Genomic DNA, 57,242 nt, shown 5'->3' on the forward strand with positions numbered 1-57,242 from the left:
GGATCACCTCGATGATTCGTCGGTCCGTGCCGATCACGAACGTCATCCGCTTCATGCTCAACGGCCCCAACGGAAGCCGCCGCCGCACGCCGAATGCCTGCGCGACGGCCCCGTCCTCATCCGACAGCAGCGGATAGTCGAAGCCGTGCAGCTTGGAGAACTCCGCCTGCTTCGCCACCGGGTCCCGGCTGATGCCCACCCGCGACGCGCCCAGAGCCGTGAACTCCGCCGCGAGGTCCCGGAAATGGCAGCTCTCCGCCGTGCACCCCCGGGTCATGGCCCCCGGGTAGAAGAACAGCACCACCGGCCCCGCCGCCAGGAACTCCGACAGCCGCCGTGGCGTGCCCGTCTCATCCGGCAGCTCGAAGTCCTCCACCATGTCGCCGACACCCACACTCGCCACCGCGCACCTCCGTTGTCCGATCGAACGCGCGGTGAGCGTAAGCGATCAGGCCCAGAGCGCCGCCACCTCGTCGACCACCACGCCGGCCTGCGCCCGGCCCGCCCGAGCCGACCCGGCCCGCCGGGCCGGATCCAGCACGTTGCGGCCGATCGCTCTACGCGCCGCTGCGTCCGGCGTCACGACCACCACCCGCGCACCGGTCCGCCGTAACTCGGCCACCTGCGCCGCGAGCCGTGGCATCGGACCGAACGCCCCCGACGTCGGCGCGACCACCAGCACCCCCTGCGCGCCGGCCGCCAGGTCCGCGTTCACGGCCGAGCGCATCCCGCCGTCGACGTAGCGGCGCGCACCGACCGTCACCGGCGGCCACACCCCGGGCACCGCGCAACTCGCGCCCACCGCATCCACCAGGGACACCCCGCTGTCACTGTCGAACACCACGAACTCACCGGTGGACGCGTCCACCGCCGTGACCAGCAGCCGCCGCGCCGGCCACTCCCGGGCCGGCAGGCGGGCCTCGATCACCGCGCGTCGCGACGCCTCCGACGGGGTACGCGCCGCCAGGGCCATCGCCCCGATCCGGGCTCGTGAGCGGACCGCGTCACGGGTACGACCACCGGCCCACACCATCCGCGCCAGCGTCGCGAAGCCCAGCCGTGCCGCCAACTCGCCCGACGGTGGCGCCAACTGCTCCCCGTAGAACCGCTCCAGGGGCAACCCGGAACACACCTGCGCGCCGACCACCGAGCCCGCCGACGTGCCCACCACCAGATCCGCCTCGGTGACCGGCACGCCCCGCTCGACAAGCCCCGCCAGCAGCCCCAGCTCCCAGGCCACCCCGGTCACCCCTCCACCACCGAGCACCAGCGCCCGCTGCATGTGACTCTCCTCTCGACGACCGACCCGCGCCGGTCACGGTAGCGTCGGCGCGACCCGCACGCAGCCATCGACAACTCCGGGAGGGCACCGTGGCACCCGTTACCGTGATCACCGGCGGCGGCCGAGGTATCGGCGCGGCCACCGCCCGCCGTCTCGCCGCGGCCGGGCACCACATCGCCCTGTGCTACCGCCGCGACCACGCCGCCGCCACCGCCGTCCTGGCCGACCTGCACGCCACCGGCGCACAGGCCATCGCGGTACGCGCCGACACCACAGACCCCGACCAGGTCACCGAGCTGTTCGACGCCGCCGCCCAACTCGGCCCGCTCACCGGCCTGGTCAACAACGCCGGTGTCACCAGCCCCATCGGGCCGTTCACCGAGCTGCGCGTCGACGACCTGCGCCGGGTCGTCGACGTCAACCTCGTCGGTTACGTCCTCTGCGCCCAGCAGGCCGCCCGACGGCTGACCGACGGCGGCGCCATCGTCAACGTCTCCTCGGCCGCGGCGACGCTCGGCAGCCCCGGGGAGTACGTGCACTACGCCGCGGTGAAGGCCGCCACCGACACCCTCACCGTCGGCCTGGCCAAGGAACTCGCCCCGCAGGGCATCCGGGTCAACGCCGTCGCACCTGGCATCGTGCGCACCGACATCCACGCCGACTCCGGCGTACCCGACCGCGCCGACACTGCCGCCGGCCGCATCCCGCTGGGTCGCGCCGGGGAGCCCGACGAGATCGCCGCCGCCATCGCATGGCTGCTCGGCCCGGACGCCTCCTACACCACTGGCACGGTGCTACGCGTCTCCGGCGGCCTGTGAGCCGGGGCGCCGCGCGCCCCGGCTCACCTCATCAGTGGGTGAACAGTTTCGCCGCCGTGATCACCGTCTGCGCCACCCCATAGCCGAGCAGCGCCGCAACCACCAACCAGGAAATCCACAACCGGGCCTGCTGCCCATGTCGGCTGTCGTCGCTCATCGCGTGCCACTCCTCTCCGCCGTCTTGTCCTCATCCACGTTCCGATCCGCTGGCGGTTCGTGGTACCGCTCGGGCACCGCCTTGATCAGCAGGTTGGCCACGAAGCCCACCGCCAGCACACCGACCATGGTGAACAGCGCCGGCCGGTACGCCGCCGCCGTCAACGTCCCCGGCTTGCCCTGCGCGTCGAGGAACCCGTTGACGATCAGCGGGCCCGCGATCCCCGCCGCCGACCAGGCGGTCAGCAGCCGGCCGTGGATCGCACCGACCTGGAAGGTGCCGAACAGGTCCCGCAGGTACGCCGGCGCCGTGGCGAACCCGCCGCCGTAGAACGACAGGATCACGCACGCCAGCAACACGAACAGCGCCGTGGCCGTCTGCCCGACCAGGGCCAGCAGCGCGTACAGCACCATGCCCACACCCAGGTACACCAGGTAGATCGGCTTACGCCCGATGACATCCGAGGTGGACGACCACACGAACCGGCCGGCCATGTTGAACAGCGACAGCAGACCCACGAACCCGCCGGCCGCGGCGACGGTCACCGCCGAGGTGCCGTTGTCGCGGAAGAAGTCCTGGATCATCGGGCTGGCCTGTTCCAGGATGCCGATGCCGGCCGTCACGTTGCAGAACAGCACCACCCACAGCAGCCAGAACGAGCGGGTCTTCACCGCGTTCGCCGCCGACACGTTCGCAGTGGTGACCAGCGGTTTCGCCGCTACGCTCGCGGGGTCGAAGCCGACCGGCCGCCAGCCCTCCGCGGGCACCCGCACGTTCGCCACCCCGAACATCATGATCACGAAGTAGCCCAGGCCGAGCGTCACGAACAGCCACACCAGGGCGCTGCCCGACGCCGTCGACCCCGCGTTGGCCGGGTCGTAGCCCGCGTCGTAGAACGACAGCAGTTGCCGGGACAGGGGAGAGGCGACCATCGCCCCACCGCCGAACCCCATGATCGCCAGCCCGGTGGCCAGGCCCGGCCGGTCCGGGAACCACTTGATCAGCGTGGAGACGGGAGAGATGTACCCGATCCCCAGACCGATGCCGCCGAGCAGCCCGTAGCCCAGGTACAGCAGCCACAGTTGCTTCGTGGCGATCCCCAGCGAGCCCACCAGGAAGCCCGCCGCCCAGAAGCAGGCGGAGACGAACATCGCCTTACGCGGCCCGTTCGCCTCCACCCAGGTCCCGGCGACCGCGGCGGACAACCCGAGCATCACGATCGCGATGCTGAAGATCACCCCGATGGCTGTCTGACTGACGTCGAAGTGGGCGATCAGCGAGTTCTTGTAGACGCTGGTCGCATAGACCTGGCCGATACAGAGGTGGATGGCCAACGCCGCCGGGGGGATGAGCCACCGGCTGTAGCCGGGCGGCGCGACGGTGTGCCGACGATCGAGTGCGGAAAGCATGCGCTGCTTCCTCTCCGAAGCGGACGAGAAACGTCCACCCCAACGTGCCCACATCAGGCGGAAGCCGCAAACCTCACCGTCGCCGGACGGTCGGTCCGATGAGCTGAGCGGTCAGTCAGCACCGACGGGATGGCGAACACCAGCGCCGCATCCGCCGTCCGGATGACCCCGGATGACGATCGGCCACATCCATGTGCGGCGGCCCCTTGGCAGCGGCTAGGAAGAACGGATGGCCAACGAGATGACCGTTCCGCTGCTGCCCTGCGCGTCCATCGACGACATCGTCGCGTTCTACGAGGTGCTCGGCTTCCAGACGACGTATCGGCAACGTAAGCCCAACCCGTACGAGGCCCTCGCCTATCGCGCCGAAGTGGCCATGGTGCTGCACGAGCCGGCGACGGCGGCGACGATGCTGGACCGCATCGACCGCGTCGCGCTGAGCACGGACGAGACCGAGCGGGCGACGGGGGCACTGCAGGGCTCCGCCGACATCGCGGCAGCGCTGGCCTAGAAACTCCCTAGCTGGCCGGGGCCGACCGCCATGGCGAGCGCGTCCTGGACGTCGGTTGATGCCCCCGACTCGTACCGGAGCATGAACTCGGCCTCCGCCAGCGCAGCATGCCCTCCGCGGTCACCGCAGGTCCGGGGTGTGCCAGCCGCTGGCGAGCGCGTCAGCGTCCGCCGGGCCCCAGGTGCCCTTGTCGTACGTCCGCACCTCAGCCGGCAGATCCAGGATCGGCCCGACGATGCGCCACTCCTGCTGGATCGTCTCGGCGCGGGCGAACCGCAGATGCTGCCCGTCCATGGCGTCGTCGAGCAGCCGTTCGTACGCCTCCTGGCGACGGCCCAGGGCCGAGCCGAAGTCCACGGACAGGTCCACGGGACGGCTGGCCACCTCGGCGCCCGGGTTCTTCGCCTGGATCGACATGGTGATGCCGTCGCCCCGGCCGAGCCGGAACCGCAGCAGGTTCGGCGGCGCCACGGCACCGCCGACGGCGGGGATGAGCGAGCGCTGCGGCTGCTTGAACTCGACCACGACCTCCGTCGCCGTGCCCGGCAGGGATTTCCCGGTCCGCAGGTGGAACGGCACCCCCGCCCAGCGGGGGGAGTTGACCGTCAAGCGGGTGGCGACGAACGTCTCCGTGTTCGAGTCCGGTCGGACGCCCGGCTCGTCCCGGTACCCGGCGTACTGCCCCCGCACCGTGGACTCCGGTGACAGCGGCTCGATCTGCCGCAGCACCGCGACCTCGGCCGCGCGGAACGCGTCGGTGTCGTCGGCGACCGGCGCTTCCATCGCGATCAGCGCGACGACCTGCAGGATGTGGTTCTGCAGCACGTCGCGGGTGGCGCCCATCGTGTCGTAGAAGCCCGCGCGGCCCTGGGTGCCGAAGCCCTCGGCGAGGGTGATCTGAATGTTGTCGATGTGCTCGCTGTTCCACAGCGGCTCGAACAGTCGGTTGGCGAACCGGAAGGCGTAGAGGCCCTCGACGGCTTCCTTGCCGAGGTAGTGGTCGATGCGGAACACGCGCTCCGGGTCGAAGGCCCCGCGCAGCGTGCGGTCCAGCTCGTGGGAGGACGGCAGGTCGCGCCCGAACGGCTTCTCCACGATCACCCGGCCACGGTCGGCCAGGCCGACCGCCGCCAGGCCTTCGACGACGGAGCCAAACACCGCCGGAGGGATCGCCAGGTAGAAGATCGGACGTTCGGCGCCCTGCAGGCGTTCGGCCAGCCGCTGGTACGTGGTGGGGTCCGCGTAGTCGCCGGAGATCATCGAGAGGTTGCGCGCCAACGCGTCGAACGCCCCGTCGTCGACCTCGTCGTTGGCCTCGGCGACCGACTTGCGGGCGGTGGTGACGAGTTGCTGATCATCCCAGGGGGAGCGGGCCACGCCGATCACGGGGACGTCGAGGCGGTTGCGCCTGGTCAACTCGTACAGCGCCGGGAACAGCTTCTTCGAGACGAGGTCTCCCGTGACGCCGAACAGCACTACCGCGTCTGAGCGCACGTGCATGGTTCTTCCATCCGATTGAGTGAACCTGATCTTCCAACCGGAGAACCCCCCGGCCCATCCTCGAATTCCCGCCGAGGGAGCCGCGTGAGGACGGCGACAGCGCGGCCATGCGGCACTGTCCCCGCGGCACCTTCACCATGATCGACGTGGCCGCACACTGGCGACGGGTGGGTTGACCGCTCCTACCACAGCCCCCTATCGTTCCAGTGCGTTGAACGGCGTACGGCTCAGTCGAACGATTTGGCGGTATCGAATGGTCGAGGCACCTCTGGGCATCATTGTTCCACCGGCCAACCCGACGGTGGAGCCCGAGCTTCGCCGCCTCCTGCCGCCGCGCGTCCGCTACCACGTCGCCCGCCTGCCGGTCGTGGACGGCTCGCTCGCACAGCGGCTGGATCGCTACGCCGAACTGCTGCCGGACACCGCCGCCACCCTGCACGGCCTGGACCTGCGGGCCACCTACGTCGCCTGCACCGGCTGCTACTACCGGCCGGGGCAGACCGACGTGAACCGCACCGACGAGGCGGCGACCGAGCGGCTCGGCACGCCGGTGTTCGGCGCCGCGAGCGCGGTACGCCAGGTCCTCGACCGCCTCGGAGCGCGGTCACTGACCCTGGTCTCGCCGTACCCGGACTGGCTCACCGAACAGGCCGCGGCATTCTGGCGGGCGACCGGCCGCAGTGTCGGCACGCCGGTGCCGGTGCCCGGCACGGGCGCCATCTACGACCTCGCCTCGACCACCGTGCGGGACACCGTGCACCAGGTGCTGCGGGCGCTGGCCGACGGCTTCCCGTCCGGGCATGCGGTGCTGCTGACCGGAACGGGCGCGCCCAGCCTGGACGTACTCGACGAGGTCGTGCCGGAGGCACCCGTGCCGGTGCTCTCCTCGAACCTCGCGGGCGCCTGGCAGCTGCTGGAGATCGCCGGTACCCAGCACCTGGCCAGCGAGTCACACAGCCCGGCGCTGCGACACCTGGCCGCCGCCCTTGCTCAGCCCCCCGTGACCGGAATCGTCGGCGGCGTCGCCGGCGGGAAGGAGTGAACGTGGCGCCACCCAGCCACCCCGTGCAAGCACCGGTCGTCGTCCTCGGCGGCGGACCGGTCGGCATGGTGACGGCCCTCGCCCTGGCTCGACGCGACATTCCGGTGATCGTTCTCGAACGCGGCCACGACGAGGTGCAGTCGGAATGGCGGGGCTCGACCGTGCATCCGCCGACGACCGAGTTGCTCGACGAGCTCGACCTGGCCGCCCCGCTGCTCAAGGATGCGGTGCGGGTGCGCCGGCTGGACTACCGCGACCTTGAGCTGACCGAGTCCGCCTGCTTCTCCTACGAGGTCCTGGAGGGCGAGACCCGGTATCCCTTCCGACTGCAGTACGAGCAGTACAAGCTGGTCCGGCTGCTGCGCCGTGCCGTCGCTGAGACGCCGAACGTGGACATGCGGTTCGGGCACGACGTGGTCGGCCTGCGCCAGAACGACACCGGCGTCGAGTTGGACGTCGCGGTCGACGGCGCCCGAGCCGTGGTGACCTGTGGTTGGGTGGTGGCCGCCGACGGCGCACACAGCACGGCCCGCAAGTTGCTCGACGTCCCGTTCCCCGGCTTCACGTACCCGTCTCTGAGCCTGGTGGTGGCCACGCCGTTCCGCTTCGAGGACGTGGTGCCCGATCTTGGTGCGGTCGGATACTGGTCCGGCCCGCAGGGCCGCTTCTCGCTGATCAGGACACCGGACATCTGGCGCGCGGCGCTGTCGACGCCGACCGGGGTCGACGACGAACCCCCGGCGGGCACCCACCCGGCCTTCCTGGCCGCCGTGAAGCTCCTGCTGGGCGGTCAGCCCGACGCCCGCGAGCTGCCGCTCAGCCAGCACCAGCTGTACCGCAGCCACCAACGGCTCGCGGCCTCCTTCCGGATCGGCCGGGTGCTGCTGGCCGGCGACGCCGCCCACCTGAGCAGCACCACCGGGGGCATGGGTCTGAACTCGGGAATCCACGACGCGATGGCGGTCGCCGCCGCGTTGGCCGAGCCTGACCAGGACGCGGCCACCACCGAATACGCGCAGCGGCGCCGATCCGTCGCCGAGCGTTTCGTCCAGCCGACCACGACGGAGAATCGCACCTCGGCCGACGGGGTGGAGGTGGCGGGGCGTCGAGAACGGCTGAGCCGCCTGCGAGCACTCGCCGAGAACCCCGAGGATGCCCGAAAGTACCTGCGGCGTGTCAGTATGCTCGGGATCCAGCATTAGGCGCCGGGCATCGACCAAAGCCAGATCGGGCCGTTCGCTGGCGTGCGGGAATCGCACGTACGAGAGGTGATCGAATGGGATCAGCGGTGCCGGTGACTGAGTCAGAGGACGGCCATCGCTACACGACGAGCGGCCTGGGTCGCGCGCTCGCCGTGATCGACCTGCTCGCCGAACGCAGCCCCGAGATGATCGGGGTGTCCACTGTCGCGCGAGAGCTGAACCTGCCCAAGGCGGTGGCCCACCGGATCCTCAAGGAGTTGACGGTCAACCAGTTCGTCACCTTCGACGAGGACACCCGACGGTATCGGCTCGGGCCGGGCGCCCTGGCGGTCGGCCTGGCCGCACTGCGCGCCATCGACGTCCAGGCGATCACGAACCGGCACATGCGGCAGCTGGTGGAGGCCACCGGGGAGACCGCGACGTTGTCGATGCGGCAGGGCTGGGTACGGGTCTACACCGACCAGGTGCTCTCGCCGCACGAGATCCGGATGTCCGTCACGCTCGGCTCCCGGCACTCGCTGGTCGCCGGCTCGTCGTCCAAGGCGATCCTGTCGGCGCTGCCCGACACCGAGATCGCCGAATACCTCGCCACCCACGAGCTGGTCTCGGTCACCCCGGCGACCATCACGTCGGTCGAGCAGCTCTGGACCGACCTGCGGGCAATCCGACAGCAGGGCTACGCGGTGAGCCGGGGCGAACGCCAGGCCGGCGCGGCGAGCGTGGCGGCGCCCATCCGGCTCGCCTCCGGCGAGGTCTACGGGTCGCTGTCGCTGTGTGGCCCACAGGACCGCTTCTCATCGCAACTGCTGGCCGAGTACGGCGACCTGGTGGCCGACGCCGCCCGCCAGGTCAGCGCCGAACTGGGCTACCAGCCCGCCTCGGCCGAGGCGGACCAGGGGCCCGCGGAGCGGAAGCGGCCGGCCCGGCGTCAGGCGACCCGGGTCGCCGCGGACCAGGCTGCGACCAGCTCGACCGAGGTCCTGGCCTCGCAGAAGTAGAACCCCAGATTGCGGATCGCCGGCTCGGCGAGGTCCGCGCGTGTCCAACCGACCAGGTCGGTCGGCATCGTGGCGGCCAGGTCCGCCATGTACGCGTCCCGGATGGTGGAGTCCACGCAGACGTTGGCGGCCGTCCCGACCACCACCACGTGGTCGCGTCCCTGCGCGCGGAGCAGATTGTGCAGGGGCGTGCCGACGAAGGCGCTGTAGCGCGTCTTCTCCAGGTGGCAGTCGCCCGCCTCGGGCCGCAGGCCGTCGGCGAGTTCGGCGCCCCAGGAACCCGCGGCGCAGACGCTGAGCGGGCTACGACCCATCGCCTCGGCGCGCGCCCGCCTGGCCGGTGACACGAGCTGTTCGTGGGCGGCCTGGCGTACCCAGATGACCAGGCAACCGGCGGCCCGTGCCCGGTCGAGGAAGCTCGGCAGCCGGCGGGCCAGTTCGGTGTTGACGCGGACGTCGGCGCCGAGCTTCGCCATGGCGCCGGTGGGTGCGCAGAAGTCGTTCTGCATGTCGATGACCAGCACCGCTGTCCGCTGCGGCGGGTGTTCCATGGCAGTTCCTCCGGAGTTGGGGGATTGGTAAGGAACTAGTGGTATCGAGTCGGCCCCTGCGAACCATTGACCTTGCCGCCGAAGATAGCTTACGTTCCCTCCAACAGAACGGCGTACTGCACAAGCGAACAATCCCGCGTGAATCGCGGGTCGGTCGGTGACAGGGGTAGCCACATGAGTGCGATCAAAGTGGAGGGCGTCAGCAAGGTCTTCGCCGGCGCCGGCGGGCAGTCGATGCTCGCGCTGAGCGACGTCTCGCTCGACATCGCCGACGGCGAGTTCGTCGTGCTACTCGGTCCGTCCGGGTGCGGCAAGACGACACTGCTACGGATCATCGGCCAGCTGGAGAGCCCGACCGTGGGGCGGGTCCGACTCGACCACGGCGTGCGAGACGACGACGCGGACCGGCCGTTGGGTTTCGTCTTCCAGGAGGCCACCCTGATGCCCTGGCGGTCGACGGGCGCCAACGTCGCCCTGCCGCTGGAGATGGCCGGCGTCGGCCGGCGGGAGCGCACGGCCAAGGTCCGCGAGATGCTGACCCTCGTCGGGCTTCCCGAGGCGGAGAACAAGTTCCCGCACCAGCTGTCGGGCGGCATGCGGCAGCGAGTCTCCATCGCCAGGGCGTTGGCGCACGACCCCCAGGTGCTGCTCATGGACGAGCCCTTCGGCGCCCTGGACGCGCAGACCCGCGACATGATGAACGCGGAGTTGCAGCGCATCTGGCTGGAGAACCGCAAGACGGTCGTCTTCGTGACGCACTCCGTCTCCGAGGCGGTGTTCCTGGCCGACCGCATCGTGATGCTGGGGACCAAGCCCGGCCACATCCACTCCATCACCGAGGTGACGCTGCCCCGGCCGCGCACCATCGCCATGACCGAGTCCGCCGAGTTCCGCTCCCTCGCCGCCGAGCTGCGCCGCCAGATCGGCGAGGTGCAGGAAAACGACGTCCAACCTGCCGTCTCGGCCTGACCAGCACTTGAGGTGTCGCACGTGACCACTACTGAACGGCGCCACCCGGCGCCGACGTCGTCTTCTGGGCAACCGCTGCGTCCCCCGCCGCCGAGCTGGTCGCAGCGACTGCGCAACAACCGCTGGCTGTCCTTCTACACCAGCCCTCTGCTGATCGCGTTGTTCCTCCTGGCCTGGAAGGTCTACGTCGAGGTCACGGACCTGTCCCGGTTCGTGTTGCCGGCGCCGGAGGCGGTGTTCAAGTCCTTCGTCGAGCAGATCACCGACCCGTTCGTGTGGCAGACCCACATCTGGACGACCTTCTACGAGGTCATGATGGGCCTGGCGCTGGCGATCGTTCTGGGCGTGGGGCTCGGCCTGATGATCGGCAAGTCGCCGCTGTTCGACCGGATCGCCCGACCGTTCATCGTCGCCACCCAGGTGGTGCCGAAGGTCGCGCTGGTGCCGCTGTTCATCCTCTGGCTCGGCTTCGGCCCGTCGTCGAAGGTGGTCATGGCGGCGTTGCTGGCCTTCTTCCCCCTGCTGGTCAACACCTCGTTCGGCATCCGCTCGGTGCCAAGCTCCATGCACGACCTGATGACAACGCTGAAGGCATCGCGCTGGGAGCGTTTCTGGAGGGCCGACCTGCCGTACACGGCGCCGTTCATCCTGGCTGGCATGGAGCTGGCGGTCGTCCAGGCGACCATCGGCGCGATCGTCGGCGAGTACCTCGGCGGCGACAAGGGCCTCGGCCGGTACGCGGTCAACCTGCAGAACGGTCTCCAGGTCGACAAGCTGTTCGGCGCGATCCTGATCATGGCGCTGTTCGGCTTCACCCTCTACAGCGTCGTGACCGGCGCCCGCCGGCTCCTGATCCCCTGGCACGAGTCCGTGCAACCCCGACGCACGCCCTGACGGGCCGCGCCCTCACATCACCCCCGATCCATGGTCGGCGCCGCGTCGCGGCGCGGGCAGGCATCTCCTTGCCTCGATCCGTCGCACATCCCCCATCACATCCTCGGCACCGGGAGATTTTCATGAAATATGACCGTTCCACCGGCGCGCCGGTCTCGCGACGCTCGTTCCTCCGGGCCGGCACCACCGCGGGGCTCCTGCTGCCCAGCGCCGGCGGCATGACCCTGCTGCTCACCGGCTGCGGCGGCGACGACAACAAGGTCAACGCCGACGGCAGCATCTCCGGCTCGTACATGACCGCGTCCGGCATGACGCTGAGCTTCGTGGAGACGATGGTCGCCAAGGAGCGCGGATTCTTCGCCGAGTACGGCGTGAACCTGGACATCAAGGGTGGACAGGGCACCGCCACTGCCATCCAGGCAGTGCTCGGTGGTTCGGCCGACCTGACCCGGGCCAACGGCATCAACGCGATCATCGCAGTGGCCAACGAGCAGGCGCCATTCATCAGCATCGCCAGCGTGCGGCAGAAGTCGCAGTTCGAGGTGGTGTCCCTGCCGAACAGCCCGATCCGCAATCCGGCGGAGCTGGCGGGACGCACCTGCGGCATCGTGTCCACCGGTGGCGCCACCGAGAACCTGCTCGACGTCATGCTGATCAATGCCGGTGTCAACCCCAAGTCGGTGAAGCGTCCGGTCACCGGTGTCGGCACCGCCGCGTACGAGCTGGCCCGCAAGGGTGACGTCAATGCCTGGGTCTGCGTCAACACCGACCGGGCCACCATCCAGAAGGAGATCGGTGAGGTGGTCTTCTTCAACACCGACGACTTCGCACCGATGCCGTCGGACTCGTACAACACCAGTTCGAAGATGGTGGAGTCGGGCAGCGACATGCCGGTGAAGTTCCTCGCCGGTGTGCTCAAGGCCATCGACTACGCCAGCAAGGAGGAGAACTGGGACCAGGTCGTCAACGACCTGCGCAAGTACAACCCGGAGGCCGACCCGGCCCAGGCGCGCGCCGAGTTGCCGCTGCTGGTGGAGAGCTGGCTCGCGGCCGGTCCGGACAAGGCCCTGCAGATGAACGACCAGACCTGGCTCAATGGTCAGGAGAGCCTCATCAAGGCGAAGCTGGTCAAGTCCGCGGCACCGATCGAGAAACTGATCAACCCGGATTACCTAGAGCGCGCGAGGAACCTGTGACGGCCGGACCGGCCGCCGACAGCGCCGCCTCCGCGGTGCTGGCGGCGGCCGCCGCCAGCGGCGTGCAGCGGCTGTGGTTCAACAGCGGCTCCGAGCTGACCTCGTTCCAGGAGGCCAGCGCGCAGGCCCGACACCGGGGCGAGCCGACCCCCGAGGTCATCACCTGCCCGCACGAGCATGTGGCACTCACCGCGGCGATGGGCGAGACCATGGTCTCCGGCCGGCCCGCCATGACAGCGGCCCACGCCGACCTCGGCCTGTTGCACCACGGTGGCGCCATCCACAACGCCATGTGGGGCGACCACCCCATCATGATCATGTCGGGCTACCCGCCCACCCGGGCGGAGTCGCGCACCTCGCCGGTCTTCTGGAAGCAGCAGCGCTGGGACCAGGGCTCGATCGTCCGGCAGTACGTCAAGTGGGACTACAAGCTGTCCGCCCTCGACGACGCCGGCCTGGTCGTGGCGCGTGGCCTGCAGGTCGCGCTCGCTCCCCGGCGGGGCCCCGTCTACCTGGCGATGCCCGAGGAGGTGGGCCGGCACCCGGTCGCGACCAGCGGCCCGGTCCCGAGCGCCCAGATGCTCGGCATTCCGGTCCTCGGCCCCGGCGACCCCGGCGTGGTCAGCGAGGTGGCCCGCCGCCTGACGACCGCCCGGCGGCCGGTCATCGTCACCGACCGGATCGGCGTGAACCCGCAGGCCGTGGCGTTGCTGGCCGAGTTGGCCGACACCCTCGGCGTGGAGGTGCGCGCCTCCCGCTACCGGATGAACCTGCCCGACGGCAACCCCTGGCACACGACGGCGTCGCTGGACGAGTTCGATGTCGTCGTCGTGCTGGACCACCCCGTGCCCTGGATGCCCGCGCTGGAACGGCCGCGCGACGACGCGTGGATCGGCTGGGCGGGACCCGACCCGATCGAGAGTCGCGTTCCGCTGTACGAGCTGCGCGCCGACGCCCGTACCACCGCCGACCCGGCGGCGTTCCTCGCGGCCGTACTCGCCGAGGCCGGCGCGGCCGGGCCGGGCGACGCGGACGCCGTCCGTCGGCGCCGGCAGCGGCCGGCCTCGGGTGCGGCGAGGGCCGGCTCCGGCGGTACGCCGGCCTCCGGCGTACCCACCCCCGCGCTCATCGCCGCGGCGCTGGACGGGCACCTGCGTCCCGACGACCTGCTGACGTGGGAGGTGTTCGACACCGCGTCGGTCCGCCGGACGAAGCCGGGCACCCTCTTCGAGAAGGGTGGTTCCAGCCTCGGCTGGTCGGTGGCGGCGGCGACCGGCGCCAGCATGGCCTCCGGCGGCGCACACGCGGTGGCGGTGACCGGGGACGGTTCGTACCTGTTCGGCTCACCGGACTCGTGCCTGTGGTTGCAGCAGCAGCACGACGCCCCGGTGGTCACCGTGGTGGTGAACAACGGCGGCTACCGCACCGGCACGACCACGCTGGCCGCGCACTACCCGGACGGCCTGGCCGTCACCGAACCCACGGTGATCGGCGGCCACCTCACCCCGTCGCCGGACTTCGCCGGGCACGCCCGCTCGCAGGGCTGCTACGGGGAGCGGGTGGTCCGGGCGGCCGACCTGGCCGGGGCCCTGGACCGGGCCCGGAGCGCGGTCGCGCGTGACCGTGTGCCGGCCGTGCTGGACGTGTGGGTGCCCGAACACCTCACCGGGTCGATGGATCCGGATCGCCGGGCGCGCCCGGTTCTCGACGAAGGGAACACCGATGGCTGATGTCGTCTCGCCTATCGACGCCCGGGTCCTGACCCGCGTCGCACCCGCCTCGCCGGCCGAGGTGGACGCCGCCGTCCGGGCGGCACGCGCCGCCCAGCCGGCATGGGCCCGACGCACCGGCAGCGATCGAGGCCGGATCCTGCACGCGGTCGCCGATCTCATCGAGGCCAGGGTCGAGGAGCTGGCCGAGACCGAGACCCGCAACACCGGCAAGATCCTCAGTGACACGCGGCGCGAGGTACGCCGAGCGGCGGGCAGCTTCCGCTACTACGCGGGCTGGGCCGACCAGGTACGCGGCGAGACCATCCCGGTCGGACCGGAGTACCACACCTACACGGTGCCCGAGCCGCACGGCGTCGTCGCCGGCGTCATCCCGTGGAACGTGCCGTTCTTCTTCGCCGCCAAGAAGATCGCGCCGGCGCTCGCCTTCGGCAACGCGTGCGTGCTCAAACCGGCCGAGGAGACGCCGTTGACCGCCCTGCGCCTGGGCGAGCTGCTGGCCGAGGCGGGCGTGCCGGACGGCCTGGTGCGGGTGCTGCCGGGCGGCCGGGAGACGGGCGCGGCCCTGGTGTCACACCCGGACGTCGACCTGATCGTGTTCACCGGGCACCACGACACCGGAAAGGCGATCGCCCGCTCGGCGGCGGCCAACCTCACCCCGGTGGCGCTGGAGCTGGGCGGCAAGTCGCCGCAGGTCCTCTTCCCCGACGCCGACCTGGATCGGGCGGTCGACGCCGTGGTGCTGGGCGTCTTCGCCTCCTGCGGCCAGATGTGCATCGCCGGTTCACGGCTGGTCCTGCACGAGTCCATCTACGACGAGGTTCTCGACCGGGTGGCCGAGCGGGTGCGGTCGCTGCGGGTGGGCGACCCGTTCGACGAGCAGACGGACCTGGGTCCGCAGATCACCGCGGCGCAGCGGGACAAGACGGTGGAGTTCATCGCCGAGTCCACCGCCGCCGGCCGACTGGTCGCGCAGGCCACGCTGCCCGACGACGAGCGGCTGCGTAACGGCTTCTACGTACCGCCGACGGTGTTCGACCGGCTCGACGACGACGCCCGTCTGCTGCGCGAGGAGGTCTTCGGGCCGGTGCTGGCGGTGTCGTCGTTCCGCGACGACGCCGAGGCCCTGCGGCTGGCCAACGACACCGAGTTCGGCCTCGCGGCGGGCGTCTGGACCGCCGACATCGCCCGGGCCCACCGGTTCGCCGGGCAGGTACGGGCGGGCACGGTGTGGATCAACACCTACCGGGTGCTGTCCGACCTGGTGCCGTTCGGCGGCGTCGGCCTGTCCGGCTACGGCCGGGAGAACGGCACCGAGGCAGCCCGGCTCTACCTGCGCCCGAGGTCGGTGTGGACCTCGCTGACCAGCGGCACCCCGCAGGGGTACGGAATGGGAGGCGCGGGTGCGGCAGGCTGACCGGCCGGCCGGTGCACCGGCCGACGCGCCTGCCGCCGAGATGGGACGCGGCGGTCTCGCGTTGTTGCGGGACCGCCGCTTCGGCCCGTACTTCTTCGGGTCGCTGGCGTCCAACACCGGCACGTGGTTCCAGAACGTCGCGGCGATCCTGACCATCTATGCGCTGACCCGCTCGGCGTTCATGGTGGGTCTGGTCACCGCCCTGCAGTTCGCCATGCAGTTGGTCCTCGCCCCGGTGATCGGGGCGCTGGCCGACCGCGCCGACCGGCGGCTGCTCATCATCGTGGGGCAGACGTTGGGCGGCGCCGCCGCGGCTGTTCTCGCGGTGCTGGCGTTCCTGGACGCGTTGAACCCCGGGCTCCTGCTCACCTTCATCGGACTGTCCGGGGTCGGTCAGGCGATCACCGGCCCGGCCGCGCAGGCGCTGGTGCCCAACATCGTCGGACGGGCCGACGTCCCCCAGGCGATCGCCCTGCACTCGCTCACCTTCAACCTGTCCCGCGCCATCGGCCCGATCGCCGGGGCGGCCACCTACGCGGTGGCCGGCGCCGGCACGGCGTTCGCCGTCAACGCGGCCAGTTTCCTGGTGTTCGCCCTGGCGCTGACCGGTGTTCGGCTGCCCCGGTCGGGCGACGGGACCCCAGCGCGCGGCCGGCTGGGCGTGTTCGGCGGCGTCGCCTACGTGCGCCACCGCCCCGAACTGGTGCGCTGCCTGGTCGCCGTGGCCCTGATCGGGTTGGCGATGGAGCCGATCAACACGCTGTCCCCCCTGTTCGCCGAGGGCTTCGGCGGCGGCGACCTGATGGTGGGCATCTTCATCACGTTCTTCGGGGTCGGCTCGGCGTTGATCGCCGGCTGGGTCGGCAAGCTGCGGCGGACGGTGGGCAGCGGCCGGACGGGGGCTCTGGGCGTGGCCGCGCTGGGTGCCGGGATGGTGGTGCTGGCGGTGAGTCCCGGGCCGGTGGTGGCCACCGTCGGCATCGCCGTCGGTGGAGCCGGCTACCTGCTCGCCGTGAGCGACGTCAACGCCACCATGCAGCAGGGACTGGCCGACGCGGTTCGCGGCCGGGTGATGGCGCTGTGGTCGATGTGTTTCCTCGGTATCCGGCCGGGTGCCGCGATGCTGCACGGCTGGCTGGGTGACACGTTCTCCGCGCGTACCGGCGCGTTCGTCGCGGCGGCGGCGGCGCTGGCCGCCGCCGTGGTGCTGCGCGGCGGGCTGCCCCGTCCCCGGTCGGCGACCGGGCGGGCGCGGCGGGGATCTCCGGCATCCCGTTGACCCCGAACCAGATCGACGTCTATTCTGCTGAGCGAAACACTGTTCGCTTCATGCGAACAAAACGAGTAGGGGAGGCCCAGTGCACGACGGACCGTTGACCGGACTCCGCGTCATCGACGCCTCGACGATCCTGGCCGGACCGCTGTGCTGCCAGATCCTCGGCGACTTCGGTGCCGACGTCATCAAGATCGAACACCCCGTCGCCGGAGACAGCATGCGCGGACACGGCCACGCCAAGGACGGCGTCCCGCTGTGGTGGAAGGAGATCTCCCGCAACAAGCGGACGGTCGGCCTCAAACTGTCCACACCGGAGGGCGCCGACCTGCTGCGGCGCCTGGTCGCCACCGCCGACGTGCTCGTGGAGAACTTCCGCCCCGGCACGCTGGAACGGTGGGGGATCGGCCCGGAACACCTCCAGGAGATCAACCCCGGCCTCGTCGTCGTCCGCATCTCCGGCTTCGGCCAGCAGGGCCCCTACGCGCACCGACCCGGCTTCGGCACGCTCGCCGAGGCGATGAGCGGCTTCGCCCACCTGACCGGCGCCGAGGACGGCCCGCCGACACTGCCGGCGTTCGGCCTGGCGGACAGCATCTGCGGCATCGCCGCCTCCTCGGCCACGATGGTGGCGCTGTGGGCCCGCGACCGCAACGGCGGTAAGGGGCAGGTCGTCGACATGAGCCTGCTCGAACCGATCATGATGGCGGTCGGTCCCGGACCCACGATGTACGACCAGCTCGGCGTGGTCGAGCACCGGCACGGGAACCGGTCCACGAACAACTCGCCGCGCAACACGTACCGCACCAGGGACGGCGACTGGGTGGCGGTGTCCACCAGCGCACAGTCCATCGCCGAGCGGGTGCTGCGTCTCGTCGGGCACCCGGAGGTCATCGACGAACCGTGGTTCGCCTCCGGGCGGCAGCGGGCCGCACACGCCGACCTCCTCGACGAGTACGTGGGCGGGTGGATCGCCGAGCGCACCCGCGACGAGGTCATGCGCGCGTTCGAAGAGGCCGGCGCGGCCGTCGCGCCCGTCTACACCGCCCGCGACATCGTCGCCGACGAACACGTCCAGGCCGCCGGGATGGTGGTCAAGGTTCCTGACGCCGACCTCGGCGAGGTGCTGATGCACAACGTGCTGTGGCGCATGTCCGACACGCCCGGTCGAATCCGCTTCACCGGTCGACCCCTCGGGGCCGACACCGACGACCTTCTCGTCAACGAGCTGGGCTGCACCCCCGACACCGTCGCCGAGCTGCGCTCGCGGCAGATCGTGGCCTGACGGCCGCCACCACCGAAGGGTAAGAATTGTCGTGACCACAACGAGCATCACCGCCGGAGCCAGCCCGGCGACCGGGACTCGGGCGCTACTGGCCGCCGTCGACGCCGGAGTACGGGTCTACGACCTGGGCCGTCGCCTGACCATCGGCATGCCGCAGTCACCGAACCATCCGCCGTTCTGGCATGCCCTGCCCCGCCGGCACGGGGACGCCGTAAGATCCGACGGCGGCTCCGCCGCCAACGACATCATCACCATGGGCACCCACGTCGGCACCCACGTCGACGCCTTCTCCCACGTGTCCCAGGACGGGCGGCTGTTCGACGGCTCCGACGCCGCAGACGCCGGACGCGGCGGCCGGTACGCCGAACTGGGCGCGCACACCATCGCCCCGATGGTCCGCCGGGGCGTGCTGCTCGACGTCCCGGCCGCCCTGGGCCAGCCCGCCGGCTGCGCTCCCGGGTACGAGATCACGCCACAGGACCTGTCGGCCGCGGCCGAGCGGCAGGGCACCCCGGTCCGGCCCGGCGACGTGGTGCTGGTCCGCAGCGGCTGGGGCACACTGTTCGACCACGAGGACCGCACCCGCTACGTCGGGCACGACACCGGCGTACCCGGAGTCGCCGAAGCCGGCGCCACCTGGCTCGCCGATCAGGGCGTACACGCCGCCGGGGCGGACACCATCGCCTTCGAGTGCCTACGACCGAGGGCCGGGCACAGCGTCCTACCGGCCCACCGCGTGCTGCTGGTGGAACGCGGCGTCTACATCATCGAGACGATGGCGCTGGAGGAGTTGGCCGCCGACGGTGTCCACGAGTTCCTGTTCGTGCTGTCGCCTCTGGCCATCTTCGGCGCCACCGGCTCGCCGGTCCGCCCCCTGGCGGTGATCGTCAATGGCTGAGCAGACCCTCGCCCGCCAACTCGCCGCCTTCGCGGCCCGCACGGCCGCCGAGCCCCTGCCCGAGCGGCTCGCCACCAGCGTGCGCCAACGGGTGCTCGACATCCTCGGGCTGTGCGTGGCCGCGCACCGGCTGCCGACCAGCCGCGCCGCGTTGGACTACGTCGCCGACCAGGGCGGGCGCGCCCACGCACACGTCGTCGGGCTGCCCGACGCGGTGCCGGCGGCGCAGGCCGCGTTCGGCAACGGCGTACTCGCCCACTCGCTGGACTACGACGACACCCACCTGCCCTCGGTGCTGCACCCCAGCGCCGCCGTGGTCCCGGCGGCCCTGGCCGCCGCGCAGGCCGCCGGCGCCGACGGCGCCGCGCTCACCAACGCGGTCGCGGTCGGCATCGAGGTGACCGTACGGCTGGGGATGGCCGGCTTCGACCCGGTGCTGAACAACTCGGTGTTCTTCGAACACGGCCAGCACGCCACCTCCATCTGCGGCGCGATGGGCGGCGCCGTGGCCGCCGGCATGCTGCTGGGCCTCGACGAGGACGGGCTGCTGGACGTGCTCGGAGTGACCGCCTCCATGGCCTCCGGGGTGATCGAGGCCAACCGAACCGGCGGCACGGTCAAGCGGCTGCACTGCGGCTGGGCCGCACACAGCGCCGTCACCGCCGCAGACCTGGTCCGGCGCGGCTTCACCGGGCCGCCCACCGTGCTGGAGGGCCGGTTCGGTTTCTTCACCGCCTTCCTCCGCGGTGAGGCCGACCACGACCAGGTCACCGACGGGCTCGGCGAGCGGTGGGCGGTGCCGGACATCTTCTTCAAGCCGTACCCCGCCAACCACTTCACCCACGCGGCCATCGACGCCGGCCTGGCCCTGCGCGCGCAGGGCGTGCCCGTGGACCGGATCGAGCACATCGAACTGCGGGTACCCGCCGCGGTGATCCGCACCATCGGGGAGCCGATCGCCACCAAACGCGCCCCGGACACCGGCTACCAGGCGCAGTTCAGCGGGCCGTACGCGGTCGTCGCCGGCCTGCTCGGCGGCGGCGGGCTGGGGCTCGGGCTGGAGGACTTCACCGACGAGCTGGCCCGTGACCCCCAGCGCCGGGCGCTGATGGCCCGCGTCGACGTGGTCCCCGACGACGAGTGCAACACGATCTTCCCGCATCAGTTCCCGGCCATCGTGGCGGTACGCACCGACGACGGACGGACGTGGCGCGAGGAGGTGCTGACCAACCGCGGCGGCCCGCAGCGACCCCTGTCCGACGCCGAACTGGCGTTGAAGTTCCGGGACAACGTCGCCGGGCGGGTCGACCCGGACACCGCCGACCGAGTGGTGGCCACCGTGCTCGGCCTGGCCGACGTCACGGACGTCGGCGACCTGCTGCGCCCACTGACCCGACTCCGGAGCGGCACCGGCTCCGACTGACACCGCACCCACTCCGCTGTCCGCCAACCTCAGGAGCACATCGTGGAACCTTTCGATCTCGTAGTGAAGAACGTCAGAGTGGTGCGGCACGACCAGGCCGAGCCCGCGGCGCTGGACATCGGCGTACGCGACGGACGGGTGGCAAGCCTCGCCCGCTCGATCGACCCCACCCGCGCGAACACCGTCGTCGACGCCGGCGGCAAGCTCGCCTTCCCGGGCGTCGTCGACGCGCACCAGCACTGGGGCATCTACCACCCGCTGGCCGAGGACACCGGCACGGAGAGCCGCGCCTGCGCGCAGGGCGGTGTCACCTCCGCGATCAACTACATCCGGACCGGCCAGTACTACCTCAACCGGGGCGGACCGTACCGCGAGTTCTTCCCGGAGGTGCTCAGCGCCACCGACCAGAAGTCGTACGTGGACTACGCCTTCCACGTCGCGCCGATGACCGCCGAGCACATCGACGAGATCCCCGACCTGGTCCGCGACCACGGGATCACCTCGTTCAAGGTCTTCATGTTCTACGGTGGCCACGGGCTGCACGGACGCTCGACCGACCAGAGCTCCTTCCTCATGATCCCGCCGGACGCCCGCTACGACTACGCCCACTTCGAGTTCGTCATGCGCGGTGTGCAGGCCGCCCGCGAGCAGTTCCCCGACCTGGCCGACGAGATCTCGCTGTCCCTGCACTGCGAGACGGCGGAGATCATGCGGGCGTACACCCGGTTGGTCGAGGAGGAGGGCACGCTGAGCGGGCTGGCGGCGTACAGCGCCTCCCGGCCACCGCACTCCGAGGGGCTCGCGATCAGCATCGCCGCCTACCTCGCGCACGAGACCGGCCTGCCCACCATCAACCTGCTGCACCTGTCGTCGGCCAAGGCGGTCGACGCGGCGATGCGCATGGCCCAGGCGTTCCCGCACGTCGACTTCCGCCGCGAGGTGACCATCGGTCACCTGCTGGCCGACATCGACACCGCGTACGGCCTCGGCGGCAAGGTCAACCCGCCGTTGCGTCCCCGCGAGGACGTGGAGGCGCTCTGGGGCTACCTGCTCGACGGCAATCTCGACTGGGTCGTCAGCGACCACGCGTGCTGCCGCGCCGAGACCAAGTTCGGCGAGCCGAAGGACGACATCTTCGTCGCCAAATCCGGCTTCGGCGGCGCCGAGTACCTGCTGCCCGGCCTGATCAGCGAGGGCTCCAAGCGTGGCCTGTCGTACGCCCGTGTCGCCGAGCTGACCTCGTGGGCGCCGTCGCGCCGATTCGGACTGGCCACCAAGGGCGCCATCGCCGAAGGGTTGGATGCCGACTTCTGCCTGGTCGACCCGGACCACACCTGGACGGTACGCGCCGACGAGTCACTGTCGGCACAGGACTACACGCCGTTCGAGGGCATGGAGTTGACCGCTCGCGTCACCGACACGTTCCTGCGCGGCGAGCAGATCCTGCGCGACGGCACCGTGGTCGGGCAGCCACGCGGCCGGTACCTGGCCCGCCCCACCCGGCCGTGACCGCCGTCGGACAGCCCCGGGCCACCGCCCGCAGCTACCTGTACGTGCCGGGCGACCAGCCGGACAAGGTGGCGCGTGCGGCGGCCCGTGGCGCCGACGCCTGCATCCTCGACCTGGAGGACGCGGTGGCACCGGCGAAGAAGGCCACCGCCCGGACCACCGTCGGCGCGTTCCTCGCCGACGCCGCGGCGTCGGCGCCCGCCACTCCGCAATGGTGGGTACGCCTCAACGCGGACACGCCGAGCGCGGACATCGTCGCGGTGGTCGGCCCGCACCTGACCGGCGTGGTCGTGCCGAAGGCCGACGTCGACCTGTTGGCCGAGGTGCACCGGCTGCTCGGTGACGCGGAACGGGATCATGGCCTCCCGGTCGGTGGCATCGCGGTGTTCGCACTGCTGGAGACGGCCGGCGGGGTGCTGCGCGCCGAGGCGGTGGCCGCCGCACCTCGGGTCGAGCGCATCGGCCTGGGGGAGGCGGACCTTGCCGCGGAGCTGCGCCTGCAACCCGGTCCGGACAAGGTGGAGCTGTGGCCGTTTCGCTCGCGTGCCGTCCTGGCCTGCGCGGCGGTCGGTCTCGCCCCGCCGGTGGGCCCGACGGAGACGGCCCTGCGCGACCCGGACCGACTTGAGGCGACCAGCCGGTTGCTGCTGCGCCAGGGATTTCGCGGCCGCACGGCGATCCATCCCGCGCAGGTGCCCGTCGTCAACCGGGTGTTCTCGCCGACGGCGGCCGAGGTCGACGCGGCCCAGGACATCGTCGACCGGCTGGCGGGCGCCGAACAGAGCGGCTCGGGGGTGGCGGTCGCCGCCGACGGGCGGATGATCGACGCGGCGGTGGCCCGCAGCGCCCGGGAGGTACTGGACCGGGCCACCGCGGACCGGTAACCGGTCTGCGGGACCCCGGCCGGCCCCGCGAGGCAGGGGCCGGCCGGGGGGACCGACCCTTGCCTTGTAAACATCATCATGTTTAGCATGTTAAGACTGGTGGTGAAGGGAGAGCCCACATGACCGTCGCGTCCACCGCGCCGACGCACCACCTGCCCACCACCGTGCGGCGGCACACCTGCCAGGTGTTCACCTGCGACGTGACGCTGGCCAGCCAAGGCCCACCGGCCACACCCTTCACCGAAGTGCAGCGACGGTTACGGGCACTAGACCTGATGTACTCCCGCTTCCGCGCCGACAGCGAACTCTCCCAACTGAACGCCGCCGCCGGGCAATGGCACCCCATCTCCGACGACCTGCACGCCATGCTCCGACACGCCCTCACGGTGGCCGTCGCCAGCGCCGGCCTGGTCAACGCGGCGATCCTGCCGCGGCTGCTCGCCGCCGGCTACGTACGGTCCTGGGCGACCGACACCTCGCCCGCCGCACCACCCACGACACCGACGCCCGTGCCACCGCTGGCCTCGCTGCTGGAACTGCGCGACCACACGGCCCGCCTGGCACCCGGATACGGCGTCGACGTCGGGGCGCTGGCGAAGGGCAGGTGGGCTGACGACGTCGTGACCTGGCTGGGCCCCAACTCGGCAGCCAGCATCGGGGGAGACGTGACCTGCCGGGGACCGGGTCCGGACGGCGACGGCTGGCCCGTCGAACTGCCCAACGGCGAGATCCTGCTGGTACGCGACGGCGGCATCGCCACCAGCGGCACCGGCAAACGCCGCTGGGGCACCGACCGCCACCACCTGATCGACCCGGGCACCGGACAGCCGGCCAGCTCCGACATCACCCAGACAACGGTTCTCGCCCGTACCGGCGCCACCGCCGACTGGGTCGCCTCAGCGGTGGTGATCGGCGGCAGCCCCGCGGCGGACCGCCTCACCACCCGACCCGACGTACACCACCTGTGGCTGACCCGAATGGACAACCAACCGACAGGGGAGCGGCACGATGAACCCCACCAGCCGTGAACGCCTCGTCGAGACCACCCGGTTCCGGGCCGCCTTCCGACAGGTGCCCGCACCGGTGGCGATCGTGCTCGTGCCCGGTGGCCCGGCCGGCGTCACCGGCATCACCTGCACCTCCGCCACCTCCCTGTCCGGCGAACCACCGATGGCCATGGTCGCCGTCGACCAGAAGACCGGCCTCGCGCCCCTGGCCGAACGAGCCGGCCGGTTCAGCATCAACTACCTCGCCGCGGACCGCGCCACCTGGGCGCGGGCATTCGCCGCCCGCGGCCGAGACCTCGACGACCTCGCCGCGGCCATGGTCACCGGCCGTACGCCGGTGCCCACCCTCGCCACCGGCACCACCGCGGTCCTCGAATGCCGCACCACCGCCGTACACCAGGGCGGCGACCACTGGATCCTGTGCGGCGAGGTGCTGCACGCCCGATCCCAGACCGACGCCCCGCCACTGCTCTACCTCAACGGGCGCTACGGCACCTTCCAGGCCGACGCGCTCTGACAACCCCGATACACGCACGACGCACCCGCCCCGAAGGCAGGAAAATGCCCCCACCACGGACCCACACCGTCGACGCCGGCGGGTTCACCACCCGCTACTGGGAATGCGCACCCCCCGGACAACCCGAGGGCACCGTCGTCCTCGTCCACGATGGAGCGTTCGGCGGCGACGCCATCGGCAGCTGGGCCGACGTCATGCCCATCCTCGCCCAGCACTACCGGGTACTCGCACCCGACCTGCTCGGATACGGCGACACCGACAAGGTCGTCTACCTGGACCGGTCACCGTACTCCTTCCGCACCGCCCACCTCGCGGCCTTCTGCACCGCCCTCGGCGTCGACGCCGCGCACTTCGCCGGCCAGTCCTTCGGAGGATCCCTCCTGCTGCGGGCCCTCGCCACACCAGCACCCACCCTCCCCGCCCTGTCCGCGGTGAGCATCTGCGGCACCGGCGGCCCGTGGCGATCCGCCAAGGGAACCAGCGAACTCGGCCGCTTCGACGGCACCGAAGAAGACATGCACCGCCTCCTCGCCCTCATGACCGACCACTACGCCGGCTTCGACGAAGCCGTCCGGTTGCGCTACGCCAACACCCGCAAACCTGGACACGTGCAGGCGTGCCTGGCCCCCCGGATGCGCCACCCCACGCTGCCCAGACCCGGCGGCCCCGACGACTGGCCGGCCCCCCTGCGCGACTGCCCCCTACCGGTGCTGGTGGTCGAGGCCACCCGAGACGACCTGCTCGAACCGGACTGGGGCCGACACTTCGACAACCTGTCCCCACAGGTCCACGTGCACCGCATGGACGCCAGACACGCGCCGAACCTCGACCAACCCGAAACGGTCGCCGCCCTCCTGCGAACCTTCTTCACGCAGGGGAGGGGCACACCGTGAGCACGCTGCTGTTCCTCCACGACGCGGACGTGCTACCCGGGCCGGTCGGTGCGCTGAACCTGCTGGCACGCGACCTCGACGTCATCGTGCCCCGACACCCCGGCTTCGGCACACCACTGGACGACACCACGCAGGAATGGGACACCGTCGCCGACCTCGCGCAGCACTACCTGTCCGGCCTCACCGCCGACCTGGTACGCGATCCGGCCACCGGCCCCCTCCACCTGGCCGGCGCGGGCTTCGGCGGCTGGATCGCACTGGACATGGCGGTACGCGCACCACACCTGTTCGCCTCACTCGTCCTCGTCTCCCCGTACGGGGTGAAACTGTCCGGGCCGACCGAGCCCGACTTCGCCGACATCCTGCTGCTCGACCCGGCCGAGGTGGTGGAGCTGGGCTGGGCCGACCCCGCCGCCTGCCGCGACCTGCGGATGCCCGGCTATCCCGCCGGCCTCACCGACAGCGAATACGAGCAGGCGTTCGCCGACCGGGCCGCCCTGTCGCGATACGCCTGGAAACCGTTCCTGCACGACCCACGGCTGCGCCGATGGCTGTACCTGGCCACCATGCCGACACTGGTGCTGGCCGGCGCCCGCGACCGGCTCGTACCACCAAGGCACAGCGCGGCACTGGCCGACCTGCTGCCATCGGCGCACTTCGTCGACCTCCCGGACGCCGGGCACTACCCGTACCTGGAGCGTCCCGACGAGTTCCACCAGCTGGTCCGGTCCTTCCTGAGGGGAGAGGCCCTGTGAGGCTCTACCACTTCACCGAAATGCCCTACCCGTTCGTCCCACCCGAGGCGGAAGAGGCCAACCGGGGCCTCAAATACTTCATGCCCAACCGGTACTACGACCCGGTCCTCGGCCACGAGCTCTACCAGCGCTACCTCGACGAGTACGAACTCGCCGACGAACTCGGCTTCGACCTGATGGTCAACGAGCACCACCAGTCGGCGTCGACCCTGCAGGTGTCGGCCACCCTCAGCGCCGCGTCGGTGCTGCACCGCACCCGACGCGGCCGGGTCCTGGTGCTCGGCACCCCGCTGCCGCACCGGGAGAGCCCCATCCGAGTCGCCGAGGAGATCGCCTACCTGGACTCGGTCAGCGGCGGCCGCATCGACTGCGGGTTCGTCCGCGGCGTCCAGGGCGAGACGTTCCCCTCCAACCAGAACCCCGTGCACAACCTGGAGATGTTCATCGAGGCCCACGACCTGATCAAAAAGGCGTGGACCAGCGGCGACGTCTTCTCCTGGGAAGGCCGCCACTACCACTACCGGTACGTCAGCGTGTGGCCACGCCCGTACCAGCAGCCGCACCCACCGATCTGGGTCAGCGGCACCTCCACCCGACTGGTCGAATGGACCGCCCGACACGGCTACACCCTGTGCAACCTGCTCGGCACGTACGACGACACCGCGACCTCCTTCCGGCTCTACCGCCGAACAGCCGTCGCGGCCGGCCAACCCGAACCCGGCCCGGACCGCTTCGCCTACATGGCCCTGTGCCACGTCGCCCCGACCGAGGAGAAAGCCCGCGACATCGGCCGCAAGCTCATGTACTACCTCAAGCCCGGACGGTTGCGACTCGGAGCGGCCAGCCCACCCGGCTACTTTCCACCGTCCGCGGCCGTGGCCGCACTCCAGGGCCGCCTCGGCGCGGTCCGCTCGATGAGCTACGAGGACCTCATCGACGCCGGCATCCTGCTCGTCGGCACCCCCGACCAGGTGACCGCGCAGATCCACCGCCTCTACGAGCGGACCGGCGTCGGGCACCTCATCCTGATGAACCACGCCGGCGACATGACCAGCAACGAGGTACGCGACCACCTGACCCTGTTCGCCAGGGAAGTGATGCCGGCGGTAACCAGCCTCGGCACCGACTGGCGCGACCAGGACACCACCTGGCGGGTCGACCAGGACCACACACCAGTGCAGGCGGTGCTCTCCAGCGCACTGTCCTGACCGGGCCTCACCACCAGCCGATCACCTCGTCGTGCAGACCCGCGTAGTCGCGTTCGAGGTGATCAGCCAGGGCGGCCATGTGCGCCCGCATCAACTTCTCCGCCTCAACGCCGTCGCCGTCGATGATCGCCGCGGCGACCGCCTGGTGCTCGCGTCGCACGTCCTCCCAGCGCTCCGGGCGACGCTCGGCCGCGACGACCCGCTCGGTGTAGATCTCCTTCAGCGCCCGGCCGAACAGATCCAGCACCCCGTTGCCCGACAAGCCCGCCACCACACCGTGGAAACGCTGCATGACAGCCAGGTAGCTGGCCTCGTCGCGCTCCTCCAGCGTGCTGTGTTCCCGCATCGACTCGGCCAACTCGCGCAGACGCACGGCGTCGCGGCGCTCGGCAGCCAACCTGGCCATCATCGGCTCCATGATCACGCGCGCCTCGACCAGCTCACCGAACCGGGTCCGGCCCATCTGCATGAACAGCGCCATCGTCCGACCGAAGGTGTGCGGATCGACCGCCCCGACGATCGGCCCGCCACCACGACCCGGCCGAACCCGCACCAGGCCGTTGTTCTCCAGAATCCGCAACGCCTCGCGCAGAGTGCCGCGGCTGACCCCGTACGCCTGCAGCATCTGAGCCTCGGTGGGCAGTCCCGCCCCGGCGGGCAGCCCCTGCTCGACGATGTCCTCCAGGATCTGCCGGGCCACCAACTCGCCCATCTTCGCCGCACGCTGGCGGAACCGTGGGGTCGGCTGGGCCTCAGACATGACCCGATCCTACGGGCCCACGATCTTGCCGGCCGTCGGCTACTTCGCCGCCAGTCGTCGCTCTCGCTGGTCCACGGCTCGACCGGGCGGCCAGGGACGCGTTGACCGCCGCGGTCACCTCCTCGGTCAGACGGTGGCTGCTCAGCCGCATGACCCGCGGGTCGACGGTCATCTCGGTGACCCTGCCTCGGGCTAGGCTCCCGGCATGGACCTGGCTGTCGACGAGTCGACACACACTGGATCGACAGTCGTCTGCCTTCCCATGTTCAGCACGACGCGCGCCGCCACGGCCGCCGCCTTCGCCCCGGCGTTCGCGGGCGCCGGCCTGCGAGAGGTGTACCTGGATCTGCCGGGCCACGGAGATTCCCCAGTGACCTGTCGGCCCACCTCCCAGGCGGTACTGGACACCGTGGCCGCCTGGCTCGACCGCCACATCGACGGGCCGGTCCTGCTGGCGGGCGCGTCCTACGGCGCGTACCTGGCCGCCGGCATAGCGCGTCAACGGCCGCACCTCGTCCGCGGCCTGCTCCTCGTCTGCCCCGGCGTCACCATCGCGCCAGCAAGCCGGACCCTGCCCGAGCCCGCTGCACCCGAAGCGCCCCCGGGCTGGCTCGACGGCGCCCCCACCGGCCTGCGCGCCCACCTCGACGTGGCGCTGGGTCACCGCACACCGGCCGTCGTCGCGACCGTGCTCGCGGCACTGGAGTCCGGCGGCCCCGGCGATGACACGTTCCAAAAGGAACTACGCGCAGGCCCCGAGTACGCCCTTCCCGACGAGGACACCGACATCACCTTCGACGGTCCGGTCAGCGTCGTCACCGGCCGGCAGGACGGCATCGTCGGCTACGCCGACCAGTTCCACGCCATGCGCCGCTATCCCCGCGGCACCTTCACGGCGATCGACGCGGCCGGGCACTACCTGCCGTTCGAACAACCCGCGCTGCTGCGGTCACTCACCGAGGACTGGCTGCACCGATCCGGCACCTGAGAACAGCCCGCCGCTCACGCCGACTCCGGATTCAGCTCGGCTCCAACCTGCAGACAGATCAGCGCCGTCGGAGTGCGCACCTCCCAGGGCTCGCCGACGGCAACCTCCTCGCCCGGTCGGTCGAGGGCGTCACCGATCAGATCCTCGATCGGCGGGTACGGGTTCCCACCATCGCGCCAGGGACGCGGCGTCAGCGCCGGGATCTGCGAGGTCTCCAGGTACCGCCCGACCGCGTGCTCGTAACCAGCTCGCACCGGCACCGTCACCCGGGCGGCACCGGCCTGCAGGAACGCCTCATGAACGGCGTCCGAGCTGGTCCGGGACCGTAACGTCGCCCACCGCTCCCGACCGGCCCACTGGTACGGGTAGAACAGGTAGACCATGCTCTCCCACTCGAAGAGGTCCTCGCCGAACTGGATCTGATCCGCCTCCGCGCTGATCTCGACACGGTTGATCCGAGGCGCGTCGTCGGCCGGGAAGGTCAGACTGCCGAACTGGTCGAACTCATGACCGAAGAGGACACTCTGGCAGGCCCGTTTCAACTCCACCTGCTCGACCCGCCGGTTCACCTCCGCCGACTGCTCGGACCGGTACACCGCCCGGGCCAACCGCAGACGCTGGTCGTTCTCGTACGCCGCCAACTGCGTCAGATAGCTGGCCCGAATCGTCTCGTACGCCCGCAGCCGCCACGCCTCGTACGCGGCGGTGGTGCGCTCGCAGCGCACCCGCACCACGACCGTGAGCCCGCCACGCTGATCGGCGCTGATCCCGACCGGCAGCGGCCCGGGGAGCACCTGATCGAGCGTGACAGTCATCTGGCCGTCCCCGCCGTCGCTGCTGCTGACCCGCTTCTCCCCGATGGAGATCTGCACGGCCTGCGGCGGGCTGCCCTCCTCCGCGGTGTACTCACCCTCCACCAGCCCCCACGTCGTGGTCACGTACGCCTCGGTCGCCTCGTAACCGGCCGGCACCGGCACCTCACCGACGTACGAGCTGTAGCCCCACTCCGGCTGCGACTTGTCCGTGGAGTTACGGGGGTAGTCGAACGGGCGAGCCGGGGGATCGGCGAACGTGACGGTGGCCGACACCTCCGACTCGGGCGGCGGTTCCACGCCCACCACATCCCAGCGCGCCGCCTTGTCGGCGTAGTTCTCCTCGTTCAGATCGGCCACGTCGAGGAACCAACCGGTCGGCTTCGCGACCGCGCCCTCGTCGGTGCTCAGCTGCGCCAGGTGGACCAGCACGGCGGCCGGCTCCGGCACGACGAACTGCAGCAGCAGCCGTTCCCCGTAGTTGTAGACCTGAGCCTGGTCGACCTTCGTGAGCCACCGGTACACACCGATGATGTTCACCGACCCGTCGCCGTTGTCGAACCGGTGCTCGTTGGTCTCGGTCACCCGCGTCGTGCTGGTGATCGAGCGACGCTCGGACACCTCGCTGCGCAGCAGCTCGGACGCCCGCTCCGTGAGGGTCTTCGAGTACGAAACAGCCGAGCTCATGCTGCTCGCGGTGGTCGTGGACCGGTCGGCGTTGATGTCCACACCAGCCTGGACCGGGCCGAAGCCACCGGACACGCTCACCCCCAACGACGTCGACGTGCTCTGGGTCGCCGCGGTGGTGAGCGCCCGGTCCAGGCTGTTCTGCTCCGTGGTCTCCAACTCCTGCGTGGTCTCGGCGATCGACTGCGTCGACGTGGTGACCGACTCCCGGGTGCTGGTGTCGACCACATGGGTCCGCCCGCGTACCTCGCTGGCCAGCACGTTCTCCACATGCGAGATCTCACCCAACTCGTAGCGCAGATGCGCGGTCCGGATGACCATGAGGTCACCGCGACCGGCGACCCGCGCCTGCGCGCCCAGCACCGGCACGCGGGGCGGAACGTACTCGATGTCGTCACCGATGGGCACGCTCTCGACCAGCCGTCCCGAATCCGCCGCGTCGGCCCGCCGATCCGCCCGACGGCGGGCAGCCTCCCGCTCGGTGTCGAACAGCGTGCGCAGGGCACGCAGCGTGGCCGTGGCCGGCACGCCCAATTCGCCGGCGGCGCGCGACGTCGCCTCGATGGCCGGGCCAAGGTCGACGAAGCCAGCCGCCCGCACGTCGGCGAGAGTCGGATCCGTGGAACCGGTCACGCGTGCCCGGATGAGCAACCGCCCGACGTGCACGGCCAACTCGGCGAACTGCTGGGCATGCCCGATGTCGGCGTCGAGCTGCGGCGCCGGCTTCGGTGCGGGCGGCAACTCCAGGTCACGACCACCGACCAACGAGCGGACCAGGCAGGCGTCCTCGGCGGCACTGCCGGCGAGACGGACCAGCGTGACACCACGCAGCAGACGCAGAACGACACTCGACACCACGCCACGCGGCCGCCCCAGGAACCGGCCGAGAGCGGTCATGTCCACGGCCCAGCGCGTGAGGGCGGCCACCGGGGCGCCGAGCTGTTCCGAGGTCACCTGCCGCTCGGCCGCCCACTCGGCGATGACCTCACGCAGCTTCCCGACAGTGAGCCGCGAGTCGACCGCGGCCCGCCGCACCAGGGCCACGACCAGGCGACCGAGATCCTCGACCGCGTCGTCCTGCTCCTTCCTCCGCGCCGCGTACAGCGCCCAGGCCTGCTCCACGTCGCGGCCCGTCACCGCGTTGCGGACCGGCGGCGACCAGTCGTCACGGAAATCGAACACCGGCCCGATGACAGTCGGTCCGGCGGTACAGGCGCCGTCCTCAGCGCCCGCGGGGTCACCCGTCCGACGCACCTGCACGAAACGGAGCGTGGCCTCTGGTGTTGCCGGCATGGCCGATCCTCCAGTCAGAGTTGAGGCAGATGCAGCGCGGTCGGCATGCCGTAGCCGTCGACGTGGCTGTTGAGTCGTCGCACGAGCTCGTTCCAGGCCCCGGCCGCCTCCGGTGTCGAGGCCAACGCCCTCTGCCACTCGTCGTCCCGCAGCGCGGCCATCAGCTCGGCCAGGGTCCGCTGCTCGAACGCCACGACCGGCTCGGCCACCCGAGCGATGTCGGTCAGGGGAAACGGCTCCGCGGTCGCCCCGTACTGTGACGTGTAGTCCTGCGCGCGCGCCGCGAAGTCGTAGTCGGCCTCTTCCGCGACGGTCGGGACCACCCGGTTACCCCAGCGGTCCAGCCGGGTGATCCCGCCCATCATGCGTCCGGCGTAGAGGTCGGTCAGCGCGTGGTCCCGTGGGGAGAGCAGGTGCAGATTGCCCGGCTCGCTCGCCCCGGTCAGCATCGACAGCCGACTGCTCCACACATCCTCGTCGAGCTTCTTGCGCAACGTCCGAACCCACCGCTGCATCTCCCTGATGAACCGCTGAGGTCTCGCGTGCTCCCACTCATAGACACGGATCGCCACGTTCCGCGCCGACGGAAGCCCCATGGCCATCTCGAACAGCTCATCCCGCGACAGCCGGTAGTACGGATCACGGCCGTACCGGCTGCGCACGTCCAGCGGATCCCCCCGCGGCACCGTCGCACTACGACCGTGGTGATCCCACAACCGCTGGAGCTCGGCGTTGTCGACGGTCAGGACCCGCTCGTCCTCCAGCCGCGCCGCGAGCTCCCACCGCGCCTGTGTCACCGTCCGAGCGCGAGGCGGCCCCTTCTCGAACGAGAAGCGGTAGATCGGGGCGTCCCCGGTCGAGATCATGTGGGCGATCTGCACCTCGGACACCAACAGGTCGGGGTCGTAGTCCCAGGCGTGCACCTCGTCGAGACTCCGCACCTGCAACTCCCGGAACAGGTCCGGACCCCGCGCGGTCAACGGGATCTCCCGATCCCACACCCGCGACGCCATGACCATGCCGATCGAGCGGTGACCCCGACCGGTCACCACCGCGCCGTACGCCGGGTAGCGCGGATCCAGGCCGACCGGAGCGTTCATCGGCATGACGTTCAGATCCTCGGGCAACTCGACGTGGAAACCCTCGTGGTACCGGTACGACCCGTAGGACACCCCACCGTCGAACGGCGTCGCGACCGTTCGGAAATCAGCGTACGAACGTCGCAACGCGTCGACGTAGCGCGCGGGGTCCGACGTGCGCAGCAGCGTCGCGGACGCCTCCCCGAGCAGCGCGTCGACCACATCGGCCAGCAACGACCCCTGGCCCGCGCCCGCCAGGAAACCCTCCATCGAGATTATCGGGAAATCCCGGCGCGCCGCCTCGAAGGCGTGCTGCAGGAAGCCGGACCGAAGACAGACGCCGGACGGGTCGACCAACTGCTCGACATCGCGCAGAAACGCCAGCGGCACGACGCCCGGCCGCAGGAGCGCCCGGGCCTGCGGAGTCATGCGCTGGAGCTGGCCCACCAGCGCGAGCCGCTCCGGGACAGACAAGCCGGCACTGCCCGGCACACGCGTCATGGTGGGCTTCCCTCGACCCGTTCGACCAGCGAACGGGCCAGCACCCCATCGTCGGACACCACCGCCTCCGCCGCCTCCCGCAGACGCCGACCGGGATCATCGCCGAGTGTCGTGACCCGCCGACCCGAGGCCAGCAACGAGCCGACCGCCCGCTCGGCAACCTCGGGAAGCAGCACACCCCCGAGGGTGATCGCCGCCTCCAGGCCACCCATCGGCTCGCCGTAGAGGTCCTTCCCGGTCAGCACGTACGCCCCGACGCTGCCCAGATCACGCAGGTCGTACATGACCTGCACGGGTGGGAACGGAACGAACTCGCCAACCGCCACGGCGATATGGACGATCTCCTCGATCGTCGCCGGCCGCGCCTCCAACTGGGCCCCGGTGTCGACCTCACCATCGGCGACCATCAGCGGCACGTCGTCGAAGTGCGTCACGATCTTCTCCCGGTACTGCACGACACCCTCGATGTCCGATCCGCCGGCCACCCCGAGGGGCAGGTCCACCAGCACCCGCACGTTCTCCGTCCGGACCACGGTCAACCGGAAGCACGGTGCGAAAGGCGCGGTCGTCGCCGGCGGCTCGGCCGACACCTCACCGTCCGCGTCCAGAAAATCGAGTCGATAGGCAAAGCGATCCTCCGCGCTCGCAGGATCGACACGGAGACGAATCGGTACGGGTGCGCTCTCCGGCAGCCCGCCAAGCCACTGGACGTACGTGTCGAGCAGACCCGTCACCATCGCGAACACGGCGTCGTCGACGACCTTCGCCGCTTCGACCAGCCAATCCGGCTGCCAACTCCACGGAGCTCCCCGGGGCAACCGACGCAGATCCGGCTTCATCAACACCAGGTCCACCCCGTCCGCACAGGACTCCTGCACGGCAACGGGCCGCGGCTCGTCGAGCGCCCGAACCAGAGCCACCGCGTTCGCGACGACGTCCGGCTCCACCAGCGGTACGGGACGCAACGGCGCGCCCAACGAAGGAACCGTCATCGGATGACGGTGCCGCTCGAACTCGAAGCGCAGCGCCTGATCGCAGGTGACACTGCCGTCACCCGGACGGTAGGCCGCCCGGACGACACCCAGGGCCACCTCGCCCAGCAGCGGTCGCTGCTCGAACGTGACACCGGGCGCCGCAGCGACCCGCAGCGACATCGCACCCCAGTGGAAGATCGCCGACGGGTCCGTCGCCGGGTCGCCCGTCGGCGATTCGGAGATACCGAAGCCATGCGCGGGCGCGAACGCGTAGCCGTAGGGGAGTGGCTCGTACTCGACCGGCTCACGCCCCGACGGCAGCGTCACGGTCTCCACCGCATCCCGGATCCTGTGCTCGACGGTCAAATCGAAGGCCAGGGGACGCGCGGTCGCGAAGTCCAGCACCGTCGCGGCGGAGACGTCGAGTGGACGGCCCAGCGAGGCGGCCGTCGCCACCTCATAGAACCAGCCGGGCAGGTAGACGATGGAGAGGTTCTCCGGGCCGAGATACCGCACGTGCAGCACGTTGCTCATGGCATCGACGCACACGAACACCGGGTCGACCGGAGACCCGCGGCACAGCTCCAACCAGCGCCCGCCGACGTGGTCCGGAGCGTCCACTGCCAGCCAGACGTCCGCCAGCAGGCCGCTCAGATGCTGAACGGCAGCTCCGGCGGCCTCAAGGTTGGCGGCGTCCACCATGGCAGGAGGTTAGCCCGCATCGACCATGAACACTGTCGCCGATGCGCCAGCCGTCAATCCTGCAGCATCTCGGCGAAGTGGGAGGTCTCCGCCGGCAGCGGCGGCTCGATGGTCACCGCCTTGCCGTAGTCACCCTTCTGCTCGGCCACGACCTGCCTGAGCACTGATTCGATAATGCACATTATGTAAAGTAGACCGATCTGGCGGTCCCCTCACCGGTGGTGCGGGTGGTCAATCGCGCGTCAGTCCTGGCGGAAGCGCGTCCTCGTCGGGCTGGACGACGCGGGCGTTGACCAGCGGGTTGCGCCGCAGGCCCGCGACCACAGCGGTGCGGCCGCCAACGTCGGTCCAGGTGTCGTCCCAGAGGGCGGAGACAAGCCAGGAACGATCCGCCGGGAAGAACAGGTCGGGCAACGGCCCGTCGCCGCGCATGTGACCGGTCCGCCACGTGAGGGCCTGTTCGGGGCCGGCTTCGACCAGCACGTAGGACCAGCCCCAGTAGAGCGACACCTTCAGAGCACCGGGAAAGACGATGTCGTGGGCGCCCGTGTCGAGATAGCCCAGCCACCAGCGCTGGTCCGGGGTGCATGCCGCCAGCTCGTTGACGACGGCGTGTTCGTGGGCGTCGAAACTGACGTCCTCGGGCGGGTGGAAGGTGGCGTACGCGTCGAACACCGGTGGAATCGCGGTGGTGACGGACAGGCCGCCGGTTGTGGTGTGGCCGGCGATCCAGGCGACGTCGCTGGCCGTGCCGATCCGCCAGCTCCGCCCGTCCTTGCTGACACCTTCGGGGGCTGTCCCGGTCGATGCGTCATCCGCCTTGCGGCTTCCGGCGACCGCAGCTGGTGATGCCCATGGAGCCCACCCGGGCTGGTCGTCGGCCCACCTCATGCCGCGCACGATACGTGTTTCCTCGACCCAGCGCGGTGAGCTGGGTCGGACGGTGGCTCTGGAGTTCTGGTATCTACTCCCCCTTCTCCCCACCTTCCAGGGAACGTGAAAGTCATGCATAATATCCCTTATGCATGACAACCAGGACGAATCGCTCGGGGTGCTGATCGAGGAGTTCCTGATCGCCCGGGCGACCCGCAAGCCCTCCCCGCACACCCTGGCGGCGTACCGGCGGGACCTGCACGCGGTGGCGGTGCTGGTCGCCGAGGATGCCGCCACTCCCCTGCCCCTGGACGCGCTGTCGATCACCGACCTCTCCCCCCGCGTGATGCGGGCGGCCTTCGCCCGGTTCGCCGCGCCCCGGGCGCCCGCGTCGGTGCACCGGGCCTGGTCCACCTGGAACAGTTTCTTCACGTTCCTGGTCGCCGACGGGGTCGTGGCGGGTAACCCGATGCCGGCGGTCGGGCGACCTCGGGCGCTACTCCCCCAGCCGAAGCCGCTGCGCGGCGCGGACACCCCCGAGGTGCTGCTCGCGTCGGCCGCCCGTGACGACGGTCGGCAGCGTGACCCGTGGCCAGAGCGGGACGTCGCGGTGTTGGCGGTGGCGCTCTGCGCCGGGCTGCGGCTGTCGGAGCTGCTGGCGCTACGGGTCGGCTCGCTGGGTGGTCGGCCCGGTGAGCGGCGGGTCGAGGTGACCGGGAAGGGCGGGCGGCCGCGGGTGGTGCCGATTGAGGCGGACCTGGATCGGGTGCTGGTGGACTACCTGGACAGTCGGGCCCGGCGCTTCGGGTCGCGGTCGGTACGCCCCGACTCGGCGTTGCTGGTGGACCGGCGCGGCGAGCCGCTGCGCCGCGGCGGGCTGCAGTATCTGGTGGAGTCGTGTTACCGGCGGGCGGGCATCGGTGACCGGGTGCCGCGTGGGGCGCGGTTGCACGCGCTGCGGCACACGTTCGCCACCCGGCTGGCGGAGGACGGGGCGAGCGCGGCGGAGATCATGCGGTTGCTGGGGCACGCGTCGTTGGCGTCGTCGCAGACGTACATCGAGGTGACGGCCGGGCAACAGCGCGACGCGGTGCGGGCCAATCGGACCAACCGCGCGCTGGCGGCGCTCGTGCCGGTCGATCGGGGGGCGGCGGCGCGGTGAGCGGGGTCAGTGGGCCCGTTGGTCGGTGTCGTTGGCGGTGGTGGGCAGTGGGCCGAGTACCGCGTTGATGATGTGGATGCGGGTGTTGGTGGCCTGGTAGTCGGCGCAGACCGCGTCGGCGCGGTCGGCGAGGCGGGCGGCGGGGCCGGTACGGGTGATGGCGACGGTGGTGCCGTCGAGGGTGGTGGCGGTGCCGGCCTTGACCAGGTCGTCGATCCGGTGGGTTCCCGTGATCAGGTGTGCCTTCAGCAGGGTGCGCAGCTGGTCGGTGTGGCGGGCCATCAGGTCGTCCCAGTTGTCCTCGGAGAACTTGGCGGCGAAGGCGTCGTCGGAGGGCGCCAGGATGGTGACGCCGCCGCCGGTGGGCAGGTCGGTGAGGACTCCGCTGGTGCGCAGGGCCGCCTCGAAGGTGGTGAGGGTGGGCATCCATCGGAGCGCCTGGTCGACGGGTTGGTCGGCGAGGAAGGTCGGGTTTCCGGGGTCGGTGCCGGTGGGCAGGGCGGCGCAGAGTGGTCCGGTGACCTGGGGTGCCGGTGGGGCCGCGTCCGTGGCGGGGGCGCCGGTGCAGGCGGTGAGGGCCAGTAGCAGTGCCGGCACGAGGAGGCGGAGGGGCCGGGTGGGTCGGGGGTGCGACACGGCGTTCTCCACGGGTCGGTGGATGGGTGTGCCGGCGGCGCGGGCGTGGTGCCCGCGCCGCCGGCACGTCGGCTCGGCTAGCTGGTGGTTACAGTGCCGCGCACTGGGTGGTACGCGGACCGTGCACGGTGTTGGCGACGCCCAGGTTGATCGGGGCGGGGCTGTTGCCGGTGCAGCTGAGCGGGCCGCGGATGGTGTTGCCGGCCAGCAGTGGTGCGTCGGTGCCGGTGGTGTTGCCGGACAGGCTGACCGGGCCGGCGATCGAGACGTCGATGAGGGAGACCGTGTTGGTGGTCTTCGTGATCTGGACGGGGCCGTTGATGGTGCTGTCGGCGAGCATGACGCCGGCGGCGCTGGTGGCGCTGACGGGGCCACTGATGGTGGTTCCGGTCGCGACGAGTGCCGCGCCCGTCCGGACGGTGACCGGGCCGTTGATGGTGGCGTCGGCGGCGCAGGTGAAGCCGGAGACGGTCAGTGGTCCGTTGCGTCGGCCGGTGAGGGTCGGGTAGATGCGTTCGCCGTCGGTCAGCTTCTCCACGCCCTTCGTGTCGAGGAGCAGCGGGATCAGGCCGCGTTCGGGCTGGTTGAGGGGGACGTAGTAGCCGTCGGCGGTCTTGATGACCTTCCAGCCGTGTGCGGCGATGCGCTGCGCCACGGTGGTGCCGACGCCGCCTGGGCCGTCGGTGCGTGCGCCGTTGTACTGCTCGTCGGTGAGTTTGTAGGCGCACGGGGCGTTGTCGAGGATGAGGTCGGCGCGGGGGGCGTCGAGCGGCGGCGGGCTGTCGCCGGGGTGCGGGGCGGGGTGGGCGGGGATGGGTCGGGAGCCGCGGAAGACGAGGCGGCCGGTGTTGGCGGCCTGGATTTCGATCGACTCGGCGCGGGCGTTGAGGATGTCGCCGCGGTCGGCCCGGTGGTAGTCGAGGAACTGCTGGAAGGTCCAAAGGGCCGAGTAGGTCTTGCGGCGCCGGTTGTTGGCGGTGTTGCCCTCGTCGGGTCGGGTCTGTCCGCCGGAGCTGCGCAGTTCCAGCAGGGAGTTGGCGACGTTCTTGAGCCCGAGGGTGTTGCGCAGGATGGTTTCCTCGCTGAGGCCGACGTTGCCGCCGCCTTCGCAGCCGTAGGGGCAGGCCCACCAGCCGGCTTCGGCGCCCTTGGCGTACATGTGGCCTTCGATCATGTCCTGGGACTGGTCGAAGATGGGTTGGGCGACGTTCTGGTGGCGGGGCGGCAGCATCGGCAGGTCGCCGGCGCGGGAGTTGCCGAACTCGTGGCCGTCGTAGCCGGCGACGGGTCGGTAGTCGCGGACCATCTTGATGTACGCGGCGGTCTCGGGCTGGCGGATGAGCGAGTAGTCGCGGTTGAGGTCCTGCCCGGTGGAGTTGCCGCGGGTGTTGGCGGCCCGGCCGTCACCGTTGATGGTGGGGACGATCAGGACGGTGGTGCGGCTGAGCAGGTCGGTGACCCGGGGGTCGGTGCTGAAGGCGAGTTGCCGGGCCATGATGAGGCAGGCTTCGCGGTCACCCGGTTCGTTGCCATGCACGTTGCAGTTGATGGCCACGGGTGCGGTGGCGGCGACGGCCTCCGGGGTGGTGGCCGGGGTGGGGTAGCCGATGACCATCATGTTGACGGGTCGGTTCTGGACGGTGCGGCCGAGCTCGACGACGCGGACCCGGTCGCTGAGGGCGTCGATGGCGGCGGTGTAGGCGTACTCGTCGGTGTCGCTGGTGTACTGCGCGGCGTGGGCGGTCTCCCACTGGGTGCGCAGTTGCTCGCCGGGGGTTGCGGGGTTGCCCCAGGGTGCGGTGGTGGTGGCGACGATCGGCTCGGAGTAGGGCTGTTCGGTGGTGCCGGCTCGTGCGCGTACCCGCCACTGGAACGTGTCTCCGGGGTTGAATCCGGAGTCGGCGAAGGTGGGTGACTGTTGGTTGATCTGGCGGTTGGGGCGCCAGATGCCGACGATGGTCGGTGCGCCGGTGGGGGTGCCGTCGGCGTCGACCGCGGTGCGTTCGATCTGGTAGTCGGTGGCGCCGTCGACCGGCTGCCAGGCGAGGGTGGCGTACCCGTCGGCCTGGCGGACGGTGAGGTTGGCGACCTGGTTGGGTTCCGCGGCGTTCTGGGCGTTGGCGGGGCTGGGTGCGATGGTGAGGGTGAGAGCGATGAGGGTGGATACGGCAATGAGGGTGGGTCGCTGACGTCTCATGTGGCCTCCGACTGGTTGATCGTGGCGCGACCCGCCCAGCATGGTTGTCGGAGATCGTCGATGCAATGATCTTGAGGGAATCTTGCGACTCGGGGCCGCCCTCCCCCGGGCGCTGTTGTGCGGTGGTGGTGTGGGTGAGGCCACCCGAGACATTCGTGACCGACGATGGCGGCTTTCGGGGGCGACTTTCAGCCGAGGTCGACCAGCAGGGGGCGGTGGTCGGAGATGGTGGACCGCGGCGCGGTGACGGCCCGTACGGGTGGGAGCTGCTCGAGGGCGTGCCGGTCGGCGAGGATGTGGTCGAGTTGGACGCGGGGCTGCCCGGAGGGGTAGGTGGGGCGACGGCCCAGGGGGTGCCAGCCGGAGATGAGCCGGGCTGGGCCGGCGGGCAGGTTGAGGTCACCGAGCAGGACGCGGGGGGCGGGCAGCGCGCGGAGGGCGCGGACGGTCTGGCGTAGTTGGCGGGCGTTCCAGCCGGGTACGAAGGACAGGTGGGTCGCGGCGACGGTGAGCGGGCCGTGCGGGGTGTCCAGGACGGCGGCGAGTACGGCGCGGGGTTCGTCGTGCAGCAGGATGAGGCCGCCGCGGGGGCCGGGCACGTAGACCGGTGACCGGACGGGGGCGGGCTTGAGTCGGGTGACGTGCCAGCTGCGGACGGGGTGGCGGCTGATCAGCCCGATGCCGTAGCAGGGTTCGCCGTGCCCGTCGTCGTCGTGGCGCAGCGGGCGGAACTGTTCGCCGGGGGTGCCGACGACGGCGGCGGCGAAGCGGTGGTGGGGTGCGCCGAGGGCGTGTGCGGCGATGGCGGTGAGGTCGAGGTTGCCGCTGCGGTGTTGGTCGCGGTCGACCTCCTGCAGGGCGAGCACGTCGGCGTCGAGGGCGCGTACGGCGGCGGCGAATCGGTCGGAGTCGACGAGCCCGTCGGTGAGGGATCGTCCGTGCAGCAGGTTGAAGGTGGCCAGGCGCACCCCTGCACCCTACGTCGCCGTGGCATGGTTGCCGGGTGGTGAAGGTGTTGCTGTGCTCCGTGCTGGTGTTCGTGGCGGTCGGCGCGTTGGGGGTGTGGTTGCGGCGTACGCGGGGTCGGTGATCGGGTGAGGCTGGCCACTCGGGTGCCGGTCAGGCGCGTCGGGTGGGGAGAATTGCCGGCCGTGGACGCCGTAACGCTGAGTACCCTGCTGGCCGCCGCCGCGATGGCCGGGTGGGTCGACGCCGTGGTCGGCGGTGGTGGGTTGTTGCTGCTGCCGGCGTTGCTGGTGGCCGCCCCGGGGTTGCCGGTGGCCACCGCGCTGGGCACCAACAAGTTGGCCGCGATCTTCGGTACGGCGACGGCGGCGGCGACGTACGCCCGGCGGACCAAGGTCGACTGGCGGGTGGCGGGGCCGGCGGCGGGGCTGGCGGTGTTCAGCGCGGGCGTGGGTGCCGCGCTCGCCGGGGCGGTGCCGGCGTCGGCGTACCGGCCGGTGGTGTTGGTCGTGTTGGTGGCGGTGGCGGTGTTCGTGTTGCTGCGCCCCCGGCTGGGTGTGGTGGCGGTGCCGCAGCGGCGGACCCCGGTGCGTGTGGCGGCGGTGATCGCGCTGGCCGGGGTGGGTATCGCCCTGTACGACGGGTTGATCGGGCCGGGCACGGGCACGTTCCTGGTTTTGGCGTTCACCGCGCTGATGGGCGCGGACTTCGTGCACGGCTCGGCGATGGCGAAGGTCGTCAACGCGGGTACGAATCTGGGTGCGTTGGTGGTGTTCGGGGTGACCGGGCACGTGTGGTGGTTGCTGGGTGCCGCGATGGCGGTGTGCAACGTCGCCGGTGCGGTGGTGGGGGCGCGGATGGCGTTGCGTCGCGGGTCGGGGTTCGTGCGGGTGGTGCTGCTGGTGGTGGTCGTGGCGTTGGTCGCGAAGCTCGGTCACGACCAGTGGGTGGCCCGCTGATGGCGGCGGTTGCGGAGCACGACCGGGCGGTCCTGGCGCGGTTGCTGGCGGGCGTGATCCGGTGCTGCCCGCCCGGCTCTACGCGCACCTCTCCCCCGGGCTGACCGACGCCCTGGCCGGGTCGTTCCGGTTGGATCCCGGTGGCCGGCACCATCGGATGGCGTTGACGGACCCGGTCCGGCTGGCGGCGGTGGGTGTGCTGCTCGGGCCGGCGGACCTGCCGCGGCTGCGTGAACCTGTACGCGCAGGCGTACCCCGACAACTGGTTCGACGCGCGGATGCTCGACACCGGGCAGTACCTGGGGGTACGCGAGGGCGGCGAGCTGGTCGCGGTGGCCGGGGTGCACGTGTTCTCGCCGGCGTACCGGGTGGCGGCCCTGGGCAATGTCACGACGCATCCGCGTTGGCGGGGGCGGGGGTTGGGCGCGGCGGTGGTGGCGGCGTTGTGCGTGCGACTGCGGGCGAGCGTCACGCACGTGACGTTGAACGTGAAGGCGGACAACGCCGCGGCGGTGCGCCTGTACGAGCGGGTGGGTTTCACCCGGGTCGCCGACTACGACGAGTGGACGCTGACGGCCCGGTAGCGCGTCAGCGGCGGCGGCTGGGTGAGTCGAAGCGGCCGGCGCGGATCTCGCGTAGGGCGCGGCGGCGGATGTCGCCGCGCAGGGTGTCGACGTAGAGCGTGCCGAGCAGGTGGTCGGTTTCGTGTTGCAGGGCGCGGGCGAGGAACCCGCTGCCGGCGATGGTCAACGGCTCGCCGTGCTGGTCGACGCCGTGGGCGGTGGCGTGCAGGGCCCGTGCGGTCGGGAAGTACAGGCCGGGGATGGACAGGCAGCCCTCCTCGTCGTCCTGAAGCTCGTCGGACAGCTCGAGGGTGGGGTTGATGAGGTGGCCGCGGTGCCCGTCGGCCTCGTAGACGAACACCTGGGCGCTGACGCCGATCTGCGGTGCGGCGACACCGGCGCGGCCGGGGGCGCCGAGCAGAGTGTCCATCAGGTCGGTGACCAGGGCGCGCAGCTCGGCGTCGAAGGTGGTGACCGGCTCGCATCGGGTGCGCAGGACGGGGTCGCCGATGATCCGGATGGGCCGCATGGTCATGCGGGTCAGCGTATCGCCGGTGGCGGCGGGTTCAGCGCCCGGCCAGGGTGGCGCGGATCGGGGTGGTCTTCGCGGCGGCTTCGGCGACCTCGGCGCATGCGTCGCTGTCCCAGGTGATGCCGCCGCCGGCCCAGGTGTGCAGCTTCTCGCCGTCGGCGGCGGCGGTGCGGATGGTCAGGCCGAGGTCGACGCGGCCGGGGGCGACCCAGCCCAGCGCGCCCATGCCGGCGCCCCGGCCGACGGGTTCGAGGGCGCTGATCTGGGTCAGGGCGGCGAGTTTCGGCGCGCCGGTGACGGAGCCGCCGGGGCAGGTGGCGCGCAGCAGGTCGGCGAGGCCGAGGCCGTCGGCGGCGGCGGCGCGCACGGTCGACTCGGCCTGCCACAGGTCGCACCAGCGGCGGACGGCGAACAGGTCGTCGACTTCGACGGTGCCGGTGCGGGCGATGCGGGCGAGGTCGTTGCGTTCCAGGTCGACGATCATGATGTGTTCGGCGCGTTCCTTGGCGCTGGCGAGAAGTTCGGCGCGGCCGGCGGCGGTGGCGGGGCGGGTGCCCTTGATGGGTCGGGTGATGAGGTGCCCGTCGGTGACCTCGACGAGGGTTTCCGGGGAGGCGCAGCCGATCGCCCACCCGTCGCCGGTGAGGACGCCGCCGTAGCGGGCGCCGGGGAGCGCGCCGAGGCGGCTCAGGGCGGGCAGCGGGTCGCCGGTGTAGCGGGCGGCGGCGTGTCCGACGATGTTGGTCTGGTAGACGTCGCCGCGGCCGATGGCGGTGCGGACCGCCTCGATGGCGGCGGCGTGTTGGCGGGGGGTCCAGCTCTCGGTCCACGGGCCGAGCCACCAGGCGGGCGGCGAGCTGGGCGGTGCGGGTCGGATGGTGGTGCCGTGCTCGTAGATGACCACGGCGAGGTCGGGTAGGGCCGGTGCGGGCTCGGGTGCCGGGGTGGGTGCGCCGGCCAGCAGCGCCCCGGCGGCGGCGGACAGGTAGAGCGCCGCGCCGCAGGCCCCGGCGTCCGAGTGCGTCGTGGCGGGTCGGGTCAGGTCGTGCAGGGGCAGTCCGTGCGCGGCGAGGAACTCCTCAGCGAGAGCCGCGGGGTCGCCGCCGTCGCCTCGGCGCCACTGCAGGCGGGCGCGTTCGGTGAGCGCGCCTCGACACGCGACCGGTGCCGCGGGTACATCGACCACCACCTGTGGGAGCGTTTCCACGCCGTACGGTCCGATCTTCCTCATCCGTTCAGTGGATTTCCCGTGCACCAGGCGGGCACCTGCTCGATGCTGGACACTTTCGCTTGGTACTGTGCGTCACTGGTCATGTGAACCATGACACAGTGCCCCCACAGTCCGGAGAACCCGATGTGCCAGCACCAACCGACCTGCCCCTCCGCTGAAGCCACCGACCGGGAAGCCGCACGAGTCCTCGCCTGCTTCCGTGAGCAGGGCTGGAGCCTGCTCTGCAACGGTGTCATCGTCTTCGAGGACACCGGCGAGCTGCTCCCCGACGGCAGCAGCATCGCACCGCACCGCGGCCCCGCCCGCCACGCCCTCGTGGCCTGATTGACCACCCAGCGTCACCGAATAGCCGCCGTCGACCCAGGCTAGTCCCCCGGTAAGGGACGTCCCCGCCCAGGTCGCAGCGGCTGCCGGGGCGGCCACACGGCCCGCCCCGGCTCGCCCGTCGCCAGTCCTGGAACGCCTCCGGCGTTGTCAGTCCTCGAACGCCTCCGGCGACGGGCACGAGCAGACCAGATTCCGGTCGCCGTACGCGCCGTCGACGCGCCGCACCGGCGGCCAGTACTTCCCGGCCCGGTCCACCCCGGCCGGGTATGCGCCCACCGACCGCGGGTACGGGTGCGGCCACTCGTCACCGCTGACCATCGACGCGGTGTGCGGCGCGTTGGCCAGGGGGTTGTCCTCCGCCGACCACTGCCCCGACCCGACCTGCTCGATCTCCGCCCGGATCGCGATCATCGCGTCACAGAACCGGTCCAGCTCGGCCAGGTCCTCACTCTCGGTCGGCTCCACCATGAGCGTCCCCGCCACCGGGAACGACATCGTCGGCGCGTGGAAGCCGTAGTCGATCAGCCGCTTCGCCACGTCGTCCACGCTCACCCCGGTCGCCTTCGTCAGCGGCCGCAGGTCGAGGATGCACTCGTGCGCGACCAGGCCCTTGTTGCCGGCGTACAGCACCGGGAAGTGCCCCCGCAGTCGCGCCGCCACATAGTTCGCGGCGAGGACCGCCACGCCGGTCGCCCGGGTCAGCCCGGACGCGCCCATCATCCGCAGGTACGCCCACGGGATCGGCAGGATGCCCGCCGACCCGTACTTCGCCGCCGAGATCGCCGGCGTGGCGTCGACGTGCGCGCCCAACGGGTCACCGGGCAGGAACGGCGCCAGGTGTGCCCGCACCGCCACCGGACCGACACCCGGGCCGCCGCCGCCGTGCGGAATGCAGAACGTCTTGTGCAGGTTCAGGTGCGACACGTCCGCGCCGAACTTGCCCGGCTTCGCGAACCCGACCAGGGCGTTGAGGTTCGCCCCGTCGACGTACACCTGCCCGCCGGCGTCGTGGACCTTCGCGCACAGCGACGCGATGCCCGTCTCGTACACCCCGTGCGTCGACGGGTACGTCACCATGATCGCGGCGAGCGCGCCCCGGTGCTTGTCGATCTTCGCGTCGAGGTCGACCAGGTCGACGTTGCCGTCGTCGTCGCAGGCCACCACGACGACCCGCATGCCGGCCATCACCGCTGAGGCCGCGTTGGTGCCGTGCGCCGACGACGGGATCAGGCACACGTCGCGGTGCGCCTCGCCGCGGCTGTGGTGGAACGCCCGGATGGCCAGCAGCCCGGCCAGCTCACCCTGGGAGCCGGCGTTGGGCTGCACACTGACCGCGTCGTAGCCGGTCACCTCGGCCAGCCACGACTCCAGCTGACCGATCAGCTCCCGGTACCCGGCGGTCTGCGCGTCCGGGGCGAACGGGTGGATGTGCGCGAACTCCGCCCAGCTGATCGGCTCCATCTCGGTGGTCGCGTTGAGCTTCATCGTGCACGACCCGAGCGGGATCATGCCCCGGTCCAGGGCGTAGTCGAAGTCCGACAGCCGGCGCAGGTAACGCAGCATCGCCGTCTCCGAGTGGTGGCTGCGGAACACCGGGTGGGTCAGGAAGTCAGTCGTGCGGGCCAGGTCGACCGGCAGGGCCGGGTCGACGGCGCCGTCGAAGGTCGGCACACCGAACGCCGCCCACACCGCCGCCAGGTGCGCCACGGTGGTCGTCTCGTCGCAGGACACACCCACCCGGTCGGCGTCGACCAGCCGCAGGTTCACCCCACGCTCGACGGCCGCGGCGACGACCTGCGCCGCCCGTCCCGGCACGCTCGCGGTGACGGTGTCGAAGAACGCGACGTCCGCGACGTCCACGCCACCGGCGCGCAGCCCGGCCGCGAGCCGCGCCGCCATGCCATGGGTACGCGTCGCGATGTCCCGCAGCCCGTCCGGGCCGTGGTAGACGGCGTACATGCCGGCCATCACCGCGAGCAGCACCTGCGCGGTGCAGATGTTGCTGGTCGCCTTCTCCCGCCGGATGTGCTGCTCACGGGTCTGCAACGCCAACCGGTAGGCCGGGTTGCCGTCCGCGTCGCGCGACACCCCGACGAGACGCCCGGGCAGCATCCGCTCCAGGCCCGAGCGCACCGCCAGGTAACCGGCGTGCGGCCCACCGAAGCCCATGGGTACGCCGAAACGCTGGGTGGTGCCGGCGGCGATGTCCGCGCCGATCTCCCCCGGTGCGCGCAGCAGCGTCAATGCCAGCAGGTCCGCCGCGACGGTCACCAGGGCGCCGACGGTGTGCGCCGCCTCGACCAGCGCCGCGTGGTCGCGGACCGTCCCCGACGCACCCGGGTACTGCAGGTGCAGGCCGAAGAACTCGCCCGGCAACTCGTCACGCTCGACGTCGAGGACCCGCACGTCGATGCCGAGCGGCTCGGCCCGACTGGTGATCACCGCGATGGTCTGCGGCAGCGCGTCGGCGTCCACCACGTACACGCTGCTCTTGCTCTTGGAGGCCCGGCGGGCCAGGGTCATCGCCTCCGCCGCGGCGGTGCCCTCGTCGAGCATGGAGGCGTTCGCGGTGGCCAGGCCGGTCAGGTCGGTGACCATGGTCTGGAAGTTCAGCAGCGCTTCGAGGCGGCCCTGGCTGATCTCGGGCTGGTACGGCGTGTACGCCGTGTACCAGGCCGGGTCCTCCAGCACGTTGCGGCGGATCACCGCCGGGGTGTGCGTGCCGTGGTAACCCAGGCCGATCATCGACACGGCGACGGTGTTGCGCGCGGCGAGGGCCCGCAGCTCGGCGATCGTCTCGGCCTCGGTGGCCGGGTCCGGCAGGTCGAGGGTGCCGTGCCAACGGATCACCTCGGGGATCGCGGCGTCCATCAGCTCGTCGATCGAGCCGTGCCCGACGACCTCCAACATCCGGCGCTCATCGTCCGGGCCGGGACCGATGTGACGGGTGGCGAACTGCTCTACGGTCATGGGGGCACTCCCGGGCGAGGTCGACGGATCGGCCTCCCCCTCTGTCGCGCCCGCAGGCACTCCACAGTGCCTGCCCACGAGGTCCTTTTGCCTGAGAGGTTCCGGGGAGGATTTGCCCCTTCGGCGCCGCCCTGCGTGCTGTTGGGCGGTCTCTCCCACGTGGGTGTTACCGGCATGGTCAACGCTACCAGCGCCGGTGTTACCGACAGATGTCCTACCCCGGGCCCGTGCGCACCCCGCGATTCAACCCGTCACACCCCGACCGGTGTGGCCGTCGCCGCGTCACCGGCGACCCGCGCTGCCAGCTCCGGCAACAGGGCACCCAGCGGCGCGTCGACGCACACGGTGGCGTTCCCGTCGCCACGGGTCGGCCCCTGGTTGACGATCGCCACCGGGATGCCCCGTTTCGCCGCCCGAATCACGAAACGTCGCCCCGACATCACCGTCAACGACGACCCGAGCACCAGCAACGACCGGGCCTGCTCCACGGCCGCGAAGCAGCTCGCCACCCGCTGCGGCGGCACCGTCTCACCGAAGAACACCACGTCCGGTTTCAACATCCCGGTGCCACAGATCCCGCAGTCCACCGGCCGGAACGCGGCCACCTGCTCGTCAGGGAGATCCACATCACCGTCCGGGTTCACCGCGAAGACCTGGGCCACGAAGTCCGGGTTGGCCTCACGCAGCCGCCGGTCCAACTCCTCCCGCGACGTCAGGTTGCCGCAGTCCAGGCAGGTCACCTCGTCCAGACGACCATGCAACTCGATCACCGACGTGCTGCCGGCCGCACCGTGCAGGCCGTCGACGTTCTGGGTGATCACCGCGTCGACCAGGCCGGCGTGTTGCAACCCGGCCACCGCCCGGTGCCCGGCGTTCGGCGCCGCACCGGCGATCAACCGCCACCCCAGGTGGCTACGCGCCCAGTAGCGCCGCCGGGCGAGAGGATCCCGGGTGAACGCCTGGAAGGTCATCGGAGTGTGCCGGCGGGCCACCCCGCTGGGCCCCCGGTAATCCGGGATACCCGACTCGGTGGACAGGCCCGCACCGCTGAGCACCACCACCCCACCACCGGCCACCAGCGAGGCCAACGCGTCGAAGCTCTCCGTCACCCCTCCATGCTGCCTCAACGCACCCGCCGACGCCGAACCCCGCCAGGATGGGCGACCAAGCCGGGCCGGGTGGCGTCGGCGGGAGGAACCGCGACGTCTACACCGCGACGAGGTCGGCGACGACGCAGGCGATGTTGTCCGGCGCCCCTTCGGCCTGAGCCAGATCGATCAGCCCGCGCACCGTGTCCTCGGGATCGGTTGCCGCCTTCAGCGTCAACCACAGATCGGCACGGTCGACGACGGCGGACAACCCGTCGGAGCACAGCAGGTACCGATCTCCGGGCAGGGCGGTGCGCAACGCGAGATCCGCCTCGACCTGCGGACCGGCGCCGAGGGCACGTACCAGCATCGCGCGCTGAGGATGCGCGGCGGCCCGGTCGCGGTCGAGCCTGCCCTGATCCACCTGGGCCTGCACCCAGGTGTGGTCCTGGGTGAGCAGGGACAGCTCACCGTCGCGCAGGAGGTAGGCCCGGGTGTCACCGATGTGCACCAGTGCCAGTTGGGAGCCGCTGCGCAGCAGCGCGGTCAGCGTGGTGACCGGCTGGTGATCGTCGGTCGCCAGCCCCCGCACGGCACGGTCGGCGTCGGTGACCGCACCGGCGAGCATCGTCAGCAGGTCGGCGGCCGGCGCGTCGGCGAGTTCGGACGGCCTGAGGGCGTCGATCGCGGCAGCGCTGGCGGCAGCGCCGCCGGGTCCCCGCATGCCGTCCGCGACGGCGAGCAACCGCTCGCTGGCGTACACGGCGTCCTCGTTGCTGTCGCGCACGAACCCGGTGTCACAGCCGGTGGCGAAGCGGACGGCAACGGTGGGTTTCGGTGCAGACATGGTGGTGCTCCCTTCGGACAGGTGGTCCACGAGGACGGTGGCGAGCCGGGCGCGAGCCGCGGTGTCGGCGGTGACCTGCCGCCAGTACGCGGTGATCGCCTCAGCCGCGGCCGCCGACTCCAGGCCACAGACGACGCGGATCGTCGCCAGTGGCATGCCGATGCGACGAAGCTGCGCGACCAGCCGGGCCAACGGCAGCTGGGCCGGGTCGTAGAGCCGATATCCCGACTCGGGGTCGACCGCGGCCGGTCGCAGGAGCCCCACCTGGTCGTACAGGCGCAACGCCTTCGGCGTCAGTCTCGCCGCCTCGGCGAACGCCCCGATGGTCAGCAACCCCACGTCGACATCCTCCTCGTGCCGGTCGCGGCGACCGGCACACCCCAGGCTGGGGGTTACCCGAAGGTCAAGGTCAAGGGCCTCAGCCGACATCCCCGGTAGGTTGGGCTCATGCGTGTTGTCATCGCCGGAGGCCACGGCAAGATCGCCCTACTGCTGCAGCGGCACCTCGCCGGGCGCGGGGACACCGCCGTCGGCCTGATCCGCAACCCCGAACAGGCCGCGACACTGCGCGCCGCTGGCGCCACACCCGTCGTCTGCGACCTGGAACACGCCGACGTCACCCAGGTCGCCGCGCACCTCGACGACGCCGACGCGGTGATCTTCGCCGCGGGTGCCGGTCCCGGCAGCAGCGCCGCCCGCAAGGACACCGTCGACCGGGGCGCTGCCGCGCTGCTCGCCGACGCCGCCATCCGCGCTGGTGTCCACCGTTACCTGCTGGTCTCCTCGATGGGCGTGGACGACCCACCCGCCGCCGGCACCGACGACGTGTGGGCGGCGTACCTGCGTGCGAAACGGGCCGCTGAAGAGGACCTGCACGGCCGAGACCTGGCCTGGACGGTGCTACGACCCGGACGGCTCACCGACGACGAACCCACCGGACGGGTCACCCTCACCCGACACGCCGGGAACGGCGCGATCAGCCGCGCCGACGTCGCCCACGTCCTCGCCGCGCTGCTCGACGAACCACGCACCGCTGGCACGACCCTGGAACTCGTCGGCGGGCCCACACCCATCGCCGACGCCATCCAGGCCGTCACCACCTGACGAACCCGTCGCGCCGCCACCCCCGGGGAGAGCAATGGACCCGCAACCACTCGACCACCGCTTCACCGCGCCCATCGAGAAGGACGGCGCCTTCGCCACCTACGTGACCGTGCCCGACTCCGCGGAGTTGCTCGGCACCCGCCGCGCCGTCAAGGTCACCGGCACCATCGACGGTCACCCGTTCAGCGCCACCCTCATGCCCTCGGGCACCGGCCCGCACTGGCTGCCCATCCGGGCCGCCCTGTGCAAGGCCATCGGTAAGAGCGAAGCCGGTGCCCAGGTCACCTTCCACCTCGAGCAACGCCTCAGCTGAGAGCAGCCGGCCCCCCACCACCGCGACGGTGAGCGGCGATAGTGGATTGCGGACGTGCACAAGGCTGGGGAGCACACCAGTGCCGAGCTGTTCGGCGTGGCCCGCTCGACGGTCTACCGCGCGATCGAGCGTGCCGCGGCCTCACCGCCCCGGCGGTCCTTCTATGCGAGTTCCTTGCGGATCTGCGGCAGGATCTCGGTGCCGAGCAGTTCGATGCTTTTCTGGTGCGGTCCCGGTTATCGCATCACGAGTTCGGTCAGGATGGCGGCCGTCGCCTCGTCGGCGGGGAGGAACGCCTCCAGTCGTAGTTCGGCGATCGTGACGTCGACGGCGGTGCCGAAGTGGGTCAGCGTGGTGATGAGCCGCAGCTCGCCGCCGTTGTCCCCGCCGCCTGCGCGCAGCCGCAGCGGAACAGCGAAGCCAAGGTAATCCGGAGCCGGTTGGCGTGGACGGCCCGGCACCAACTCGGTGAGTTCGGCGACCAGGCGCTGGAGTCGGTGGTGCGGATTTCGCTCCATCTCGGCATGGAGCCGGTCGATGACGTGCCAGGCCCACTCGTCGAGGTTGACGATCCGCGGCGCGAGACCCTGCGGATGCAGCAGCACCCGAGGGACGCTGACCGGCGGTACGAGCAGCTGTGGTGCCACGCCGTCGGTCAGCGCGTGGAAGCCGGCGTTGGCCGAGACCAGGTCACCGCACCGGTCGACGACCACCGCCGGGTACGGCAGGTGGCCTGCAAGGATGCGCTCCAGGGCGGTGCGGACCGGTTCGAGGGCGGGATCGTCGAGCCCGGTCTGCGGGTAGGCCGGTGCGAACCCCGCCGCGAGGAGCAGTACGTTGCGTTCGCGGATCGGCACCTCCGGTGATTCGGCCAGACGGATGACCATGGCCCGGCCCGGCACTGAGCGTCCGCTCTCGATGAAACTGACGTGACGTTGCGTCGTGCCGGCGCGTACAGCGAGCTCCAACTGGCTAACGCGTCGCCGGGTGCGCCACGCACGCAATCCGTCGGCGAACCTGTCTGCCTTCAATCCGGTAGCCATTCCACCTGTCTACCCGTGCGGACGTTGCTCGACCATTCCCTGCGAGGAATTGTCCGGCCGCAGCCTCAGCAGCAGAGTCGTGGTCGAACCGATCATGCCAACCAAAGGACTCGTCATGGCTGACATCGACCTGCAGGAGCTGACCGACCGCTATGTCGCGGTCTGGAACGAGCCGGATGCTGACCTGCGCCGCAACACCATCCGTGAACTCTGGGCCGAAGGTGCTACCCACGTCCTGCAGCCCCCACAGGACATCCGGCAGGCCGCTGAGGGGCTCGGTTTCATCTCCGCCACTCTTGAGGCCCGCGGGTACGCCGCGCTGGAGTTCCGGGTGGCCCGGGCCTACCAGGAGTTCGTCGCGCCGGGCACCTTCAGCTTCAGCTCCCGACGCAACGCCGACCGACTCCACGACATCGTCAAGTTCAACTGGGAGATGGTCTCCCAGAACGGTGAGGTGGCCGGCGTCGGTTTGGAGATCCTCGTCCTCGACCCGGACGGCCGTATCCGCACCGACTACCAGTTCATCGAAGGCTGATCGTGATGACCACAATGCTCCCGTCGGCTGTGCGCAGCTACCACCTGACCACCGGCGCGGGTATCGACGGACTGTCCCTGCGTAGTCACGAGCCACGGAGTCCGGCACCGGGCGAGGTCGTGGTGGCGGTCCACGCCACATCCCTCAGCTTCCGTGAGCTTCTCGTGCTACGCGGCCAGTACGTTCTGCCCGTCAAGCCGGACGTCATCCCGGTCTCCGATGGTGCCGGCGAGGTCGTCGCCGTCGGTACCGGTGTCCAGCGGGTACGTCTGGGCGACCGGGTCGCTGCCACGCTGTTCCCGAGTTGGCTGGACGGCCCGTTCCGGCTGTCGCACATACCGCAGTTGGGTGGCTCGCTGGACGGCATGTTGACCGAATTCGCCGTCCTGCCAGAAGCAGCGCTCGTACCGATCCCGGAACACCTCTCCTACGCAGAGGCCGCAACCCTTCCCTGCGCCGCCGTCACTGCGTGGAATGCCCTGACCGGAGACGGCCACGGGGTCCGGCGCGGGCAGACGGTCCTCACGCTCGGCTCTGGCGGCGTGTCGCTGTTCGCACTGCAGTTCGCCAAGCTTCTCGGTGCCAGAGTGATCGCCACGACGGGCCGCGCGGAAAAGGAGCAGCGCCTTCGCGACCTCGGCGCCGACGACGTCGTCAACTACCGCGACACCCCGGACTGGCACGTCGCCGTCCGTGAACTCACCGCAGGACGAGGCGTAGACCGCGTCGTTGATGTCGCCGGAACGTTGGAACAGTCTCTCAGGTCCGTCGCCATCAATGGGCATGTCGCCTTCGTCGGGTCCGTCTCCGGCAACGGGACCCCGATCGACCCCCGGCTGCTGTTCGGCGCCGCGGCGACGATACGGGCGCTGGCCGTCGGCAGCCGGACGCAATTCACTGACATGAACCGCGCCATCACAGCACATCACCTCAAACCTGTCATCGACCGAGTGTTCTCCTTCGAAGAGGCAGCCGCGGCGTACCGGTACTACGAGTCCGACAGCCCATTCGGCAAGGTGATCATCGCGACCAGATAACCCAGCCGACCGGCCCGCCGGATCGATCCGGCGGGCACACGCTCGGGGCGGGCGAGGACTATTTGCGGACGCAGATTGCGCACCGATTAGGTTTGCACGCCGTGCCCGTCTGTACGTGTGAGATCGACTACGAGAGGCTGGCACGATGCGGAAACTGATCTTCGGCATGAACCTGAGCGTGGATGGCTACATCGCCGCGCCCGGCGACGACCTCGGTTGGAGCGTACCGAGCGACGAGCTGTTCCAGTGGTGGTCCGACCGGGTGGGGGCGACCGGCCTGGCACTGTACGGGCGCAAGCTGTGGGAGGCGATGAGCTCCCACTGGCCGACCGCCGACCAGCAGCCCGGCGCCGCACCGGCGGAGATCGAGTTCGCCCGCCGCTGGCGGGACATGCCGAAGGTGGTGTTCTCCTCGACGACCCGCACGGTCGACTGGAACACCCGCCTGGTCACCGGCGACGCGGTCACCGAGATCACCCGGCTCAAGGCCGAAGACGGCGGCCCCATGGACATCGTCGGCGCCACACTTGCCGCAGCGGCCATGCGGGCCGGGCTGATCGACGAGTACGTGCTGGTCACCGCACCGGTCTTGCTGGGCGGCGGCACGCCGTTCTTCACGGCCCTGGACAGCTGGGTGAACCTGAACCTGGTGGAGACGCGGACGTTTGCCGGCGGCGTGCTACTGACCCGATACGAGACGAGGCGATGAGCACGGGCCAGGTCCTGGGCTCGTGATGCCAGGACGAAATCCCTTCCTGGCGTGCTCACCGTGACCCCTCGGCCGTGAGGGAACCTTCCCCCAGGCCCTTCCTTGCGTTCCGAACGATGATCTTCTGGCATCCGAACGCCCCGCCGGCGTTGCCGGCGGGGCGGTGGTGTTCGCATTGGCGCGTTTGGTGTTCAGGCGGTCGGGGTGCTCATTCCGTGGCGACTTCGGTGACGGCGGCGTGCGCTGGACTCGTCGACGATGGTGACATGTGTGATGACAGTGTCGGTGGCAGGTCCAGCCATGGTTTGTCGGCGGCGTCGAACCCGGTGAGCTCGGCGATCTTCCCGTCGACGATGTGCAGGGCCGCGATGGCAAATAGCCGGTACTCCGGGTCGTCGGAGGTGCGGAGGTACAGCACGGCGGCAGGCATGCGGTTGACCGTCGTGGTGATACCGCGCCAGTCGTCGTAGCCGCGCTGGAAGAGCCCACCGGAGACCCAGCCGTCCACCGCGTCCCTGGCCGTCGTGGTCACGGTGCCTGGATCGGGCAGCATCGCGAAGCGCAGGTCGTCGCGCAGTAGGGACGTCAGCCCGTCGAGGTCGTTGCGCTCATGGGCCTCGATGTACGACTTCACCGCGCCGCGCTCGTCATTCGACAGCTCGTGGGTGGCGGGGCTCCGCCAGTCGAGACGGCGGTCGGGCAGCTGCTCGCGCATCGTCACACGGGCCCGCTGCAGTGCGCTGGTCACCGATGCGACGGTCAGCTCAAGGGCGTCGGCGGCTTTCGACGCCGGCCAGCCGAGGACGTCGCGCAGGATGAACACCGCCCGCTGCCGCGGCGGCAAATGCTGGACGGCGGTGATGAACGCCAGCTCGATCGTCTCCCGCGCCACCACCGATTCCTGCGGGTCCTCGGGGAGCATCCGGTCGGGGTACGGCTGCAGGTACGGCACCTCGGAGTCGGGGTCCGGCAGCTCGGACGGTACGGGTGTGCGGTGGTTGCGCTTCTCCAGGAAGTCGAGGCAGGCGTTCGTCGCGATCCGGTACAGCCAGGTCCGCAGGGCCGCGTGGCCCTTGAACGACTCCCGCTTGTTCCACGCTCGCAGAAAGGTCTCCTGCGTCATGTCCTGGGCGTCCTCGTAGTTCCCGAGCATCCGGTAGCAGTGCACCTGCAGCTCACGCCGGTGGCGCTCGGTCAGGAGCGCGAACCGCCCGGGATCCTCCGCGCGGACCGCCGCGATGAACGTGGCCTCGTCGGCGCCCAGGTGTCTGGCGTCGGTCATGGTCATTAATCCTTCCAGCGGTGCGAGAGGGCTAACAGAACTGACGACGTGGCGGAGGATTTCTGATCGGTGAAGCCGCTGACACCGGGTCGTTCGCCAGGCCGGATGGGTCGGGTCGATCCAGGGGACGTGCTCCGGGGTCGGGCACGCCCTCGATGTCGAGGTGGGGCCAGCACGGCCAAGCGTTGTTCTTCGGCGCCAGCTCGGCGTCGATCGGGTCGAGGACACGGGCGGGCCGGGGGCGCACGATCGCCGGAAGGTCGGCGCCGGTGCGCTGCCCATGCTGGATACGGGCTTGCTCGACGGCGGCTGGGTACGCCTGGGTTTTCTCGTGGGCGGCGAGCGCGCGGTAGATGCTGGCCACGCTCGGGTTGCGGCCCTTGCGCTTACCGGTCGCGATGAACAGGTCAGGGCGGATCTGCTCGACAGTCTCACCGTTGGCACGCCGATGCAGCACGGTATGCAGCATGTCCTCGGTGATGACGGCCGGGCGGCCGCCGTATTTGCCTTTGCGGGCGGCGGCGTCGAGGCCTTCGAGGGTGGCCTCGCGAATGTTCTCCCGTTCGGTCTCGCCCATCGCGGCGAAGAAAGCGAACAGCATGCGCCCGGAGCCGGCCGGGTCGTAGATGCCGGGCAGCGGTGCCGGCGGCGGGGTGCCCGGGCGCCACAGCTGCCCGGGGCCGCGGTCGGCCGGGGTCAGCACCGCAGAGCGTTGCTCAGTCGGCGGACCTTGGTGAACCGGCCGGTGTGGTACGAGGTGGCCACCACGCCGGACCGCGATCGGCACGGCGAGCCGGGCTGCGCCTGACAGCGCGGGCACGGGTGCCGCTCGACATCATCGGCGTCTCGGGTCTCCGGATCGCGGTCTTCTTCACCACCTATGCCCAGCATGCTCGCACAAACGTTTCTCAGAACATCACAGCGACACTCTTGCGTGAGAACGAATTCTGAGAACGGATCCGAGTCCGGATCAGTGATTCCGGACCGGATGCTGATCTGTTCCCAAAATGGACCGTTTCTGCGAAAGCGGTAGCAGCCGGGGGAGCTCTTCCCGCCAAGATCATTGCTAGCGTTACTTCTCGTTTGGCGTGAACGCGAGGTAGCCCGGGCCCGCCGCCGCGTACGGCCGCTCGTAGTTTCCAGCCAAAAACAACGCTAGGCGGTTGACGAGGGCTTCGTCGGATCGAGCTTGTGCACCTGCTCCGTCACGGCTGTCAGGAGGGCGGTGAGTGCGGGAGCGGGTGGGGTGTCTCGGGTAACGACGACCAGGCGACGTTTGAGGATGGCTTCGGCAATGTCTCGGATCGCCAGCGCGGGGTCGTTGCTGGGCAGAGTCAGGGCCGGCATCAGGGCGACGGCGGTGGCGGCGCGGACGAGTTCGAGTTGGACGTCGGCGTCGCTGGAGCGGTGTCGTAGGTCAGGTTCGTAGCCGCCGAGGGCGCGGCAGGTGCCGACGACCATGGCGTGGTGGCCGGTGCCTTCGGCGGAGGCGGCCCAGATCTCGGATCGCAGGTCGGTGACCGCGACGGGCCCGCCGGGCTGGGCGAGTGGGTGCGCGGTGGGAAGCACGATCTTGAGGGGTTCTTCGAGCAGGAGCGTGAAGCGCAGACCGGTCGGGCGGGGGCGGGGATGGCTGTCGTACTCGTCGCCGATGACGAGGTCGACCGTGCCGAGGCGTACGCCCGGCAGGGACTGTTCGAGTTCCAGCTCGAAGATTTCCACCCGGACCTGCGGGTGGTCGGCT

At 70.8% G+C, this 57,242-nt stretch carries 54 protein-coding genes and 1 riboswitch (2 of these 55 cut by a window edge); of the genes, 31 read left to right on the forward strand and 23 right to left on the reverse strand.

The features are described 5' to 3' along the window. On the reverse strand, nt 1–403 hold the 5' portion of the coding sequence (locus tag ABZS37_RS16605; RefSeq protein WP_355169769.1) for a peroxiredoxin. The gene continues 59 nt to the left of window position 1, outside the view; the window shows 403 of its 462 coding nt (coding positions 1–403); its start codon is at nt 401–403; the stop codon falls past the left edge of the window. Between the two features lie 45 nt (nt 404–448). Then, nucleotides 449–1,282 (reverse strand): patatin-like phospholipase family protein, encoded by an 834-nt coding sequence (locus ABZS37_RS16610; RefSeq protein ID WP_355169771.1) that lies wholly within the window; start codon nt 1,280–1,282, stop codon nt 449–451. Between the two features lie 89 nt (nt 1,283–1,371). Here ABZS37_RS16610 and ABZS37_RS16615 point away from each other — a divergent pair, with 89 nt between their 5' ends. Beyond that, a complete protein-coding gene (locus tag ABZS37_RS16615) occupies nt 1,372–2,100 on the forward strand; it encodes an SDR family oxidoreductase (RefSeq protein ID WP_355169773.1) in 729 nt (242 codons plus the stop codon). Between the two features lie 31 nt (nt 2,101–2,131). On the opposite strand, the gene ABZS37_RS16620 is transcribed toward ABZS37_RS16615, so the two are convergent. Both ABZS37_RS16620 and ABZS37_RS16625 read right to left on the reverse strand, forming a co-directional pair. Further along, nucleotides 2,132–2,257, reverse strand: a complete 126-nt coding sequence (locus tag ABZS37_RS16620; protein ID WP_260321921.1) for a hypothetical protein — start codon at nt 2,255–2,257, stop codon at nt 2,132–2,134. Continuing rightward, a complete protein-coding gene (locus tag ABZS37_RS16625) occupies nt 2,254–3,666 on the reverse strand; it encodes an OFA family MFS transporter (protein WP_355169776.1) in 1,413 nt (470 codons plus the stop codon). The genes ABZS37_RS16620 and ABZS37_RS16625 overlap by 4 nt, the downstream gene beginning before the upstream one ends. A 229-nt stretch (nt 3,667–3,895) precedes the next feature. On the opposite strand from ABZS37_RS16625, the gene ABZS37_RS16630 reads away from it, so the two are divergent. Next, the gene (locus ABZS37_RS16630; protein WP_355169778.1) at nt 3,896–4,177 is read left to right on the forward strand and encodes a hypothetical protein; all 282 of its coding nucleotides are present in this window, start codon (nt 3,896–3,898) and stop codon (nt 4,175–4,177) included. 120 nt (nt 4,178–4,297) lie between these two features. Here ABZS37_RS16630 and zwf read toward each other — a convergent pair whose 3' ends face one another. Continuing rightward, complete coding sequence (zwf, locus tag ABZS37_RS16635) at nt 4,298–5,677, reverse strand: glucose-6-phosphate dehydrogenase (RefSeq protein WP_355169779.1); 1,380 nt, start codon at nt 5,675–5,677, stop codon at nt 4,298–4,300. Nucleotides 5,678–5,930: 253 nt separating this feature from the next. Between zwf and ABZS37_RS16640 the strand changes: the two genes are divergently transcribed. The 3 genes from ABZS37_RS16640 (at nt 5,931) to ABZS37_RS16650 (ending at nt 8,919) form a co-directional block, all read left to right on the forward strand. After that, complete coding sequence (locus ABZS37_RS16640; RefSeq protein WP_355169781.1) at nt 5,931–6,719, forward strand: hypothetical protein; 789 nt, start codon at nt 5,931–5,933, stop codon at nt 6,717–6,719. Nucleotides 6,720–6,721: 2 nt separating this feature from the next. Beyond that, complete coding sequence (locus ABZS37_RS16645; RefSeq protein ID WP_355169783.1) at nt 6,722–7,921, forward strand: NAD(P)/FAD-dependent oxidoreductase; 1,200 nt, start codon at nt 6,722–6,724, stop codon at nt 7,919–7,921. 92 nt (nt 7,922–8,013) lie between these two features. After that, nucleotides 8,014–8,919, forward strand: coding sequence for an IclR family transcriptional regulator (locus ABZS37_RS16650; protein WP_355169785.1), 906 nt, complete (start codon nt 8,014–8,016; stop codon nt 8,917–8,919). Here ABZS37_RS16650 and ABZS37_RS16655 read toward each other — a convergent pair. Next, nucleotides 8,850–9,470, reverse strand: coding sequence for an isochorismatase family cysteine hydrolase (locus tag ABZS37_RS16655; RefSeq protein ID WP_355169787.1), 621 nt, complete (start codon nt 9,468–9,470; stop codon nt 8,850–8,852). The genes ABZS37_RS16650 and ABZS37_RS16655 overlap by 70 nt on opposite strands. 174 nt (nt 9,471–9,644) lie before the next feature. On the opposite strand from ABZS37_RS16655, the gene ABZS37_RS16660 reads away from it, so the two are divergent. The 16 genes from ABZS37_RS16660 to ABZS37_RS16735 all read left to right on the forward strand — a co-directional run bounded on the left by ABZS37_RS16660 (nt 9,645) and on the right by ABZS37_RS16735 (nt 27,328). Next, entirely contained in the window at nt 9,645–10,439 is a 795-nt protein-coding gene (locus tag ABZS37_RS16660) for an ABC transporter ATP-binding protein (RefSeq protein ID WP_355169789.1), read from the forward strand. A gap of 21 nt (nt 10,440–10,460) precedes the next feature. Next, the gene (locus ABZS37_RS16665) at nt 10,461–11,333 is read left to right on the forward strand and encodes an ABC transporter permease (protein ID WP_355169791.1); all 873 of its coding nucleotides are present in this window, start codon (nt 10,461–10,463) and stop codon (nt 11,331–11,333) included. 122 nt (nt 11,334–11,455) lie between these two features. Further along, nucleotides 11,456–12,529 carry an ABC transporter substrate-binding protein gene (locus tag ABZS37_RS16670; protein ID WP_355169793.1) on the forward strand — a complete coding sequence of 358 codons (1,074 nt, stop codon included), beginning with the start codon at nt 11,456–11,458 and terminating at the stop codon, nt 12,527–12,529. Next, nucleotides 12,526–14,259: a thiamine pyrophosphate-dependent enzyme gene (locus tag ABZS37_RS16675; RefSeq protein WP_355169795.1), complete on the forward strand. Its 1,734-nt coding sequence runs from the start codon at nt 12,526–12,528 to the stop codon at nt 14,257–14,259. Before ABZS37_RS16670 ends, ABZS37_RS16675 begins: the two co-directional genes overlap by 4 nt. Next, nucleotides 14,252–15,676 (forward strand): aldehyde dehydrogenase family protein, encoded by a 1,425-nt coding sequence (locus tag ABZS37_RS16680; protein WP_355169797.1) that lies wholly within the window; start codon nt 14,252–14,254, stop codon nt 15,674–15,676. Before ABZS37_RS16675 ends, ABZS37_RS16680 begins: the two co-directional genes overlap by 8 nt. Beyond that, nucleotides 15,663–16,955 (forward strand): MFS transporter, encoded by a 1,293-nt coding sequence (locus tag ABZS37_RS16685; protein WP_355169799.1) that lies wholly within the window; start codon nt 15,663–15,665, stop codon nt 16,953–16,955. The genes ABZS37_RS16680 and ABZS37_RS16685 overlap by 14 nt, the downstream gene beginning before the upstream one ends. Nucleotides 16,956–17,034: 79 nt before the next feature. Beyond that, nucleotides 17,035–18,234, forward strand: coding sequence for a CoA transferase (locus tag ABZS37_RS16690; protein WP_355169801.1), 1,200 nt, complete (start codon nt 17,035–17,037; stop codon nt 18,232–18,234). Between the two features lie 31 nt (nt 18,235–18,265). After that, on the forward strand, nt 18,266–19,132 hold the full coding sequence (locus tag ABZS37_RS16695) for a cyclase family protein (RefSeq protein ID WP_355169803.1): 867 nt from the start codon (nt 18,266–18,268) through the stop codon (nt 19,130–19,132). After that, nucleotides 19,125–20,555: an MmgE/PrpD family protein gene (locus ABZS37_RS16700; RefSeq protein ID WP_355169805.1), complete on the forward strand. Its 1,431-nt coding sequence runs from the start codon at nt 19,125–19,127 to the stop codon at nt 20,553–20,555. The genes ABZS37_RS16695 and ABZS37_RS16700 overlap by 8 nt, the downstream gene beginning before the upstream one ends. 42 nt (nt 20,556–20,597) lie before the next feature. After that, complete coding sequence (locus ABZS37_RS16705; RefSeq protein WP_355169807.1) at nt 20,598–22,064, forward strand: dihydroorotase family protein; 1,467 nt, start codon at nt 20,598–20,600, stop codon at nt 22,062–22,064. Beyond that, nucleotides 22,061–22,948, forward strand: a complete 888-nt coding sequence (locus ABZS37_RS16710) for a CoA ester lyase (protein ID WP_355169809.1) — start codon at nt 22,061–22,063, stop codon at nt 22,946–22,948. The genes ABZS37_RS16705 and ABZS37_RS16710 overlap by 4 nt, the downstream gene beginning before the upstream one ends. Before the next feature lie 119 nt (nt 22,949–23,067). Continuing rightward, nucleotides 23,068–23,976, forward strand: coding sequence for an FAD:protein FMN transferase (locus ABZS37_RS16715; protein ID WP_355169811.1), 909 nt, complete (start codon nt 23,068–23,070; stop codon nt 23,974–23,976). Next, entirely contained in the window at nt 23,957–24,472 is a 516-nt protein-coding gene (locus tag ABZS37_RS16720; protein ID WP_355169813.1) for a flavin reductase family protein, read from the forward strand. Before ABZS37_RS16715 ends, ABZS37_RS16720 begins: the two co-directional genes overlap by 20 nt. Before the next feature lie 44 nt (nt 24,473–24,516). After that, nucleotides 24,517–25,365: an alpha/beta fold hydrolase gene (locus tag ABZS37_RS16725; RefSeq protein ID WP_355169815.1), complete on the forward strand. Its 849-nt coding sequence runs from the start codon at nt 24,517–24,519 to the stop codon at nt 25,363–25,365. Next, a complete protein-coding gene (locus tag ABZS37_RS16730; protein ID WP_355169817.1) occupies nt 25,362–26,120 on the forward strand; it encodes an alpha/beta hydrolase in 759 nt (252 codons plus the stop codon). The genes ABZS37_RS16725 and ABZS37_RS16730 overlap by 4 nt, the downstream gene beginning before the upstream one ends. Beyond that, nucleotides 26,117–27,328, forward strand: coding sequence for an LLM class flavin-dependent oxidoreductase (locus tag ABZS37_RS16735; RefSeq protein ID WP_355169819.1), 1,212 nt, complete (start codon nt 26,117–26,119; stop codon nt 27,326–27,328). Before ABZS37_RS16730 ends, ABZS37_RS16735 begins: the two co-directional genes overlap by 4 nt. Nucleotides 27,329–27,335: 7 nt before the next feature. Here the strand turns inward: ABZS37_RS16735 and ABZS37_RS16740 are convergent, their stop codons facing one another. Then, a complete protein-coding gene (locus ABZS37_RS16740) occupies nt 27,336–28,088 on the reverse strand; it encodes an FCD domain-containing protein (RefSeq protein WP_355169821.1) in 753 nt (250 codons plus the stop codon). A gap of 205 nt (nt 28,089–28,293) precedes the next feature. On the opposite strand from ABZS37_RS16740, the gene ABZS37_RS16745 reads away from it, so the two are divergent. Then, nucleotides 28,294–29,076, forward strand: a complete 783-nt coding sequence (locus tag ABZS37_RS16745; RefSeq protein ID WP_355169823.1) for an alpha/beta hydrolase — start codon at nt 28,294–28,296, stop codon at nt 29,074–29,076. A 14-nt stretch (nt 29,077–29,090) separates the two neighbouring features. Here the strand turns inward: ABZS37_RS16745 and ABZS37_RS16750 are convergent, their stop codons facing one another. The 4 genes from ABZS37_RS16750 to ABZS37_RS16765 all read right to left on the reverse strand — a co-directional run bounded on the left by ABZS37_RS16750 (nt 29,091) and on the right by ABZS37_RS16765 (nt 36,015). Then, on the reverse strand, nt 29,091–31,757 hold the full coding sequence (locus tag ABZS37_RS16750) for a hypothetical protein (protein ID WP_355169825.1): 2,667 nt from the start codon (nt 31,755–31,757) through the stop codon (nt 29,091–29,093). A gap of 125 nt (nt 31,758–31,882) precedes the next feature. Continuing rightward, nucleotides 31,883–33,448 carry a hypothetical protein gene (locus ABZS37_RS16755; RefSeq protein WP_355169827.1) on the reverse strand — a complete coding sequence of 522 codons (1,566 nt, stop codon included), beginning with the start codon at nt 33,446–33,448 and terminating at the stop codon, nt 31,883–31,885. Continuing rightward, a complete protein-coding gene (locus ABZS37_RS16760) occupies nt 33,445–35,124 on the reverse strand; it encodes a hypothetical protein (RefSeq protein ID WP_355169829.1) in 1,680 nt (559 codons plus the stop codon). The genes ABZS37_RS16755 and ABZS37_RS16760 overlap by 4 nt, the downstream gene beginning before the upstream one ends. A 231-nt stretch (nt 35,125–35,355) precedes the next feature. Continuing rightward, a complete protein-coding gene (locus ABZS37_RS16765; protein WP_355169831.1) occupies nt 35,356–36,015 on the reverse strand; it encodes a hypothetical protein in 660 nt (219 codons plus the stop codon). Between the two features lie 130 nt (nt 36,016–36,145). Between ABZS37_RS16765 and ABZS37_RS16770 the strand changes: the two genes are divergently transcribed. Continuing rightward, complete coding sequence (locus ABZS37_RS16770) at nt 36,146–37,159, forward strand: tyrosine-type recombinase/integrase (protein ID WP_355169833.1); 1,014 nt, start codon at nt 36,146–36,148, stop codon at nt 37,157–37,159. Between the two features lie 6 nt (nt 37,160–37,165). On the opposite strand, the gene ABZS37_RS16775 is transcribed toward ABZS37_RS16770, so the two are convergent. The 3 genes from ABZS37_RS16775 to ABZS37_RS16785 all read right to left on the reverse strand — a co-directional run bounded on the left by ABZS37_RS16775 (nt 37,166) and on the right by ABZS37_RS16785 (nt 40,960). Next, nucleotides 37,166–37,795: a fasciclin domain-containing protein gene (locus ABZS37_RS16775; protein WP_355169835.1), complete on the reverse strand. Its 630-nt coding sequence runs from the start codon at nt 37,793–37,795 to the stop codon at nt 37,166–37,168. An 88-nt stretch (nt 37,796–37,883) separates the two neighbouring features. After that, complete coding sequence (locus tag ABZS37_RS16780; protein ID WP_355169837.1) at nt 37,884–39,992, reverse strand: M14 family zinc carboxypeptidase; 2,109 nt, start codon at nt 39,990–39,992, stop codon at nt 37,884–37,886. A gap of 188 nt (nt 39,993–40,180) precedes the next feature. After that, complete coding sequence (locus ABZS37_RS16785) at nt 40,181–40,960, reverse strand: endonuclease/exonuclease/phosphatase family protein (protein ID WP_355169839.1); 780 nt, start codon at nt 40,958–40,960, stop codon at nt 40,181–40,183. Between the two features lie 183 nt (nt 40,961–41,143). Here ABZS37_RS16785 and ABZS37_RS16790 point away from each other — a divergent pair, with 183 nt between their 5' ends. Both ABZS37_RS16790 and ABZS37_RS16795 read left to right on the forward strand, forming a co-directional pair. Beyond that, nucleotides 41,144–41,917 (forward strand): TSUP family transporter, encoded by a 774-nt coding sequence (locus ABZS37_RS16790; protein WP_355169841.1) that lies wholly within the window; start codon nt 41,144–41,146, stop codon nt 41,915–41,917. Between the two features lie 230 nt (nt 41,918–42,147). Beyond that, nucleotides 42,148–42,501 (forward strand): GNAT family N-acetyltransferase, encoded by a 354-nt coding sequence (locus ABZS37_RS16795; protein ID WP_355169843.1) that lies wholly within the window; start codon nt 42,148–42,150, stop codon nt 42,499–42,501. Between the two features lie 4 nt (nt 42,502–42,505). Here the strand turns inward: ABZS37_RS16795 and ABZS37_RS16800 are convergent, their stop codons facing one another. Beyond that, on the reverse strand, nt 42,506–43,015 hold the full coding sequence (locus ABZS37_RS16800) for a peptide deformylase (protein WP_355169845.1): 510 nt from the start codon (nt 43,013–43,015) through the stop codon (nt 42,506–42,508). A gap of 31 nt (nt 43,016–43,046) precedes the next feature. Continuing rightward, nucleotides 43,047–44,270 carry a chorismate-binding protein gene (locus ABZS37_RS16805; protein ID WP_355169949.1) on the reverse strand — a complete coding sequence of 408 codons (1,224 nt, stop codon included), beginning with the start codon at nt 44,268–44,270 and terminating at the stop codon, nt 43,047–43,049. 96 nt (nt 44,271–44,366) lie between these two features. Between ABZS37_RS16805 and ABZS37_RS16810 the strand changes: the two genes are divergently transcribed. After that, nucleotides 44,367–44,567, forward strand: a complete 201-nt coding sequence (locus tag ABZS37_RS16810; protein WP_007460326.1) for a DUF5999 family protein — start codon at nt 44,367–44,369, stop codon at nt 44,565–44,567. Nucleotides 44,568–44,717: 150 nt separating this feature from the next. Here the strand turns inward: ABZS37_RS16810 and gcvP are convergent, their stop codons facing one another. From gcvP to ABZS37_RS16825, 3 genes are all read right to left on the reverse strand, one after another. Next, the gene (gene gcvP, locus ABZS37_RS16815) at nt 44,718–47,540 is read right to left on the reverse strand and encodes an aminomethyl-transferring glycine dehydrogenase (RefSeq protein WP_355169847.1); all 2,823 of its coding nucleotides are present in this window, start codon (nt 47,538–47,540) and stop codon (nt 44,718–44,720) included. Nucleotides 47,541–47,609: 69 nt separating this feature from the next. Beyond that, nucleotides 47,610–47,708: riboswitch (glycine riboswitch) on the reverse strand. Nucleotides 47,709–47,791: 83 nt separating this feature from the next. Beyond that, nucleotides 47,792–48,649, reverse strand: a complete 858-nt coding sequence (locus ABZS37_RS16820; RefSeq protein ID WP_355169849.1) for an NAD-dependent protein deacetylase — start codon at nt 48,647–48,649, stop codon at nt 47,792–47,794. A 97-nt stretch (nt 48,650–48,746) separates the two neighbouring features. Beyond that, nucleotides 48,747–49,814 (reverse strand): MerR family transcriptional regulator, encoded by a 1,068-nt coding sequence (locus ABZS37_RS16825; RefSeq protein WP_355169851.1) that lies wholly within the window; start codon nt 49,812–49,814, stop codon nt 48,747–48,749. Nucleotides 49,815–49,922: 108 nt separating this feature from the next. Between ABZS37_RS16825 and ABZS37_RS16830 the strand changes: the two genes are divergently transcribed. Continuing rightward, nucleotides 49,923–50,579 (forward strand): SDR family oxidoreductase, encoded by a 657-nt coding sequence (locus tag ABZS37_RS16830; protein ID WP_355169853.1) that lies wholly within the window; start codon nt 49,923–49,925, stop codon nt 50,577–50,579. A 34-nt stretch (nt 50,580–50,613) separates the two neighbouring features. Next, entirely contained in the window at nt 50,614–50,892 is a 279-nt protein-coding gene (locus tag ABZS37_RS16835; RefSeq protein ID WP_355169855.1) for a DUF1905 domain-containing protein, read from the forward strand. A gap of 236 nt (nt 50,893–51,128) precedes the next feature. Here ABZS37_RS16835 and ABZS37_RS16840 read toward each other — a convergent pair whose 3' ends face one another. Beyond that, the gene (locus ABZS37_RS16840) at nt 51,129–51,935 is read right to left on the reverse strand and encodes a helix-turn-helix transcriptional regulator (RefSeq protein ID WP_355169857.1); all 807 of its coding nucleotides are present in this window, start codon (nt 51,933–51,935) and stop codon (nt 51,129–51,131) included. Nucleotides 51,936–52,050: 115 nt separating this feature from the next. On the opposite strand from ABZS37_RS16840, the gene ABZS37_RS16845 reads away from it, so the two are divergent. From ABZS37_RS16845 to ABZS37_RS16855, 3 genes are all read left to right on the forward strand, one after another. Beyond that, nucleotides 52,051–52,470, forward strand: a complete 420-nt coding sequence (locus ABZS37_RS16845) for a hypothetical protein (RefSeq protein WP_355169859.1) — start codon at nt 52,051–52,053, stop codon at nt 52,468–52,470. 5 nt (nt 52,471–52,475) lie between these two features. Continuing rightward, on the forward strand, nt 52,476–53,507 hold the full coding sequence (locus ABZS37_RS16850; protein WP_355169861.1) for an NAD(P)-dependent alcohol dehydrogenase: 1,032 nt from the start codon (nt 52,476–52,478) through the stop codon (nt 53,505–53,507). Nucleotides 53,508–53,652: 145 nt separating this feature from the next. Beyond that, the gene (locus ABZS37_RS16855; protein ID WP_355169863.1) at nt 53,653–54,216 is read left to right on the forward strand and encodes a dihydrofolate reductase family protein; all 564 of its coding nucleotides are present in this window, start codon (nt 53,653–53,655) and stop codon (nt 54,214–54,216) included. Between the two features lie 208 nt (nt 54,217–54,424). Here ABZS37_RS16855 and ABZS37_RS16860 read toward each other — a convergent pair whose 3' ends face one another. From ABZS37_RS16860 to ABZS37_RS16870, 3 genes are all read right to left on the reverse strand, one after another. Next, nucleotides 54,425–55,498, reverse strand: a complete 1,074-nt coding sequence (locus ABZS37_RS16860) for an RNA polymerase subunit sigma-70 (protein ID WP_355169865.1) — start codon at nt 55,496–55,498, stop codon at nt 54,425–54,427. A 31-nt stretch (nt 55,499–55,529) separates the two neighbouring features. Then, nucleotides 55,530–56,201: a recombinase family protein gene (locus tag ABZS37_RS16865; RefSeq protein WP_355169867.1), complete on the reverse strand. Its 672-nt coding sequence runs from the start codon at nt 56,199–56,201 to the stop codon at nt 55,530–55,532. A 452-nt stretch (nt 56,202–56,653) separates the two neighbouring features. Then, nucleotides 56,654–57,242, reverse strand: partial view of a LysR family transcriptional regulator gene (locus ABZS37_RS16870; RefSeq protein ID WP_355169869.1) — the 3' portion only. 350 nt of this gene lie beyond the right edge of the window; 589 of the gene's 939 nt are visible here — the last part of the coding sequence; the start codon falls outside the window, past its right edge — the gene reads right to left on this strand; it ends in the stop codon at nt 56,654–56,656.

The organism is Micromonospora sp. NPDC005413, from assembly GCF_040606435.1.
GTDB lineage: Bacteria > Actinomycetota > Actinomycetes > Mycobacteriales > Micromonosporaceae > Micromonospora.

Coding starts and splice junctions, on each gene's coding strand:
- ABZS37_RS16835 (WP_355169855.1), top strand. CDS start 50,614: ATGGACCCGCAACCACTCGACCACCGCTTCACCGCGCCCATCGAGAAG.
- ABZS37_RS16610 (WP_355169771.1), bottom strand. CDS start 1,282: ATGCAGCGGGCGCTGGTGCTCGGTGGTGGAGGGGTGACCGGGGTGGCC.
- ABZS37_RS16655 (WP_355169787.1), bottom strand. CDS start 9,470: ATGGAACACCCGCCGCAGCGGACAGCGGTGCTGGTCATCGACATGCAG.
- ABZS37_RS16620 (WP_260321921.1), bottom strand. CDS start 2,257: ATGAGCGACGACAGCCGACATGGGCAGCAGGCCCGGTTGTGGATTTCC.
- ABZS37_RS16700 (WP_355169805.1), top strand. CDS start 19,125: ATGGCTGAGCAGACCCTCGCCCGCCAACTCGCCGCCTTCGCGGCCCGC.
- zwf (WP_355169779.1), bottom strand. CDS start 5,677: ATGCACGTGCGCTCAGACGCGGTAGTGCTGTTCGGCGTCACGGGAGAC.
- ABZS37_RS16745 (WP_355169823.1), top strand. CDS start 28,294: ATGGACCTGGCTGTCGACGAGTCGACACACACTGGATCGACAGTCGTC.
- ABZS37_RS16860 (WP_355169865.1), bottom strand. CDS start 55,498: ATGACCGACGCCAGACACCTGGGCGCCGACGAGGCCACGTTCATCGCG.
- ABZS37_RS16800 (WP_355169845.1), bottom strand. CDS start 43,015: ATGACCATGCGGCCCATCCGGATCATCGGCGACCCCGTCCTGCGCACC.
- ABZS37_RS16760 (WP_355169829.1), bottom strand. CDS start 35,124: ATGGTGGACGCCGCCAACCTTGAGGCCGCCGGAGCTGCCGTTCAGCAT.
- ABZS37_RS16640 (WP_355169781.1), top strand. CDS start 5,931: ATGGTCGAGGCACCTCTGGGCATCATTGTTCCACCGGCCAACCCGACG.
- ABZS37_RS16830 (WP_355169853.1), top strand. CDS start 49,923: ATGCGTGTTGTCATCGCCGGAGGCCACGGCAAGATCGCCCTACTGCTG.
- ABZS37_RS16780 (WP_355169837.1), bottom strand. CDS start 39,992: ATGAGACGTCAGCGACCCACCCTCATTGCCGTATCCACCCTCATCGCT.
- ABZS37_RS16740 (WP_355169821.1), bottom strand. CDS start 28,088: ATGTCTGAGGCCCAGCCGACCCCACGGTTCCGCCAGCGTGCGGCGAAG.
- ABZS37_RS16810 (WP_007460326.1), top strand. CDS start 44,367: ATGTGCCAGCACCAACCGACCTGCCCCTCCGCTGAAGCCACCGACCGG.
- ABZS37_RS16630 (WP_355169778.1), top strand. CDS start 3,896: ATGGCCAACGAGATGACCGTTCCGCTGCTGCCCTGCGCGTCCATCGAC.
- ABZS37_RS16855 (WP_355169863.1), top strand. CDS start 53,653: ATGCGGAAACTGATCTTCGGCATGAACCTGAGCGTGGATGGCTACATC.
- ABZS37_RS16680 (WP_355169797.1), top strand. CDS start 14,252: ATGGCTGATGTCGTCTCGCCTATCGACGCCCGGGTCCTGACCCGCGTC.
- ABZS37_RS16715 (WP_355169811.1), top strand. CDS start 23,068: ATGACCGTCGCGTCCACCGCGCCGACGCACCACCTGCCCACCACCGTG.
- ABZS37_RS16755 (WP_355169827.1), bottom strand. CDS start 33,448: ATGACGCGTGTGCCGGGCAGTGCCGGCTTGTCTGTCCCGGAGCGGCTC.
- ABZS37_RS16720 (WP_355169813.1), top strand. CDS start 23,957: ATGAACCCCACCAGCCGTGAACGCCTCGTCGAGACCACCCGGTTCCGG.
- ABZS37_RS16670 (WP_355169793.1), top strand. CDS start 11,456: ATGAAATATGACCGTTCCACCGGCGCGCCGGTCTCGCGACGCTCGTTC.
- ABZS37_RS16660 (WP_355169789.1), top strand. CDS start 9,645: ATGAGTGCGATCAAAGTGGAGGGCGTCAGCAAGGTCTTCGCCGGCGCC.
- ABZS37_RS16625 (WP_355169776.1), bottom strand. CDS start 3,666: ATGCTTTCCGCACTCGATCGTCGGCACACCGTCGCGCCGCCCGGCTAC.
- ABZS37_RS16725 (WP_355169815.1), top strand. CDS start 24,517: ATGCCCCCACCACGGACCCACACCGTCGACGCCGGCGGGTTCACCACC.
- ABZS37_RS16845 (WP_355169859.1), top strand. CDS start 52,051: ATGGCTGACATCGACCTGCAGGAGCTGACCGACCGCTATGTCGCGGTC.
- ABZS37_RS16840 (WP_355169857.1), bottom strand. CDS start 51,935: ATGGCTACCGGATTGAAGGCAGACAGGTTCGCCGACGGATTGCGTGCG.
- gcvP (WP_355169847.1), bottom strand. CDS start 47,540: ATGACCGTAGAGCAGTTCGCCACCCGTCACATCGGTCCCGGCCCGGAC.
- ABZS37_RS16765 (WP_355169831.1), bottom strand. CDS start 36,015: ATGAGGTGGGCCGACGACCAGCCCGGGTGGGCTCCATGGGCATCACCA.
- ABZS37_RS16770 (WP_355169833.1), top strand. CDS start 36,146: ATGCATGACAACCAGGACGAATCGCTCGGGGTGCTGATCGAGGAGTTC.
- ABZS37_RS16850 (WP_355169861.1), top strand. CDS start 52,476: ATGACCACAATGCTCCCGTCGGCTGTGCGCAGCTACCACCTGACCACC.